Origin of the sequence: Gordonia sp. 852002-50816_SCH5313054-c (genome assembly GCF_001665925.1) — a bacterium.
Lineage (GTDB): Bacteria > Actinomycetota > Actinomycetes > Mycobacteriales > Mycobacteriaceae > Gordonia > Gordonia jacobaea.
Genome location: NZ_LZTE01000064.1, coordinates 1 through 56,921, shown reverse-complemented (window position 1 = coordinate 56,921; position 56,921 = coordinate 1). Strand labels below are relative to the sequence as shown.

Below are 56,921 nucleotides of genomic sequence, written 5' to 3'. Positions count from 1 at the left end.
CGTACTGATTTCGACTGGGGCGGGCGCCTCGTCGGAGAGTTCGACGGCAAGGTGAAGTACGGGAAGCTGCCCAAACCGGGAGAGGACGCGACCGAGGTTGTGCTGCGCGAGAAGCGTCGGGAAGACGAGCTGCGCGCGATGGGCGTCATGGTCGTGCGCTGGACCTGGGACGATCTCCGGGGTGGGAGGGTCGCGGCACTGATCCGACGCTGGCTCGTGAAGTTGGCGCTGATCGTCGAACCTGCCAGCGCATGAATGTGTGTCTTATCGAAGGATGTGGGCGCTGCAGCACCCGCATCCTTCGATACGACACACATTTACGACGCCCCGCAGCGGTTCGATGCCCCAGGCGCGATCAGGGCAGGGAGTCGTACACCGCCTGCTCGAACTGCTGCGACGCGGCGACGGCGGCAGGGTCGAAGAACGGTAGGAGCTGGGTGGCCCAGAGTCCGCCGATGCCCCTTCGGGCATCGACCCAGAAGTAGAGGTTGGCCCGCCCGGCCCAGCCCATCGAGCCCGCGCTGCGTCCGGTCGGGGCCTGCGAATTGTTCGTCATCGCGACGAGATTCCACCCTTTGCCGACGCCGGGAAAGAAGTCGACATCGTTGGTTTTGCGAGGGTTGACGCCCGGGAGTGGTGTGATCTCGAGTGCTCCGAGCTGGTTGCGCATTGCGTCGCCGACGGTCTCCGGGCGCAGTAGTTGTTGCCCTGAGTCGGATCGGCCGCCGCGCAACCAGAATCGGATGAATTTGAGGAAGTCTCCGGCGGTGGAGTACAGGCCCTGGCCGCCCATGTCGAGTTCGGGTTCGTCGGGCGAGGTCGGCGAGCGCAAGGCCTTGAGGTGGCCGTCCGCGGTGCGCACGTGCAGGTTCGCGCTTCGCTCGAGCATCTGCGGTCCGCGACGAAAAGTGGTGTCGCGCATGCCTAATGGTGTGAGTAGGCGTTCGGTCATGACGTCGCCGAGTCGGCGTCCGGTGGCGCCTTCGATGACCCTGCCCACCCAATCGAGGTTCGTCCCGTATTCCCACCGGGTTCCGGGATCGAACATCAGCGGTGCCTGCAGCGATGCCTGCGTCGCCGTCGCGACGTCGGGCAGGCCGAGGCCCGCGACTGCCCGCGCGCAGTCGGCGTCGAAGAAGTCGTAGGCGAATCCCGCTGTGTGAGTGAGCAATTGGCGGGTGGTCACAGGAGTACGTGGCGCGCGCACCACCGGTGTGTCTCCGTCGAACCCGGTGAGGGCGCCGATTTCGGAGAGGTCGGGTGCGTACTCCGACGCGGGGGCGTCGAGGTCGAGGAGGGCGTCGTCGACGAGTTGCAGTGCCAGCGTTGCGGTCAGTGGTTTGGTCATGGAGAACAGGGCGAGAACGGCGTCCGTGGCCAGTGCCTCGTCGCGGCCCGCGGCCCGTGGACCTGCTGCTTTGAGGTAGATCGTGTCTTCGGCGGTGGTGACACCTGAGACGATGCCGGGTAGCGCGCCGTCCGCGGGCGCGGCGTCGATGATGTGGTCGAGTGCGGCGGTGTCGAGGTCTGCGGCGTCGACCTTCATCGCGCCAGACTTTCGACGAATGAGGCGAGGCGTCGGAGACCTTCTGTGAGATCGGCTGTCGACGCCGCGTACGACAGTCGGACGTGATCATCGGCCGTTTCGACGCCGAAATCCTTTCCGGGAGTGAGTGCTACGTGTGCTTCGGTGAGCGCGCGCTCGCAGAACTCCCACGAGCCAAGCCCGGTGTCGGAGACGTCGATGTACACGTAGAACGCGCCGTCGGGGAAGACCGGCACGCGCAAGCCCATCGCAGTGAGTGCGTCAAGCACGAGTTGTCGTCGAGCGACGAATTCGCGGCGTCGATCTTCGCATACCGCAAGGGATTCCGGAGTGAAGCAGCTCAGCGCCGCGAGTTGGGCGGGAGTGGGTGGACACACGTAGAAGTTCTGCGCGAGGCGCTCGACGACGTCGACCATGTCGGGTGGCAGGATGCACCAGCCGAGCCGCCACCCCGTCATGCCGAAGTACTTCGAAAAGCTGTTCACCACAACAACATCGGGGCCGACGGATGGGTCGGCGAGGACGCTGCGGGGCGGCCGGCCGTCGGGGCCGGGATCGGAGAGTCCGAGGTAGATCTCGTCGACGATGCTCCACCCGCCGCGCTCGGCGACGCGATGGCACAGTTCGACGAGGTCGTCGTAGGGGAGCGACGTGCCGGTCGGGTTCGACGGCGACGCCACGATCACCCCGCGCGTGCTCTCCGACCAGGCGGCGTCGACGAGGTCGGGAGTGAGCTGGAATCGATCGGAGATGCCGGTCGGCACCAGGCTGACCTGCGCACCGAATGCCTGCGCGAACTGTCGGTTACACGGATACGACGGATCGCCGATCAACACACCGTCGCCGGGATCGATCAGCGCCGCGCATGCGAGAAGCAACGCAGCCGACGCACCCGAGGTGACCGCGACCTGCTCCGCTGTCACGCCGTCGGCGCGGAAGTGGTGGCGATAGAAGTCGGCGATCGCCTCGCGTAGTTCGGGGAGGCCTAGTGCTCCCGTGTACGTCAGCGGACGGCCGTCGGAGACCTCGCGAGCCGCGGCGAGAAATGCTGGCGGAGCGCCGAAATCGGGTTCGCCGATATTCAACCGGATCACCGGGCTGCCCTGCGCCTCGACGGCGGCCGCTCTGCCCGCGAAGTCCATCGCGTAGAACGGTGCGACCTCTTGGGCGCGCTGCGAGATCTTCATTCGTCTCATTGTGCGCGACGGCGCGCGCGGGATGTTTCGGGGTGGGGGAGTGATCTCGACTCGGGTGCTCGCTGCGCTCGCGCCCGCTCGATCAGCGGAAGGGGGCTCGGTTGGCGGGTGGGTGATCTCGACAAGCTCGATCAGCGGGTAGCGGCTCGATCAGCGAGTACGGGCTCGATCAGCGGTGGGCGCCGCTCCCGCTCGGCTGGTCGGCCGAGGGGGAGCGAAACCGGCGTGCGCCGCAGGTCAGGGCACGTAGTTGAAGGTGTCCGGATCGGGGCCGCGGCGCTTGTTCTTGTTGAGGCCGTCGATGGCTGCGACGTCGTCGCCGGACAGCTCGAAATCGAAGAGGTCGAAGTTCTCCTCGACGCGCGAGCGGGTGACCGACTTGGGGAAGATGATGTCGCCGCGCTGGATGTGCCACCGCAGGGTGACCTGGGCGGTCGACTTGCCCTTCTCCTCGGCGATCTTCTTCAGGACCGGATCGTCGAGGACGTCGCCCTGTGCGATCGGCGACCATGCCTCGGTCGCGATGCCGTGGTCGGCGTTGAACGCACGCAGATCGTCCTGCGTCAGATAGGGGTGCACCTCGATCTGATTGACCGCGGGGACGATCTCGGTCTCGGCGAACAGCCGCTCGAGGTGGTGCTTCTGAAAATTCGACACTCCGATAGCCCGCGCCTTGCCGTCGGCGTAGATCTTCTCGAGCGCCTTCCACGTTTCGACGAAATCTCCGACCTCCGGCAGCGGCCAGTGGATCAGAAACAGGTCGACGGCGTCGACGCCGAGGTCGGCGAGCGTCTGGTCGGTGGCCTTGAGCGCGTCGTCGTACGCGTGGAATCCGTTGTTGAGCTTGCTGGTGATGAACACCTGGTCGCGTGGGACGTCGGACCCGTTGACGCCCTCACCGACCTCCTTCTCGTTGCCGTACATCTCGGCCGTGTCGATGTGGCGGTATCCGACGTCCAGGGCAGTGCGCACTGCGTCGACCGTCTTCTCCGGCTCGATCTGGAACACGCCGAAACCGAGCTGCGGGATCTCGACGCCGTTGTTGAGAGTGATGAGTGGGACTGTCATGGAACACCTTTCGCGTCTACGGAACTAATGGGAAACACGATCGCCGGGGGATTCCGCGCACGCTCGGTCTGCATGCGCGGCGTCGTGGCCGAGGCCTACCCCTGGCGAGATAGATGGATCTGAAGGGGTCAGGGCAGCAACACGAACTTGCCGCGCGGATGCGACGACAAGATGTCGTCGAGCGCCTTGGCGGCTTGGTCCAACGGATACGTCCCGGCGACATCTGTCACCAGAGCGCCCGATGCCGCGTCGGCGATCAGGCCGTCGATTGCGTTACTGCGGTTCTCTTTGCTCTGCGGCGTGGAACCGTCGATCAGCACGATGCCGTCGTCGCCGCGCCCGAACGCCGCGATGCTGACGATGCGGTCGCGGTCGTCGACCAGAGCGAGCGACACGTCGACAGCCTCGTCGGTGCCGACCGTGTCGATGGCCACGGTGACCGGATTTTCTGCAGCCGCTTGCACACGCTCGAGAAGGCCGTCGCCGTACGCGACAGGGATGGCCCCGAGTTCGCGCAGATGGTCGTGATTGGCGGGCGCGGCGGTGGCGATGACGGTTGCCCCGATCTTGCCTGCCAACTGCACCGCGATCACGCCGACGGCTCCGGCGCCGCCGTGGATGAGCACGGTGTCGTCGGCCTGCACGCCTGCGGTGGCAATCGCGTCGGCTGCGGTGACACCTGCCAGCAGGAGACTTGCCGCATGTTCGTCGTCGAGTCCTGCCGGTTTGATGTGGACCGACTTCTCGTTGACGACGACGTGGTCGGCGTAGGCGCCGGAGATCGGGTACGCGACGACCTCGTCGCCGACCGCGAAGCTGGGTGTCTGACCGTCGAGTGGATCGCCGACCGCACGGACGACACCTGCGAGTTCGTTGCCGATGGGGATGGGAAGTTTCGATTCGTCGGTGCCCATCACTCCGCGCACCGTCTTGGCGTCGGCGGGATTGACGCCGATCGCCGTGACATCGATGACGACTTGTCCCGGGTCGGGGAGTGGCAATTCGGCCTTCACGATCTCGACGACCGTCGACGGTTCGCCGTACTCGTTGGCCACGGCCTGCCGCGCGGTGACGGCGGCCGACTCGATGTCGAGGGTGTTCTCGTTGGTCGGTGTCTTCGCTGAGTCAGTAGTCGATGAGTCTGAGTTCGTTGAATCGGCCATAACTGCTTCAAGGCGCAGCAACCGTGGCGCTATTCCGATCCGAAGGTCACCGTCCGGTGTCGATCACGAGCAGTCGGACAACGCCGCATCACAAACGCATCGCGTCGGGGCCGATGCGCGTGATCGACCTCACGCGTGAGTCGGCGGCCGACTCGGCGATCTCGCGATGTCGGCGGAGTTGACTCAGCGCCGAAACCACGTCTCCGCGGTGTCTGCTAGCGCCTTCTCGATGCGCAGCTTCGATGTCTCGGACAGGTTCGCGGGCAACGAATCTGGCGCGAACCACGCGACGTCGGTGTTCTCGTCGTCGGCTGCGCGTGGCGTGCCTGCGAGGTGGCGGACCAGGAAACACACGTCGAGGTATTGCGTCTGATCGCCATTGGGGTAGGTGACCATCGGAGTGACGTCGATACTGGTCAATCGAACTACCTCCGCGTCGACGGCGGTTTCCTCGGCGATCTCCCGGATGATCGCGCGCGCGGGCTCTTCTCCCGGTTCGAGCACGCCGGACACGACCGCCCATTCGCCGGTATCGGCGCGCTGAGTGAGCAGAATCCGCCCGTGATCGTCACGGACCACTCCACTCACACCGGAGAGCCACAGCGGCATATGCCCGACGTGGGAGCGCAGTTCGGTGATGAATCCGGGAATCGGCATGAGGCCATTTTGCCGTGGCCGGCCGAGTCGTGCCGTCGCACATCCGGTCTCGTGGTGCCGTGGCAGGATCGGCTATGACCGATCGGGGTCGAGTGTGCAGGCAGAAACATGCAGGCGAAAGGTGCGATCGATGCGTGGTAAGGGTGTCTTCGCGGTGCTGGTGGGCATCGGACTGGTCGGCGTTGTGTGGGCGATCGTCGACGTCGTCGATCGTGGCTGGTCGAGCGGCCCGGGTAGCACCTGGGTGTGCGCCGCGCTCGGGTTGGTGCTGGTCGTGTTCGCGTTGTATCGGGAATTCGGCGGGTCGCCGCTGGTCACCGTCGACAACGAGAACATCGCCGAGGAGTACGAGGCGCAGAAGCGCGCCGACGGCGTGGAGGCCAACTGGGTCGTGAAGCCCGGCTATGCGGACGCGCAGACCGACGCGGCCCTCGGTCGCGACGAGCCGGAGAAGAAGTAGCCGCGACACGACGCTGCCGAACGCGTGTTCGGCGAATCTGTCAGTGGTGGGTGCTTCACTGTCATGTGCGCGTGTAAGAACGCATCCGATCGCCGAAACGAGGCATGGCAGCATGAACACCCCTACTTCGCACAATGTGTCGCGCGGGCCGTCCGCTGAGCATGCCTGGGCCGAGGCGAGAACGTGGCTGATCGAAGAGCTGCGCGCGATGCCGAACGCGGCCGTACTCGATCTCGGACCCGCGGGTCTCGACACCACCCTCACGCCTGAATCCGACGTGGAATGCGCTCAAGTGCACGTCTTACATGGCGGCGTCTACCTGGTGAGACTCTCGACGGACCTGATGGAGCATCCACGACTTGCCGGCTACTCGGTGCCGCGGTCGTTGCGAAACCGGTGGCGCCTCGATGACCGCTTCGACGACTGCACCCACGGCTATCTCGTCAGCGCCTCTGCAGAATTGATCGCCGACATCTGTATCGGCTGGTTCCGAGACCGGTGCGCGTGGCGGCATCCGGGGTCGTTGGGGTGGAGTTACACCGCACCGCAGCCGGCTCGGGGATGCCCCTGATCTTTCCCCCAGATCGGCTCCGAACAGGTGATTTCCCCGCAGATCTCACGCATCGTGGAGTCATGACCACTTCATATGACAGCACCAGCACATCGTCGAACGGCACTAACAACAACGGCTCGGGAATGGGCTTCTGGAAGATTCTCGGGATCGTCGTCGTGGCGCTGATTGCGCTCGCGATCATCGGCCCGGTACTCAAGGGACTCTTCTGGATCGGACTCTTCGCGCTGGCCATCTACGGCGGCTACATGCTCTTCCGGGCATCGCGATCGTCGAAGTCGGATGGCGGCTCATCGGGCTTCTGAGTACGGCAAACGACCCACCCGTGAATTCGCCAGCGCGACAGTAGGATTCATTTCAGCGGATTCAATACCAGTGTGGGGCGTCCAACTCTCGCGTGAGATGGTCACCGGGATTGTTACGTGCGTACCATTGTCCGGTGTCCGTTGACAGCGATGCCGTACCGGTGACCCGGCTCCTCGTGCAGACCGACCCGGATACGCCCGACCCCGCCGGGTCGAGCGAGCAGGCCGCGCTCACCGAACCGATCCACACACCGGAGGCCGTGCAGGCCGCGGATCCGTATGAGGTTGGGGCCCCTGCCGAGCGCGCAGACGACTCGACGGGGGTTGCCGACCCGGTCGACTTCGGCGCCTGCACGGGTGAATTCGACACGCGAACGGGCGAGTTCTTCACCCGGATGACTCGCCGCGATCGGCCCGGCGCGACGTCGACTCGACTGGGTGGGCACGCCGCGAACGCGCCGCGCAGCACTGCTGCGACACGGCGGCGTCGGTCAGCGGAGTCCGCACGGTCGGCAGCTGATGCGCCGGTCCCGATCCTCGATCGACTCACCCGCATGGCGGTCTCCGCGCGGCGGGTCACCGATCCGATGTCGGTGCCCGGCGAGATCACCATCGACCTCGACGACGCCTGGGAAGCCGCTCAGTCGCCGGGATGTCTGCGGCTCTTCGTCGCGGGGAACGGCTGCGAAGGCACCATCGCGATCGTGCTCACCCGGTTCATCGTCGACCATCACACCGACCTCGGTGCGTTGCTCGACCACGCGCCCGTCGAAGCCCGCGCCCTGCCTGATTGGGACGAAGACGACGTCGTCACCACTCCTCGAGGCTTTCGGACGGAGGGGGCATCGCTGCAGACCGGGACGTACCTCGATCTCGGGGAGCGTAGGTTCTGCGCGCTGAGGTACGAGGTCTTTGCCCGCGGGAACGTTGCCTACCTGGTCCACACGACCGGCATCGTCCCGTTGCGCGAGGGCCGTGAGTTCTGCCGTGAGGTCGTGGCCGCGGTGAGCAGCGTGGGGCTCGACGACTGACGATCTGATAGTCGGAAATCGAGACGGCGCGGGGGCGCCGAGCGGATCAACCGAGCGTGAATCAACAAAGGGGGAGAGCAATGGTGAGTCGCGCCGACCGCGTCGTCGACTTGGAATCGGTACTCGCCGCAGAGGCAGACTTCATCGACGACCCGACCGACCAGGGCTGGCTGACCGCGACCGCAGCGGGTGAACGGATCTACGTGCGGATGGGCGACTTTCCCGACGAGGACCTCTGGGCGCTCTGGCTCGGCGACGGTCGGTGGATGGAGTTCACCGTGCCCCCTGCTCGCTGGAACCTGCGGGTCCGCGCGGCACGTTGGTCGGCCGACGCCCGTGCACGCCTCCCGAGGAACGAGTTCCACGACTGAGGGTGGTCTCGACAAGCTCGACCAGCGGGTGTGAGCTCGACCAGCGGATCGGGCTCGACCCGGCGGGTGTGGCTCGACCGGCGGGCGGGTGGTCTCGACAAGCTCGACCAGCGGGGAAGCTCGACCGGCGGGCGGGTGGTCTCGACAAGCTCGACCAGCGGGGCAAACTCGGCCGGCGGGGCAAGCTCGACCAGCGGGCGTGAGCTCGGCCGGCGGGCGGGTGGTCTCGACAGGCTCGACCCGGCGGGTGTGGCTCGACCGGCGGGTGGGTGGTCTCGACAAGCTCGACCAGCGGGGGAAGCTCGACCGGCGGGGCAAGCTCGACCAGCGGAGTGGGGCCGCTCCGGCCCAAATATGTGTCGAACGTAAAGATGTGGGTGCTGCAGCACCCACATCTTCACAAACGACACACATCTACCGAGCCAGGCGCCCCGGGGGGTCTCGACAAGCTCGACCAGCGGGGCAAACTCGACCAGCGGATCGGGCTCGACCCGCGGGCGGGGCGCGCCGTCAGGAACGACGCGACGAGTCGGGAGTCACCAGCTCGCCGGGCATCTCGCTCGCGTCGGCCGCGACCGCGGCGAGCTCCTCGCCAAGTGATTCGGCAGGCTTACGCGACTCCGCGGCAGTGCCGTCGACCGACTCGACCTTCATCTTCTTGCTGCCGGTGAACAGCGACGCGATCGCGCCGATCACGCAGCAGATCATGGCGAACGTGAACGCCGCGGTGAGGCCGTCGGAGAACGGATCGCTGATCAGGTGCGGGAAGAAGTCGAGCCCGGTGAGGTGGTCGACGCTGGCCTGCGGCAATCCCTGCAGTGCCTGTCCGCCCACCTCCTTGATCGGGTTGTAGCCGAGGAATGCCGCGAACAGAATGCCGACGGTCGGTAGGTGTGCGATCCCGTTGGCAGCGTCGGACGGCATGCCGTTGGACGTGAGGCCGCTGTACATGGCCGACGGCAGGTGCTGGCTGAGGCCCGCGATCATCAGCGAGAAGAACAGGCCGATCGACAACACCATCGCGGCGTTCTGGAACGTCGTCATCATGCCCGCGCCGGAACCACGAGACGTGATCGGAAGGCTGTTCATGACCTCCGCGCGGTTGGGCGAGGCGAACAAGCCCATGCCGACGCCGTTGATCAGCAGGATCAACGCGAATACCCAGTAGTCGAAGTCGACCGGGATGGCGATCAGTGCGGCGAAAGTGCCTGCCGTGATGAGCATGCCGAGCGTGGTGAACCACTTGGTGCCCAGCTTGTCGCTGAGGGCGCCCGACACCGGTGCGCTGAGGAGGAAGCCGATGGTCATCGGAACCATGTAGATACCAGCCCACAAGGGGGTTCGGCTGTAGTCGTAGCCGTGCTGCGGCAACCAGATTCCCTGCAGCCAGATGATGAGCAGGAACTGCAGACCGCCACGACCGATCGACGCCATCAGGTTGGCGAGGTTACCGAAGGCGAAGGAACGATTCCTGAACAGCGAAAGCTCGAAGAGCGGGCTCGCGACCTTGGTCTCGATCAGTACGAAGATCGCCAGGACGAGCGCGCCACCGATGAGCCCCGTGAGGACCCAGGGGTTGCCCCATCCCATGTTGGAGCCGCCATAAGGCTGGATGCCGTAGGTGATGGCGATGAGGATCGCGACCAGACCGACGGCGAAGGTCACGTTGCCCCACCAGTCCATCTTCGAGTGCTTGCGAACGCCGGTGTCGCGCAGCTTGAGGTACGCCCAGATGGTTCCGACGACGCCGAAGGGCACCGAGACCAGGAAGATGTAGTGCCACTGGATCGGCGCGAGCAGACCACCGACCAGAAGGCCGAGGAACGAGCCCGCGATGGCGGCGACACCGTTGATGCCCATCGCCAGACCTCGCTGGTTCGGCGGGAAGGCGTCGGTGAGGATGGCCGACGAGTTGGCCATCAGGAACGCGCCTCCGACACCCTGGATGATGCGCCAGAAGATCAGCCAGATGGCCGCCTCGCTTCCGTCGAACCAGGTGATCGCCAACAGGATCGACGAGACGGTGAAGATGGCGAAGCCCATGTTGTACATCCGCGCACGGCCGAACATGTCACCGAGGCGGCCGAAGCTCACCACCAGCACGGCCGTGACGACGAGGAATCCCATCATCATCCACAGCAGATAGCTGGTGTTCTCGGGGAGAAGCGGATTGAGATTTATGCCCTTGAAGATGTCGGGGAGCGCGATGAGCACGATCGACGAGTTGATCGTCGCGATCAGCATGCCGAGCGTCGTATTCGACAGCGCGATCCACTTGTAGTGGGGATCGTGAGTGGGAGACTGCGCCGGTTGCGCGGACCCGGCGTCGTTAACCGCAGTGGTCATGTGAATCCTTCTGCAAAGTCATGGCTGGTAGTCGAGATTTCTCGGTAGTGGAGAAGTCGAAGGGACGTGAGGGCCCGTCAGGTCGAGATCTCTTCGGCCAGGGCGTCGGCGAGATCTTCGATGGCCGCGTGGACGCGCTCCTGCTGCTGCGAATCGAGTCGCTCCATCGCGGCTCCGAGTAACTGCGCCTTTTTGGTACGGGCGTGCGTGATCACATCCGCGCCTTCTGGAGTTGCCACCAGGAGGCGCGCGCGACCGTCTTCGGGATCGGGTGTCCTGGTCACGTACCCGAGTTGTTCGAGGTTCGCGACGAGGCGCGAGACCGTCGGCAGTGCGACCGCCTCACGCTCGGCGAGCGCCGACATGCGCAGCGGGCCGTGGGCGTTGATCGTCCAGAGGGCCGATGCCGTGCCGACGCTGAGGTTGCCGGTTCCGCTGGTGCGGAGTGCGCGGGTGACGCGAACAAGGTGGTGATGAAGCACTGCGACATCTTTTGTGCCCGCTCCGTCGAGCGACGTGGAGACGAGCGAAGTGGAGTCGGACAGCGTGATCACCTTCTCGATTGGTTTCGTTTGTCGATAACGGTTGGTCAATAGATGACTGGGCTCGATTTCTGGGGCCTACGAAAGTCCAGATGACGGGAAGTCGGTCAAGGGACCCAGACACGATCAATATAGTTGCTTGATGCTAAGTAATCGAATCGTAAACTCGGCGAACGGTGTTCGCCTGAGGGCGTCGGCGCTCCGGCCGGGATGACCCGTCGGCGTCGGTACGTTGGATATGGCGACACATTCACCGACGAATCGAGGACTCTCATGACCCAGGTGATCATCATCGGCGGACACGGCAAGATCGCACTGCGACTGGCCAAGATCCTGAGCGACGGGGGAGACAAGGTCACCTCCGTCATTCGTAACGACGCCCAGTCCGACGACGTCTCAGCAACCGGCGCGGAACCGCTGCTCGCAGACGTCGAGAAGCTCGACACGGCGGGCCTCGCTTCGGTCCTGGCCGGCCAGGACGTCGTGGTGTGGTCGGCGGGTGCTGGTGGCGGAAGTCCGGAGCGCACCTACGCCGTCGATCGCGACGCGGCCATTCGGTCGATGGACGCGGCAAAATCGGCAGGCGTCGACCGATACATCATGGTCTCCTACTTCGGGGCCGGCCCTGATCACGGTGTGCCGGAGGATGATTCGTTCTACGCATACGCGGAATCGAAGGCTGAGGCCGACGAGTATCTGAAGAAGACCGACCTGGAGTGGACCATTCTCGGGCCGAGTGGACTCACGAACGACCCCGGCACCGGCCGCATCGACGTCACGCACAAGGGTGACTGGAAGAAGGGTCACACCAGCCGCGACAACGTCGCGCAGGTTGCGGCCGCCGTGATCGCCGAGCCGTCGACTATCGGCACGTTCATCGAATTCAACGACGGCTCCACGCCGATCGCGGAGGCCATCAAGCCCGCATAATCGGGAGGTGGCTCCTGATCCCGTCGATTCCGCAAGCGGCAGACCCGACGTCTCGCGCAGTCTCAGCGAGAGACTTGGCGAGATAGTCGGGTCGTCGCACGTCCTCACCGACGCCGACGCGATGGCGGGTTACCTCACCGACTGGACCGGTCGCTGGACCGGCTCCGCCGTCGCGGTTGTTCGTCCCCTCACCGCTGACGAGGTCGCCGCGGTCGTCGGGCTGTGCGCCGACGAAGGTATCGCGATCTGCCCGCAGGGCGGCAATACCGGACTCGTCGGCGGGTCGATTCCGCCCGCCGATGCGTCGACTCCTGCGATCGTGCTCTCCACCGCACGTATGACCGACATCGACGAGATCGACACCGTGGGCCGCAGTGTCGGCGTGCAGGCAGGGGTGACACTCGCGGCGCTCGACGCGCGGGCGTCGAGCGCCGGTCTCCGGTTCGGCGTCGACCTCGCGTCGCGTGAATCGGCAACGCTCGGTGGAATGGTGGCGACCAACGCGGGCGGCACTCGAATGATCCGGCATGGCAACACCCGCAGTCAGCTACTCGGGATCGAGGCCGTGCGCGCCGACGGACAGATCCTGCGCCGGTGGCGCAGTCTCGTGAAAGACAATGTGGGATACGATGTTCCGGGTCTGCTCGCGGGGAGTGAGGGCACGTTGGCTGTCATCACGCGCGTGCTCGTCCGCCTGGTTCCGACGACCGGTGCGACTGTCGTGTTCGTCGCTGCCATCGACGACGTATCGGTGGCGCTCGCCTTGATCGACGCCGTCTCCGACGCCGGGCTGACCACAGAGGCTGCGGAGATCATGACTCAGGCAGGTGTCGATCTCGTGCACGACCACGGAGTCCGACGGCCCGTGTCGAGCCCCGCCCAGTTCTATGTCCTCCTGGAGGTCTCGGGTCCGCATGACGCGGAAGACGTTGTGCTGCAAGTGCTCGACGGTCAGCCGGGCGTCGTCGATGCGGTGGTGGAACCGGGGCCTGCGCGCGATCTGTGGCTCGTGCGTGAAAGCCATACCGAATCCATAGCACGGTCGACGACGACGCCGGTCGTCAAGCTCGACGTCTCGGTTCCCCTGCGGGCATTGCCTGCAGCCTTCGCTGAGCTCGCCGCGATTGCCGATGACGACGATTGTCGGCCAATCCTTTTCGGGCACGTGGGCGACGGCAATATTCATGTGAACCTGCTCGACGTCGCTGAGGAATCGGTGGAATCGTTGACTGACAGGGTGTTTCGAGTTGTCTCCGCGCATGGCGGCAGCATCAGCGCCGAACATGGGATCGGCCGCGCGAAGGTTGCGTGGACCGGACTCGGCCGATCGGCCGTAGACCTCGACACGATGAAGGCGATCAAGACTGCGCTCGACCCGGCGGGGCTGCTCAACCCTGGAGTTCTCTTCGAGTAGTGATCGGCACGCCAAATCGCTTGGTATTTCCGGATTGCCCGGTATTTCGGCTCGCTGGTATCGGCGGCCACAATCTGGGTACGCAATGCGAGCGTCGACACACTGGGCATTCAACTACTGACCCACCACATGACTGGTCCGGCGACCTCCGATTGCCCTTATGCTCAATCCCGAATTTCCGATTGAGAAGAGTCAATTCCGGGGGGAATCAATGTTACGCAACAGATTTCGTATTTATCCGATTCGTTCACGTCGTATCGGGTCGACTGTCGTCGCGGCAGCGTTTGCGGTGCTCGTGGCCGCAGCGATACTCGCACCGACAGCGGATGCGGCGACGAGCGTCGGTGCAGACCCCGTTGGTACGGGTCCCGTGCAGTCCGACTTCCGTGCGGCGGCGCGATTCTCGAATCCCGAAGCGAATCCACCGGGCGCGAACAACTGGGCATGCCGGCCATCTGCTGCCCATCCGCGTCCCGTCGTTCTGGTACATGGAACCTGGGAATCGGCGTATCAGACGTGGGCGGGCTTTGCGCCGATGCTTGCTGGGCACGGATTCTGTGTCTTTGCACCAGAACTCGGAATTCTGTCTGCGCGCGATGGTGGCGGAATACCTGCACGGCAGCATGGCGGCGAGTACGGCGCAGGGCACGTCGACGAGTCGTCGGCGCAGCTCGCTGGTTTCGTCGATCGGGTGCTGCGGGCGACCGGTGCGCGCCAGGTCGATCTCGTCGGCCACTCGCAGGGCGGTGTCATCGCGCGCGGGTACCTGAAATTCCACGGTGGTGCTGATGCGTCGAATCCGCAGCGCAACAAGGTGTCTCACGTGGTGACGATGGTCGCGACGAATCATGGCACGACGATGGACGGATTGGTCGGTCTCGAGAACGATCTGCAGGCGGCGGGCATCGACATAAGCTCCGAGGTCGGCGCGGCATCGGGCCCCGGTGGTGCCGATCAGCAGGTGGGGTCGGCGTTCATCACTCGACTCAACCGCGGCGGTGACACTCTGCCGGGAATCGACTACACGGTCCTCACCACGATCTACGACGAGGTCTCCACGCCGTACACGGCGTCGTTTCTGACACCTGGTCCCGGTGCACGCGTCGACAACATCGTCATCCAGAATGGCTGCGCCGGCGACCATACCGAGCACACCGACTTCACCTACTCGCCGCGAGCACAGTCGCTGGCGCTGAGCGGCCTCGGCGCCGACGTACCCGTGGTGTGCGTCGCGCGGTGACGGCTCGTCGGGATCGTGCCCAGTTGGGATCATCGTGATTTTTGGTCTGGGCACATCGGCGCAGTGGTGCGTAGCGTCGAACAACCGTGACTGCGACTCCCACGACCTCATCTGATCGGCTCGTCGGATCGACGAACGCCGCGAGCACGGAGCCGTCTATAGACGAGACAGACGACGAACGGCGACGGCGGCTGCGGACGGTCGCGCTGGCGAGCCTGCTCGGGACGACCGTCGAGTGGTACGACTTCTTTCTGTACGCGACCGCGGCGAGTCTGGTCTTCAACACGGTGTTCTTCCCGCACCAGAGTGGATTCGTCGGCACTTTGCTGACGTTCGCGACCTTTGCTGTCGGATTCGTGGTGCGCCCGATCGGCGGCGTCGTATTCGGTCACATCGGCGACCGGATCGGCCGGAAGAAGACGCTGGCGCTGACGATGGTGATGATGGGGCTCGCCACCGCATTGATGGGCGTGCTGCCGACGGCCGCGCAGGTCGGCATCGTCGCGCCGATCCTGCTCCTGGTGCTCCGCGTCGTACAGGGGTTCGCGCTCGGAGGGGAGTGGGCGGGTGCGGTGCTGCTCGCCGTCGAACACAGTCCGCGGGGGCGTCGAGGTTTCTTCGGTTCGATTCCGCAGATCGGTCTGGCGCTCGGACTCGCACTGGGCACGGCGGTGTTCGCCCTGCTGCAGGTGGTCTTCGACGACGATGCGTTCCTCGCCTACGGCTGGCGCATCGCCTTCCTCGGCAGCATCGTGTTGGTGATCATCGGATTCGTGGTGCGCCTCAAGGTCGACGAGACGCCCGCCTTCCAGGAGGTCGACGAACTCTCCCAGAAGTCGTCCGCGCCGCTCAAAGAGGTGGTGCATCGACCGTATACGCGCAACACGGTGCTCGGGCTGCTCGCTCGCTGGGGTGAGGGGTCGGCGTTCAACACCTGGGGTGTCTTCGCGATCGCTTATGCGACAACACAACTCGACCTGCCCAAGGTTTCGGTTCTGATCTCGGTGACGATCGCCGCGCTGGTGATGGCCGTGCTGTTGCCGGTGTCGGGAGTACTCACCGATCGGTTCGGGCCCAAGCGTGTGTATCTGGCGGGCATGATCGCCTACTCGGTGGCGGTGTACCCGGTGTTCGCGCTCTTCGGCACCGCCGACCTCGTCTGGTTCACGGTGGGACTCGTGGCGGTGTTCGGCGTCGTGCACGCCCTGTTCTACGGCGCGCAGGGCACGTTGTTCGCGAGCCTGTACCCGACGCCGGTCCGCTACACCGGGCTGTCGGTGGTCTATCAGTTCTCCGGGATCTACGCGTCGGGTCTTACGCCGCTCATCCTGACCGCGCTGCTCGGCGCAGCGGGTGGCACGCCGTGGCTGGCCGCTGGCTACCTGGTGCTGACAGGACTGATCAGCGTCGTCGCGACCTCGCTGATCCGCCGCAGCGACCAGTTCTTCTGATCGCCGCGGCGGTGCTGCCTACGCGTGCGACCTGGTCACAGCGCCGCGAGAACCTCCGACGACTCGACGGGCAGCGAGAACATCGGATAGTCGAACGAGATCGCGTTCTCGTGTTCTGCCTGCGACGTCGCGGCGGTGCAGTCGGTGAGCGTGATGACGCGGTAGCCGTTCTCGTAACCCGACCGCATCGTCGACTCGACGCAGCAGTTGGTGAGGAATCCGCCGAGGATGATCGTCTCGATTCCCTTGCTGCGCAGGATGAAATCGATGTTGGTGCTCGCGAAGGTATCGAGTCCGCGTTTGCCCTCGATGAGGATGTCGCCCTCTGTCGGGGCGAGGTCGTCGACGATCGCGGCACCCCACGTGCCCTTCACGAAGGCGTTGCCGTCGACGACGCCCTTGAGGATTCCGTACGGGTGCCGGGTCAGTTCGCCGTAGCCCGGGGCGAAGGTGATGGGTGCGTGCATGATCGTCACCCCGGCGGCACGGGCCTTGTCGACGAGAGTGACAGTGTTGGCCAGCATGTCCGTCGAGTCCATGACCTCGGCGACGGCGTCGTGCAAAACGCCTCCGTCGCTGGTGAACTCGTTCTGGTATTCGATGAGCACCAATGCTGTGGTTGCGGGGTCGAGGGTGAGCGTGTCGTCGGCCATGAGTACTCCCAGTGTGCAGTGATCGGGGTCACAAGAATTGAACTGCGTGCTGCGTCGTCGCGCAAGGTTGTCGGTGAGCGCGCGTGCTCGCCGAATCGGTGAGACGATGCAGACGTGACGACCGATCAGGTGAGTGACCGGCTGGCCGAGCTCGCACAGCGCTGCGGAGTGAGCATCGGCTACACCGGTTGGGATCAGGAGTATCACGAGGTTTCGCGGGACACGCTGGTTGCGGTGCTCGCCTCGCTCGACGTCGCGGCAGCCACCGATACGGAGATCGAGCAGTCTCTCGCAGAACTCGATGTGGCTCCGTGGCGGTCGTTCCTGCCTCCGGTCACCGTTGTCACCGAGGGAGATGACGCGACGTTCGCTGTGCACGTTCCGCACGGCGATCCGGTCGCGGTCTGTATCCGAACGGAATCGGGGGACACGCTCGCGCCGACACAGCTCGACGTGTGGACCCAGCCGCGGGACGTCGACGGTGTGCTCACCGGGCGGGCGACGTTCGCGTTGCCGTCGGATCTGCCGCAGGGCTATCACGAGATCGTCGGGGCCAATCCGGCGCGCGACGTCAACGCGACCGCACCCTTGATCGTCACGCCACGTCGGCTATCGACCGCAGACGATCTCCTCGGTGCCCAGCGGTGGGGGCTGGCGCTACAGCTGTACTCGGTACGTTCGGCAGCGTCGTGGGGGGTCGGCGACTTTGCCGACCTCGCCCAGGTGTGCGAGGTCGCGGGCAGCGTCTACGGCGCCGACTTCGTCCAGGTCAACCCGATGCACGCCGCGGCACCACGCCCACCCGTCGAGGCATCTCCATACCTGCCCGCAACACGTCGCTTCGTCAATCCGCTCTACATCAGGGTCGAGGACATCCCCGAGGCCGACGCCCTGCCGAAACCGCAACGTAAATGGATCAAGGGACTGCAGAAGGAATTCTTCGGCGACGACCTCGATCCGTCGAGAATCAAGCGCAACAAGTCATATCGGGCGAAACTCGACGTGCTCGAACTGATCCACGACGTTCCGCGGAGTAAGCGTCGCGAGCACGCGTTTCTGCGGTTCTGCAAGCGAGAAGGCAAAGGGCTCAAGGGTTTCGCCACCTGGTGTGTACTCGTCGAACGCTTCGGGAATGACGAGACGAATTGGCCCGCCAAGACGTCCGATCCGCGATATCTCAAGCGGGTACGTCGACGCTACAGCGATCGCGTCGACTTCTACATGTGGTTGCAGTGGATCTGCGACGAGCAGTTGGCCGCGGCTCAGCATGCGGCCACGTCGTCGGGTATGAGTATCGGGATCATCACCGACCTGGCCGTCGGGGTCGACCGCCATGGAGCCGATGCCTGGATGCTCGGTGGCGTACTGGCCTCCGGTGCGACCGTCGGCGCGCCACCCGACGGCTTCAATCAGCAGGGGCAGGGCTGGAATCAGCCGCCGTGGCATCCCGGCCGACTCGCAGCCGCCGGGTATGCGCCCTATCGCGACATGCTGAGGACGGTTCTGCGGCATGCAGGCGGCCTCCGTGTCGACCACATCCTCGGGCTCTTCAGGCTGTGGTGGATTCCCGACGGAATGGGTCCCGCAGGCGGCACTTATGTCCGCTACGACCACGACGCGCTGCTCGGCATCCTGGCTCTCGAGGCGCAGCGGGCAGGTGCGGTGGTGATCGGCGAGGATCTCGGAGTCTTCGAGCCGACGGTGCAGACCGCGCTGGCGCAGCGCGGAATCCTCGGGACGTCGATTCTGTGGTTCGAGCACGGGCCGTATGCGCCGATCCCGCCGGAGGAGTACCGAGAACTCTGTCTCACCTCGGTGACCACGCATGACCTGCCACCGACGCTGGGCTACCTGGCGGGCGAGCACATAGACCTGCGCGCCGAACTCGGCCTGCTCGAGACGTCCGAGTCCGAGGAACGCGCCCGTGACGCACGCGACCGCGACGCCATCCTCGACCTGGCGCGCGCACGCGGGCTGCTCGATCCGGACACCGATCTGACGAGCGCGGAAACGGTGGAAGCGCTGTACCGGCTCATCGCGGCAAGCCCGTCGGTGCTGCTCGGAGTGGCACTCGTCGACGCCGTCGGGGAGCGTCGGATTCAGAACCAACCGGGCACCGACAGCGATCAGTACCCCAACTGGTGCATTCCGCTCGCAGACGATGACGGGACCGTCGTGCTCGTCGAGGATCTCGCAAGCAGCCGTCGGTTCGCCGACCTCGTCGCAGCCCTGGTGGGGGAGGGCGTCGGCGCGGATCGACGCTCACTGCTCCAGGACTGACCGACCGCAGACTGCCTTACCCGGCGGCGGTTGACCTGAAGGGAATCAGGCGAAGGCGCGGGCGTTCTCGCGCCGCACAGCGACGGCGGTCGACACCAGCGCGATGAGCGCGAGCACGCCGACGGCCACGTTGAACACGACCCCCGACGTTTTGAGGCCCCAGTGAGATGCCGCGATACCTTCGCCGACGATCGGGATGGAGATGGCGACGTAGGCGACGACGAAGAACGTCGACATCACCTCGGCCCGACGGTCTGCAGGACTGGCGGCGACGACCGCGGCGAGTCCCTTGCTGAACGAAAGGCCTTGTCCCGCACCGGCGATCAACGCGCCGATGACGAGCAATGTGAACGAGGCCGCGAGTAGTCCGCCAACCAGAACGGCCATGCCGACGACCAGGAGCGCACAACCCGCGATCAGTGCGCGTTCGGTGGGGATCGCGCGACCGGCGATCTGCGCGACGGCAGACGCACCGAACAGCAGGAACACCAGGCCCCCGGCGAGCGCGGGCGAGTGGATGCCGAGCACGTGCGACACGAACGACGGGGTCACGCCGGTGAACGTGCCCATCACCGCGAATCCCGCGAACGCCGCGATTGCGGCACGCACGAAGACCGCGCGTGTCTCCGGTGGCACCGACAGCTTCTGAACCGACAGACGAACTCCCGGTTTGCGGGTCACCGGCTCGGTCATGAACCAGATGCCGACGAACACGATCGCAAGCAGGACGAGGTCGACGATGAACGCGGTGCGCAGCGGCGCCGGGGCGAACTGCGCGAGCAGTCCGGCGATGAGTGGGCCGAGGCCGAGGCCGCCGATGTTGGCCGCGGTCGCGAGTGCGGGCGCACGGTGACGCCAGCTCGCAGGCGCGAGTTCGATGACCGCTGCGGTCGCCGCACCTGCGTAGATACCTGCCGACAGACCGGAGAGCACACGTCCGATCATGAGCTGCCAGACCGGGCCCGCGGTCAGGAAGACGACGGCGCTGATCGCCGAGAGGATCGCGCCGGCGATCAGCAGCGGACGCCTGCCGAGGATGTCCGACCAGCGTCCGAAGCAGATCAGGGCAACGATCACGCCGGCCGCATACACGGCGAAGATGATCGTCGTCGTGGTGACGCCGAAGCCGAGGTCCTTCGCGTAGATCGAGTACAGCGGAGTCGGCAGCGTGGTGCCGAGCATCACGACCGCGAAAGCCGCGATGGCCGCTATGAATGAACGTGCCCCACCGGAGTGCGTTTCGAGGGAGTGTGTTTCGACGGAATCAGAAGGTGTTTCGACGGAATCAGGCCGTGTGGAAGCGGATTTCTGAGAGTGCATCGGGCCGGGCGTCTGCGTCATACGAGGCCTAGCGTCGAAGCACCCCACGGTATTCCGTAGCGGGATCGGGTGCGTTTCTGGTGAATGTGTGTCTTACGTAAGGATGTGGGTGCTGCAGCACCCACATCTTTCGATTCGACACACATCTACCGATCGATCGGGGAGGGCCGCTAGGCACCGTCGGATTCATGCCGGGAATGTCCTCTATCGCCGCACAAGCCGCATCGGACCGTTACGGTATATCCGTGCCAGCCATCGATCCCACGATTCTTGCCACCACGTCGCGCATGCCGTTTGCCGTCGATGAAATTCACAAGCTCGGCGTGACCGGGCGGCGAGTAATTGCCGCCGATACGTTCAGTTCCGCACCGGGGAGCCATTCACGCGGAGCCTCCAAGCATTTCACGGTGCCCGCGCCGACCCAGGAGACCGAGGCGTTCATCGCCGCGATCGTCGACATCATCGACGCCGAGAACGTCACCTGGTTGTTGCCGATGTTCGAGGAGGTGTTCTACCTCGCCTACCATCGCGACCGGTTGCTGGCGGGGCACCCCGACCTCGAGCTGTTCTTTCCGGACTTCTCGACGCTGCATCGCGTGCATGACAAGGTGACCTTCGCCGAGCTGTGTCGGTCGTTGAATCTTCCTGTGGCCGAATCGATCACGGCGACGAACGATGACGAACTGCGGGCGGCCACCGCTCACTGGGAGCACTGGTTCGCGCGCGCCGCCTACGGCCGCGGCGGGCTCGACGTCGTCACGAATACCGGTCCACTCGCCGCGGAGACGAGTCTCGACGCCGTACATCCCACCGCGGACGACCCGTGGTTGGTGCAGGAATACCTGAAGGGTGTCGACCGGTGCAGTTGGAGCGTGGTGCACCACGGCGAGGTGGTGCTGCATTCCTGCTATGAGCACCCGTTGGCCATCGACAATCGGGGCGGAATCGTATTCGAGTCGGTCGATTCTCCCGAGTCGTTGCACGCGGCACAAACCATCGCGCGTGAATTGAACTGGCACGGCCAGATCAGCTTCGACTTCTTGGTGACCGACGACGGCGTGCACCACATGGTGGAGTGCAATCCGCGTCCCACCGCCGGGTGCACCATCGCCACACCCGAGGAATTCGACGCCGCGCTGTTCGATCCGGGCGAGCTGGTCGTGGTCCCGCCGGGACGCAAGAAGATGATCAAGGCTGCCGTAATCCGCGATGTACTGATGCATCCGTCGCATTGGAAAACGAATCGCGCGGCGGCGAAGGGTGCGGCGGGTGTCTACGACCAGCGCAAGGATCACCTGCCGCTGCTGTACTCGGCGCTGTCGCTGCAGCACGTCGCCAAGTACCGCAGGCAACTCGGCGTCGATCGCAAGAAGGGAGAGCAGCTCGTCGCCACGCAGTTCTTCGACGTCCTCTACGACGGCTCATCGATCGGCTGAGCTCCCGTCGACCGTAAGCCGCCACTCTTTGCCTCCGAAGTGACCTGGGTTACTGTGTTTGTAGGTCACAGATACTTCGGGGAGTGAGGTCGGATCGTGGTGCAGCCAGATCATGAGGTCGTCATCGTCGGCGCGGGTTTCGGCGGAATGGGCGGCGCCATCGAACTCAAGCGGCAGGGCGTCGAATCGATTGCGATTCTCGAACGCGAAGACGACCTCGGTGGCACGTGGCACGTCAATCACTATCCGGGCCTCGCAGTCGATATCGCGTCGGTGACGTACTCGTATTCGTTCGAGCCGAATCCGTTCTGGTCGCGGCTGTTCGCTCCGGGCGCGGAGCTCAAACGCTATGCCGAGCACATTGCCGACAAGTACGACCTCAAGCGGCACATGGAGTTCGGCACGAGCGTCGAGAAGGCTGAGTGGGATGAGCAGTCGCGGCTGTGGACCGTGTACACCGCAGATGGTTCGAGTCGCACCTGTCGCTACTACGTGACCGCCACGGGATTCCTGTCGCAACCGCACGTCCCCGATTTTCCCGGGCTCGACTCGTTCGAAGGGAAGGTGCTGCACACCGCCGACTGGGAGGACGGATTCGACTTCACCGGGCGTCGGGTCGCAATCATCGGCACCGGCGCGACGGCCGTGGAATTGATTCCCGAAGCCGCACGCGACGCGGCGCATCTGACGGTCTTTCAACGCACACCGATCTGGGTGGTGCCCAAGGTCGATTTCCCCATTCCCGCTGCGCTGCAGAATCTGTTCGCCACGGTGCCGCTCACACAACGCACTGCTCGTCTGGTGAACACCTCGCTGCTCGAGATGCTGATGGTCTTCGGCGTTTTGCACTTCAAGCAATTCAAACCGGGCAACAAGGCAGCGGCACTGCTGGCCCGGGCGCATCTGCGCGCCCAGGTTCCCGACCGCGCGACCAGGCGAGCGCTGACACCCGACTATGACTTCGGGTGTAAGCGACCGACATTCTCCAACAAGTACTTTCGGGCTTACGCGCGGCCGAACGTCACGCTGGAGACCGGAGGCATCGGACACTTCGAACCCGACGCGATCGTGAGTGCCGACGGAACGCGACACGAGATCGACACGCTCGTACTCGCCACCGGATTCGACCTGTGGGACACCAACTTTCCCGCGATGACCGTGATCGGTCGAGAGGGTCGCAACCTCGGAAAGTGGTGGCGCGACAACCGTTTCCAGGCGTTCGAGGGCATCACCGTTCCGCGTTTCCCGAACTTCCTGTCGCTCAACAGTCCGTACTCTTACAGCGGGCTCTCGTACTTCACGACGATCGAGGCGCAGATGAAGCACATCGCGCGCCTGTTCGGCGAGATGCGTCGACGCAAGTCCGAGGTCTTCGAGGTGACCGACGCCGCCAACGACGCGTTCCTCGACGAGGTCACCGAGCATCTGCAGTCGTCGGTGTTCTATCGCGGAAACTGTGCGACGTCGCGCAGCTACTACTTCGACCCACACGGCGAGGCGACGCTCCTGCGTCCTAATTCGACGCTGACCACACTGCGCGAGATGGACTGCTACCCGTTGGAGTCCTACTCCTATCGTTGAGTTGCAGTCTGGGAGAGAGGGTTTGGTTCCTCGTTACGATCCGACGTTCGCTGTGAGGTTGATCAGCAGCGCGACGATCACGGTGCCGAAGAAGTAGCTCAGCAGGGCGTGGAAGACCAGTGTCCGACGAAGCCGCGATGAGCCGACGTCGGTGTCGGAGATCGCATAGCTCATCCCGACTGTGATCGCGACGTACACGAAGTCGCTGTAGCGCGGTGACTCCGACTGATGGAAGTCGATCAGCGGCCCGTCACCCTTCTGGGTATTTTCACTGACCCCGTCGCCGCCGAAGTACATGCGTGCGTAGTGGGTTGCGTACATCGTGTGGATGGCGGCCCACGATGCCACCACCGATAGCAGTGCGATGAAGAGGAGTACCGCGTCTTTCCTTGTCAGTACCTCGACGATCCCGATGAGGCTCACGAAAGCTGCCAGTAGCACGATGACGAACGCGCCGAAGCGCGTGGGCTCCTCGCGGCTGGCGTGCGCCTCGGTTGCCTCGTTGTCCATCGGCCACAGCGCCAACCATGTCCACAGCACGAACAGACCTGCGCCGATAGCCCAGCCCGCCAGCGGTGCGGCGGTGGGGCGTTCCGACCAGATCCCAGCCGCGACCGCCCCGCCCACCACAATGCTCACGAGGAGACGAACCAGCACCGGGGCGTCGCCACGATGCAGGCGCCACTTCTCGGGGAGAGAGTTCATGGAGCAAGTACACACCGCGCGGCCGGAATAGGGTGGAGACATGCGTGCGTGGTCAGTCACCCGACCAGGACCGGTCGACGAACATCCGCTCGAGCTGGTGGACAAACCAGTCCCGACGCCGGGTGCGGGCGAACTCTTGGTCAGGGTTCGTGCGTGCGGTGTCTGCCGTACCGATCTCCACGTGAGCGAAGGCGACCTTCCGGTGCACCGGCCAGGCGTCACGCCAGGACATGAGGTGGTCGGTGAAGTCGTCGAGGCCGGCGAGGGGGCGCTGGGCTTCGAGCGGGGCGCTCGGGTCGGGGTTGCATGGCTCCACCACACCGACGGCACGTGTACCTACTGTAAGCGGGGGAGCGAAAACCTCTGTCCCGCTTCGCTATACACCGGGTGGGACGTCGACGGCGGCTATGCCGAATACACAACTGTCCCCGCCGACTTTGCCTATCACCTGCCGGACAACGTCGACGACGTCACCCTCGCGCCCCTGCTGTGTGCGGGGATCATCGGGTATCGCGCACTCAAGCGTGCCTCGCTGCCGGAGGGTGGTCGTCTCGGCTTGTACGGCTTCGGCGGCAGCGCACACCTGTGCGCACAGCTCGCGATCGCGCAGGGCGCCGAGGTTCATGTCATGACCCGTGGTGCACAAGCACAAGCGCTGGCCAGGTCGTTGGGAGCGGCCTCGGTCAACGGTGCCTACGACGCCCCGCCGGTCCCTCTCGACGCTGCGATCACCTTCGCACCCGTCGGCGACCTGGTCCCGGTCGCGATGCGCGCACTCGACCGGGGAGGGGTGCTGTCGATCGCCGGCATACACCTGTCCGACATTCCCGCACTGAACTACGAGCGAGAGCTGTTCTACGAGAAGGAGATCCGCTCGGTCACCGCCAACACCCGCGACGACGGACGCGAATTCCTCGAGCTCGCCGCCCGCTACGGTGTCGCAGCGACGACACACACCTACCCGCTGTCGAAGGCCGACCAGGCGCTGTCCGACCTCAAGGCTGGCCGATTCGACGGCGCCGCCGTACTCGTTCCCGACTGATGAGTGCCACCAGCGTCAGACCGGTGCCAGCAGCTCCGGTCCGTTGTTGGCCACGCGGTTGACCAGTGGCGAGACCTCGCGGATCGCGATCGCGTCGGCGATTGCCTCGCTCGGCGGGGCGAAGAGCTCCGACGGCGCGGGGTGGTCGGGATCGAGCCAGGCATCCCAACTGTCGTAGGGCATGATGCGCGGCATGCGGTCGTGTACCTCGCGCAGGTCGCCGACGGCGTCGGTGGTCAGGATGGTGCAGCTCAACAGGGGTGGCGCGTCGGGATTCGAACGGTCGTGCCAGGCCGACCACAACCCCGCCATGAACAGGCGTGTCCCGTCTTCTGGCGACATGAAGAACGGGATCTTCGTCGGCTTGCCCTTGCTGTTCTCGGGGCCGGGCTTCCACTCGTACCACCCGTCCATCGGCACGAGGCAGCGCTTGGACTTCACCGAGCTGCGAAACGAACTCTTCTCCGCGGCGGTCTCGGCACGTGCATTGAACAGCAACGGCCCCTTGCCGACCTCTTTGGCCCATGTCGGTACGAGTCCCCACCGCATCGCCCGCACGCGCAGCCGCGGATCGTCGTGCGGGTCGTCGTGGGAATGACGTTCGACGACGGTCAGGATCGTCGACGTCGGGGCAACGTTGTAGTTGGTGCCAAGCGTGCGCGGCTCCCGATCGTCGCTCGGCTGATCGTCTGCGGGGGGCGGCGACGCGGGCACCTCGTTGACCGCGTCGATCTCGGCCGCGAGCTTGGCTGGGTCGGTCGTCACCGCGAAACGTCCACACATGCAGTCCATGCTGTCACGAGGGGCTGACACGGGGGCTGACACGAGGAGCCGACAGAGACGCCTGCAGACACAGAGGGGGAACGCTCAGGCCGCGATGTCGGCGGTGACGGCCGACGTCGCGGCGATCAGATCGGTGGGCGACAGTTCCACCTCGAGGCCGCGTTTGCCCGCGCTGCACAGGACGCGGTCCCATTCGAGTGCAGAAGCGTCGATGACCGTCGGCAGTGCAGTTCGCTGGCCGAGCGGCGACACACCGCCGAGAACGTAACCGGTGGATCGGGTGACGGCTTTTGCCTCGGCCATCACCGCCTTCGACGCTCCGAGTGCCGCCGCGACGGCCTTCAGCGACAGCTTGCGAGGCACCGGGATGACGGCGACGGCCAGGCCGCCGGGACCTCCGGTCAATGCCACGACGAGGGTCTTGAAGATCTGCTCGGGTGCAACCCCGAGTGTTGTCGAGAGCGCATCCACCGCCTCCGCTCCGTACGCCTGCGACTTCCGATCGTGGGTGTAGCTGTGTACCTCGTGCGGCACATCGGCCCTGCTGAGCGCCGCGAGCGCGGGTGTCGCCGCCATCGGAACCTCCAGATGTGTCAGCGGTGCCGCGGACGCGGACGCCGGAACAAATCGGACATGTGCGGAACAATTGTCGGCGCAGCCCTGTTGACCAACAATGTCAGGGCGCTCGCAACCCCTGTTCAGCGGGCGATCACCACATATCGACACCGCGACAAAAACACCGCGACATCAACAGATTGAGCGTATTCAACAGATCGAGGAGGTGGATTGCCGATGGGAGCGACGTTGCTCGAACGACCGGGGCAACCACGACCTGGTGAGCTGCGAGAAGGACCCGGGTCGGTAAGCTTGATCGACATCACCGGTGCGCCCGCGCGACCCCTCACCGGGTCCGGCGGCATCGGAGTCATCAGCGAAGGGAATTACGTGGCTTCTCCCGAGTCCCCCGACTCTGCCGGCGGTGCTGACAGGACAAGCGACACCGCCTCACAAGCGTCGAAAACTAAAGCGCCGGAAACCGAAGCGTCGACAACTGATGATTCGACCTCGGCAGCGGGTTCGGCGGCACCTCGTCGCGCCGATCCTTCGGAGACCGATGCCGATCTGACAGAACGGTTCGAGCGTGACGCGCTCCCGTTGCTCGATCAGATGTACGGCGCGGCGCTGCGCATGACGCGCAATCCCGCCGACGCAGAGGATCTGGTCCAGGAGACGTACGTCAAGGCATTCTCGGCATTCGCCTCGTTCCGCGAGGGAACCAACCTCAAGGCCTGGCTGTATCGCATCCTGACCAACACCTACATCAACGGGTACCGCAAGAAGCAGCGTCAGCCCGCCCAGTACCCGACCGACGAGATCACCGACTGGCAGCTCGCGGCCAATGCCGAGCACACGTCGACCGGTCTGCGCTCTGCCGAGATCGAGGCGCTCGACGCACTGCCCGACGACGAGATCAAGGCTGCGCTGCAGGCGCTTCCGGAGGACTTCCGGATGGCCGTCTACTACGCCGACGTCGAGGGTCTCCCATACAAGGAAATCGCCGAGATCATGGACACGCCCATCGGAACGGTCATGTCACGTCTACATCGTGGCCGACGTCAACTTCGTGAACTGCTGACAGACGTCGCACGTGACCGAGGCTTCATCCGTGAGCCCGCATCCGAGAGTGGGGTGGCACGATGAGCGACTCGACTCCCGACGTCGCGCCGGTACCGCCCGCCGACGATCCCGAATTCACCTCACTCGATTGCTCCGCGGTGATTGCCGACGTCTGGCTGGTGCTGGACAACGAGTGCGATTCCGCAGCTCGCGCCCGGCTGCAGCAACACCTCGACGAGTGCCCGTCGTGCCTGGCGCACTACGGCATCGAGAGTCAGCTCAAGGCGCTGATCAACCGCAAGTGCGGGGGAGATCGTGCACCCGATAGCCTGCGTGACCGGCTGCGCATCGAGATCCGCAAGACCGTCGTCGTGCGTGAAACGCGGTATTCCTCGGGAGAGTGATCCCGCTTTCGTCGAAGCGACCCAGGTCTGACCGGTACCGATTCCAGGATTCGGGGTGCGACGTGGGACAATCACTGAGCACATCGGAGACGAAGGAGGCCCGTCATGGGTAAGCGCGGACGCAAGAAGCGCGCACGCAAGAAGAGCGCAGCCAACCACGGCAAGCGCCCCAACGCCTGAGCTGCGTGCCAAAGAAAACGCCCGGAGCGTGATCGACGGTCATACCGACCGCGTCCGCCCGGGCTTTTTCGTGCCGCGATCTCCTGCCGGCAGTCTGTCACCGCGGTGTGCGCCCTCCCTGTCACAGCGGTGGACTAGGTTGTTCACATGGCAGAAGACGTTGTCGCCGAGATCGTGGCGAGTGTTCTGGAAGTCCGCGCAACCCCTGGTCAGCCCATCGAGATCGGCGATACGTTGGTCCTGCTCGAGTCGATGAAGATGGAGATACCGGTACTCGCCGAGGAATCAGGAACGCTCGCAGACGTCAGGGTCAAGGTGGGCGACGTGATCCAGGCAGGCGACATCATCGCCACCTACGAGTAGCCGCACACCGTCACCGATGTCGACGCTGGCCGATCTCCTCGCCGAATACACAACACTCTCCGACCGCGCAGCGGCATACCTGCAGCGCGTCGTCGCCGAGTGGCAATTGCTCGCCGACCTTTCCTTCGCCGATTTCCTGCTCGCCGTGCGCGCCGAGAACGGCGAGGTGGTGACGGTCGCGCAGTGTCGCCCGAACACCGCGTCGACGGTGTTCCCGAGCGATCAGGTCGGCATGGTCGTCGGTGCGGACGCCAACCCGCAGGCGCTGCGGGCATTCGACGAAGGGCACATCCTCCGCGAGGAGGACCCCACCTGGATCGGTCCGGTCGCCATTCGTCGCGAGGCCGTCCCCGTCGGATTCTCGGGCGAGGTCATCGGTGTCCTCACCAGGGCTGTCGACCTCACCCATCCGCGATTGCCGTCGCCGCTCGAACTGGCATATCAGGACTCGGCCAACGACCTGTGCCAAATGGTTGCCGACGGAACGTTCGCGCGCCTCGAGGTCAACCCGCGAGGCCTTTCGACCCCACGCGCGGGCGACGGTTTCGTGCGGATCGACGAGCGCGGCGTCGTGCTCTATGCGAGTCCCAACGCGCTGTCGGCGTTCCATCGCATGGGGTGGACATCGGAGCTCTCGGGGAGACGGCTGTCAGAAGTCACGACGTCATTGCTGACCGACCCGTTCGAGTCCCACGACGCCGCGACCATGATCGACGTCGCCGCGGGCGTCGTCGCGCCGCCGGAGGGGCCGTACCCCGACATCGGGATGCGCATGGAAGCCGACGCGCGGCGGGCGACCGTGCTGCTCCGGGCGGTGCCGTTGCGTCCGCGCGGGGTGAGTTCGGGTGCCGTGGTGCTGATCCGCGACGTGACCGAGGTCAAGCGTCGAGATCTCGCGCTCATCAGCAAGGACGCCACCATCCGGGAGATTCATCACCGGGTCAAGAACAACCTGCAGTCGGTGTCTGCGCTGTTGCGTCTACAGGCACGTCGCACGTCCAACGAGGAAGCGCGATCGGCACTCGTCGAGGCGGTTCGACGAGTGGCAGCCATCGCCACCGTGCACGAGTTGCTCTCGGGCAGCGTCGACGAAGAGGTCGACATGGACGAGGCCGTCTCGCGGCTGCTTCCCACGATGGTCGACGTCGCCGCCGGGGAGACGCCGGTCTCGGTGAGCCACCGTGACCGACTCGGAGTACTCCCCGCCGAGCTGGCCATGCCGCTCGTGATGGTGCTGACCGAGCTGATCCAGAACGCCGTCGAGCATGGTTTCGCGCGCCCGCGTGGAGATGACCGCGGCGATGACACAGCTCAGGTGCATGACGACGCCAGGATCGAGATCTCCGCCGACCGCGACGTGCGGCGCATGGTCGTGACGGTGCGCGACAACGGCTCCGGGCTGCCGGCCGATTTCTCCATCAACGATTCGGAGCGCTTGGGGCTTCAGATCGTGCAGACCCTCGTCGCGATTGAGCTCGGCGGCGAGCTGGAACTCGGGCCGAACCCGGAAGGTCGGGGAGCGCAGGCGCGTATCGCTGTTCCTCTGCACGCCCGCACGCCGACGTGAGGCAATAAAAAAGACCCGGCGCGTTGGCCGGGTCTTTTTGTTGGTCCCGATATCTCGGGGCCGTGGGTCGATCAGACTGCTTGTGAGTCGATCAGACGCTGCTGCGGGTCCGCGTGCGTGCCGTACGACGCTTCAGTGCTCGGCGCTCGTCCTCGCTCATGCCGCCCCACACACCGGCGTCCTGACCGGACTCGAGAGCCCAGGACAGGCATTCGGCGGTGACGGGACACCGCGCGCAGACGAGCTTCGCATCGGCGATCTGTGCGATAGCCGGACCACTGGTTCCCACCGGGAAGAACAGCTCGGGGTCCTCGTCGCGACAGATTGCCTTGTGACGCCAGTCCATTCCTTCTCCTTCAGGTGCGTGTGTTGCGCGCACCACTCGTCATTGAAATCTTGCTTCTTGTGGCTGTAACCATCAGTTCACGTAGACACACCAAATGTTTCCGTGCTGTTGCTTGTGAATACTTTCACGAATCCAGCCGAAGTCAATGGTGTTCCGCTGACACGTGTGCAATATCACTCTCCGTGGCCCTTTGCGGGAGGGGGGTGGTGCACTCGCGTCCGTGCCAATGTTCTATGCTACGCCGGTTGTTCGATTATTGCCGATATGTTTCCGCAGCTAGTGGCATAGATCGCATTCTGGCACCCCGATACGTGATCGTGGTCACTCGACTATTGGCGTCTGCCTGCGCGTAACCCGAAATTCATCTGACCGATGAGTCAGATGAGGCTGGATACGGCGTCGAGTTTGCGCTGCTCGGGGGCGATGTGCTTGCCATCGGGCGGCGCAACGAGCCCGCGGCCCTCCATTACGGAGCGACGACGCCGAGTACGGACTCGCGGTGGGCGAAGTGGATTGACGTGAACGCGCCGACGTAGTCGCCGTCCATCTGGACGTCGATCGGCTCGTCGGCGTCGAACTGCACCCACTCGACGTCGTCGTCGCGAATGAGGTGCGGCGCTTTGGGGTTGCGCTGGGTGAGTAGCCGCGTGGCGAGTCCGACGTTGCGCAGTACGCCCGTCGACGTCGCCGCGAACAGCCCCAGACGTGCGGAGAGGTCGGTGCCGGGATTGGTGCGGATCTCGTGATTGCCCAGGAACGTCCAGGGCGTGGTGTTGCTGACGAAGGCGAACCGCACACCGTCGATCGGCTCGTGGCCGTCGTATTGCACGCGAAAAGGCGGCTGGCTCGACGACCCGCGAATGAAGCAACTGACCGTCGTCCACAGGTATCGGCCGGGTGTTGCCGCTTTGCCCGCGTGGCGTTTGTCCTCCATCGCGTGCACCACCACGGCATCCATGCCCATTCCCGCGTTGAACAGGAACCAGCGAGTATCCGTGTGCCCCAATCCGATTCGATGAATCGACGAGGCGTCGACGAGGTCGATCAGTTGGCGCGTCGCGCGCAGCGGGTCGGAATCGATCCCGAGGGTGCGCGCGAAGACGTTGGCGCTGCCGCCGGGGATGATCGCGAGCGCCGGGCGGGGAAGATTCGGATCGAAATCGGTGGGCGATCCGAGGATGCCGTTGGCCACCTCGTTGACCGAGCCGTCGCCGCCGTGCACGGCGACGATGTCGTATCCCTGCTCTCGGGCGAGCGCGCCGAGTTCGCCCGCATGACCACGGTGCGTGGTGTGCTCGACGTCGACGGGGACGCGAGCGCTGATGGTGTTGACGAGCGCGTCACGACCCGCGGCAGTGGTCGCGGTCGCGAAGGGATTGACGATGAGCATGACGCGCACGACTCCCGAGGATATGGGGTCGCAGCGAACGCCGACCCTGCGCCCCCGTACTCCGTGCACCCAATACTCTGGTCGTGTGAGTAAAAAGCAGGACCCGGCCGGTCGTAGTGCGCGTAAGTCGGCACCGCGAGACGGACGGGAGAAGGCCGAGACGGCGTCGAACACGGGCGAGGTATGCCCGGTTCAGTTACGCGTGGCAGGGGCCATCACGGCGCTCGAGGGCGCGATTGCGGTCATCTTCGCTGTCGTCCTGGTGATCCGTGCGGCTGCGGGGCACCACGAGGCGGCGATCAGCGGATACGGCACAGCGGCTTGGTTCGGAATCATCTTCGGCGGGGTTCTCGTCGGCGGGATCGCGCTGCTGCTCGGTCGTCGGTGGGGTCGGGCCATCTCGTTGGTCGCCCAGATTCTGCTTCTCCCGGTTGCCTACTACCTGTTCACCAGTCATCAGGTGGGTTTCGCGATCCCGTTGGCTATCGCGGCGGTGGTGACGCTGGTGCTGTTGTTCCACCCTGCGTCGGTGCGCTGGATCTCGGGAGACCTCGACGCTTCTGAGTGAGTGAAAGTCCTCGGGACGGATGTCGGATCGAACCGGGGCTTTCGAACCGGGACGTTGATTTCGATCACACGATGGAAATTGTGTGTGACAAGCCGGTGCGCTCGAGACGTTGTGATCTGACGGGTCGTAGAGTGTTCGCATGACGCGGATGTTGGCGGTAGCGAATCAGAAGGGTGGCGTCGCCAAGACGACCACTGTCGAGTCCCTGGGCGCCGCGCTCGCCGACCTCGACGCGTCGGTGCTCGTCGTCGACCTCGATCCGCAAGGGTGCCTTACCTTTTCGTTGGGTCACGATCCCGATCAACTCCAGGCATCGGTCCACGATGTGCTGCTGGGCGACGAGGAGATCGCCGACGTTCTCCTCGACACAGCCGACAACGTCACGCTGCTTCCCGCGACGATCGACCTCGCGGGCGCCGAAGCGTTGCTGTTGATGCGGCCCGGGCGCGAGTACGCGCTCAAGCGGGCGCTCGCGGAGGTGGCCGAGGATTTCGACGTCATCCTGATCGACTGCCCGCCCTCGCTCGGGGTGCTCACGCTCAACGGGCTCACCGCGGCCGACGAGGTGATCGTGCCCCTGCAGTGCGAGACGCTCGCACATCGCGGCGTCGGACAGCTCTTGCGTACCGTCAACGAGGTCCAGCAGATCACCAACCCCAACCTGACGATGCTGGGTGCCGTCGCCACACTGTTCGACGCTCGGACCACTCACAGTCGTGACGTCCTCTCCGATGTCTCGGATCGGTACGATTTGCCCGTGATCGAGCCGCCGATCCCGCGGACGGTGCGGTTCGCGGAGGCGTCGGCGTCGGGCGCGTCGGTCATGCGGGGTCGAAAGAACAAGGGCGCCACGGCATATCGCGAGCTCGCCGAGAACCTCTGGAAGCACTGGGAGGCCGGCGAGGACGTGCGGACCTTCGATCCGAGCTGAGCTTTCGATTCGAGTCGAGCGTCAGCTCGCGTCGGTGGCAACCAGCGCGCGAACCGTCGTGCCTGTTTGTTCGACGACGTTGCTGCCGAGGACCCGCAGGCTCGTGGTGGCGGTCGCTCCATCGCGAGGGAACGCGATGGAGCCTGTTTCACGGCCGTTGGCAGGGTCGCGAACGCTGATGCCGCTCCGTGTCGGGAGCAGGAGCGCACCGGCCATCGTCTCGCCGGGCCCCAGCGTCTGCGGGACCTGATAGGTGGGTCGCATGGTCTGGCCGTCGAGTACGACGGTTGCTGCGCCGGTGAAGTAGGTGACGAGTCCATCGCTGGTCAGCGCGACGCTGTCCGCGGGCGGTGATACCGGCCCCTGCACGGTGCTCACCGGTCCTTCGACGCCATCGGAGTCGAAGACGCGAATCGTGGCCTCGCCGGGACGCACCGCGACCTGACCGGGGGTCTGAGTTCGGTTGGCTCCGCCGTCGTACACGGCGATCCCCGAACTACTCATGGCAACCAACACCGGTGGTGGACCGGAGGCGGTGTCGGTGATCACCGACGATCCGTACTGCTTGACCTTCTCGTCGCTGTCGAGCACCGCACCGAGCACAGTGAGCCGGTAACCGGGGTCGTTCTTGCAGCGTTCGATGACTGCGACACGGTCGCCGCTGATGGTGCCGGAGTAAAACCTGCAGTCGACCCGGCCGGGTTGCGTCCCCGGCTTGACCGGTGCGGTGACACGGCCGTATTCGATGCCGCGCACCAGATTCGATCCCCACGTCTCCAGCCGGTGGCTGCCGAGCGCGAGTACGTATCCCGAGTCGGTGACGAGTTTCAGATCGTCGTCGGCGTCGGAGGTGCGTGCGCCCTTGCGCTGACCCGTCGATGAGGCCAGGGCTGTCACCTCCGAGCACCCACGCGAGTTGCGGTACACGCCCAGCACTTCGTCGGTGCTCGCCGGCCACGCCGCGGCGGTGGAACACAGCGGGAGGTCTCGGGCGTATCGCCACAGTTCACGGCCCGTCGTCGGGTCATGTCCGACGACGGTGCCGGTTCCGTCACCCCCGTTGTCGGCGGTGATCACGACAGAGCGAGAGACTGCGGGAACACGCGTAGCGTCCGACGACGCTGTCCACGCGACACGCAATCCCTGCGGGACCGCCGTCGCGCGCGCGACGTCGGGTGCGGGCGCCGATGCCTGCGCGCTATCGGTATGGCGGACGGGACTGACCGACCACACGATGATGCCGACCACGACGACGATCACGACGATGACAGCAGAAACCGCCAGGTCGACGCGGGTGCGTCGTTCGGGGGCGATGCGTGTCACGGGCGCCCCGGGCGCGGTTGGATCACCTCGGCGCTGTCCTAGTCGGCCGTGGCGGTCGCCGGTGCCGAGTCTGCTGCGTGAGCGGCGGTCGCGTCGGACCCGCGGCCTGCGCCTCCGCGTCGACGACGACGCCGACGCGGCTTGCTCTCGCCGGTCCCGGCCGACGCCGCGTCGTCAGTGTTGGACGCCGTCGCCTTGTCTGCATCGGATGCGTTGTCTGCCTCGGACGAGGAGTTCTTGTCGCCGTTCGACGCTGGGGCCGCGTTGGAGCCGGACTTGCCGCCTCGGGTGCGACGTCGCGTACGCGAACTCGTGGTGCGCTCGGCGCGGGGAGTTCGCTCGACGCGTTCGCCTTCGGGGCGCTCGCGCTTGGGTGCGGCGACGCGGCCGGTGGCCGACTCGGGGATACCGAGCTCTTCGCGCAGGTGATCCGACGTCGAGTAGGTCTCGGCGGGCTCGGGCACGCCGAGCTTGAGTGCCGAATCGATGAGCTCCCAGCGATGCAGCTCGTCCCAGTCGACGAGGGTGATGGCGATACCCGTACGACCGGCGCGACCCGTGCGACCGATGCGGTGCACGTAGGTCTTGTCGTCGTCGGGGCACTGGTAGTTGATGACGTGCGTGACGTCGTCGATGTCGATACCGCGGGCTGCAACATCGGTGGCGACGAGCACGTCGATCTCTCCGGTGCGGAACTTCTTGAGTGCCTTCTCACGTGCCACCTGGCCGAGGTCGCCGTGGACGGCGCCCACGGAGAAGCCGCGCTCGGCGAGGTCGTCTGCGACCTTCTGGGCGGTGCGCTTGGTGCGCGTGAAGATCATGGTCGCGCCGCGGCCGTCGGCCTGGAGGATGCGCGCGACGAGTTCGGCCTTGTCCATCGCGTGGGCGCGGTATACGTACTGCGTGGTGCGCTCGTGCACCGCGGAGTCGTTGGCGTGCTCTGCGCGGATGTGCGTCGGACGCTGCAAGAACGTCCGGGCGAGGGTGACGATCGGGCCGGGCATGGTCGCGGAGAAGAGCATCGTCTGCTTCTGCTCGGGCAGTGCCGACATGATGCGCTCGATGTCGGGGAGGAAGCCGAGGTCGAGCATCTCGTCGGCCTCGTCGAGAACCAGGACGGCGACCTTGCCGAGGATCAGGTGGCCCTGCTGCGCGAGGTCGAGGAGACGGCCGGGGGTGCCGACGACGACGTCGACGCCCTTGTTGAGCTCGGCGATCTGCGACTCGTACGGACGGCCGCCGTAGATGGAGGCGATGGTGAAGGGGCGCTGCTCGCCCGTGGGGAGCGTGACGGTGAGGTTCTTTGCCGCGACCTCCAGATCTCCGGTGACCTGCACACAGAGTTCGCGGGTCGGCACGATCACGAGCGCACGGGGAGTGTTGTCGAGCGGGCGCAGGCCGCTCTCCTCGGCGTGCATCAGGCGGTGCAGCAGCGGAATGCCGAATCCGAAGGTCTTGCCCATACCCGTGCGGGCCTGGCCGATCAGGTCGCTGCCTGCCAGTGCGAGGGGGAGGGTGAGCTCCTGGATCGCGAAGGTGTGGGTCTTGCCGTCCGCGATCAGCGCGTCGACGATGTGCTCGTCGACGCCGAGCTCGGCGAAGGTGGGAGAGGTATGGGTGTCGTCGACGATGGTCGTCTGCACGCCGGGTTCTGTCATGTTTTCTTGTGTGCCTTTCGCATCTGTTCCAGCACGCACGAAAAGGCTCCACTGAGAAGATCACCGCGATTTGTCGGCGGTGACATGCAGGTCTTCGCTTCTGGAGTAGTCCGAACTGCGAAGGCGTGGGCTCGATGAGTGCGCGCGCAATGTCTGGTGCCCCGCGGTCGGTGTGGATCGTTGCCTACAGGTCACGCGGTGTCGCGGCGACGATCTCGATCCCACCCGGATGATCCCATTCTGTCGTCCATGGGAGTCCTCGGCGTACCAAGATGTCACGGTCGCGTCAGTGCACCGTTGTCAAGTGTACTTGGTGAAGCGATCGCAGCCGACCTACCATCGCCTCATGTCGTCTGCCGCGCCTTCATCCGAGTCTTCTGCTGAGTCACCCTCCGGGCGGTCCTCGTCCTCTGAGTCGGCCTCCGTCACCTCGGTCGATCAGGAGGATCCGGCGATCGGCAAGCTCTACTCGGTGCTGCTCGCGGGCGAGTTCGCCGCCTTCCACCGACTGATCGACGAGACGGCCATGGCGCCCGATGTGCAGGGGCGCATCAACATCGCACGCATGGTCGCTTCGGAGATCGCGCACTTCGAGAGGCTGTCCGAGCAGGTGAGCCGACGCGGCATCGACCCTGCGGAAGCCGTGGTGCGCTACAGCGGGGTGTTCGACGAGTACCACCGCGTCACCAATCCCAAGACCTGGTACGAGGCGCTGGTGAAGGCATACATCGCCGACGGCCTGGCGGCCGACTTCTACGCGGAGGTCTCTGGTGCTCTGCCCGCAGGACCTCGCGCGGTGGTCGCCGAGGTGATGTCGGCGACGGGCAGTTCGGCATTCGCGCGCGAGGAGGTGCGCAAAGCCATCGACGCGAACCCCTCGCTGCGGTCGCCGCTGACGCTGTGGGGACGTCGCCTGCTCGGCGAGGCCATCACTCACGCGCAATGGGTGCTCGCGGCGGAGGAGGAGGTCACCGACCTGCTCTTCGCAGGCGCGGCGTCGTTGCAGGGCATGGCGGGATTCTTCGACGTCGTCGCCGACCGGCACAGCGCACGCATGGCCGACCTCGGGCTCGGCTGAGACGTTCCGATCAGCCGAGTGTCAGGTTCGTTCGCTGTCAGCGGAGCGGGTGTCCGTGTGGCGCGACCCTGCACTAGCCTTATGCCGAAGGCATTGAATTAGCACTGTGCCGAAGGCTTGCGGCGCTCGAGTGATCGGGCGCCGGAGTCGTGCAAGACGAGAAGTCGCGCGCGACGACTCGCCTCACACATCAGTCGCGCGACTTCCGCGCGACGTCGCCAACGGAAGGGTGGCCATGTCCGTCGAAGTGAAGATCGGCATCACCGACAGCCCGCGAGAACTGTCCATCCAGTCGACGCTCAGCGGCGACAAGGCCTTGGCCGCCGTGGAGTCCGCCCTCGCCGGCAAGGAGGCGTTGCTGACGCTGACCGACGACAAGGGTTCGCGATTCCTGATCCCGGTCACCAAGATCGCCTACGTCGAGGTTGGCAGCTCGGAGACGCGACGCGTCGGATTCGGGAGCTGATCGCACCCAGGAGCTAGTCCAGGCCCCCGACGGTCATTGCGACCGGAGGGGGCCGATCTCGTGGGTTACTCGGCTGCGGAGGGTGCGGCGTCGGTCTCGAACGCGTGCCCAGCCTGTTCGGGGGTGCCGGATTCGCCATGCTTCGGCACGCGCGACAACCCGCCCCAGAGCAGCGCGACCGTGGTGTCGACCGCTTCGCTCTTGGCGATGGGGCGCTTGGCCTCGAGCCAGTATCTGGCGTTGACCTGACTCGCGCCGACCAGCCCGGCCGCCAGCATCCGTGAACGGTAGGGGTCGAGCCCGGAGTCGTGCATGACGAGCCCGTAGACGGCGTCGACGCATGCCTCGGTCGCGCCCTCGACGCGACGGATCACCGCGGGATCCAGGGCGTCGGAGGAGAAGATCAGCCGGTAGCCGGAATTGTCTTCATCGATGAAATTGAAGAACGCCTCCACTGCGGCCCGGACACGCTGGCGGTTGTCGGTGGTGGTGAGCAGTGCGTTGTTCACGTCGGTCACGAGCTTCTCGGCGTGCGAGTCGACGACCGCGATGTAGAGATCGAGCTTCGACGGGAAGTGTTGGTACAGAACGGGTTTGCTCACTCCTGCGTGGACGGCGATCTCGTCCATGCCTGCCGAGTGGTAGCCGCGTTCGACGAAGATCTCGCTGGCGGCGTCGAGGAGTTGTCGCCGCCGTGCGCTGCGGGGCATCCGGGTCCCGTTTCTGGTACCCGATGACGATGCGTTGGCGGTAGGTGGCATGGATATAGGGTACTCGGGCCGCTCGGCAACGTGACCGGGGTCGCACCCTTTGTCGACTGTCGGGTGTCGTGCCGGTGGCCCACGGGTGGCCGGGTGCCGTTGGCCTCCCGGGATTGCGTGGGCACCTGTGAGAAAGTTGTCCGTGTGAGCCACACAGACAGTGGGCCCGAACAGTCGGGGGACGACGTCGACCTATCCCGTCGGGACAATGGATCGACCCGCCGGGGCGGCGCATCGACACGTCGGGTCAGGGCAGGGGACGCGGCGCGTGAGGCACGTTCGCAGCAGCGGGCGTCGCGGTCGTCGGTTGAGGACACCACCCGGATCGAAAAGGTCCGGACAGGCACGACGCCCCCTTCGGGAGTGACGTCCAACCCGGGCCACCGCCCGCGGTCGCGTCCGCTGCCGGATCAGCCGCTACGGGCGCGCTGGGACCCGACCGACGACAACGGGCGGGCCAGGGTCGACCGCGACGCCCAACCTGAGCGGAAGAAGCAGAGCGCGCTCGGTCGCTTCGTCTCCACCTACGGGTGGCGCGCGTACGCGATTCCGGTCCTGATCATCCTCACCATCGTGCTGATCGTGGTCACCGTGAGCGACGACGGGTCGAGTTCGGACGCGCAGAGTTCCGACGTCACGCCTGCAGCCCAGCGCAACACCGACGTCACCAAGGAGACCAAGCCGGTCGGTGCTCCCACGTCGTCGATCAAGAACGTGTCGCTACCCGCGGGAACGCTGCCCGACGGCGGGCCCTACACGCAGCAGGGTAAGAAGACCTTCCACGTCGTCCCGGGTGCGGGAAAGCAGATCGGTACCGGACCGCAGGTCTACACCTACACAGTCGAGGTCGAGGATGGCGTCGCGCCGTCGGACTACGGCAGTGATCGCACGTTCGGCAAGATGGTCGACGCCACGCTCGCCAACAATCGGAGCTGGATCGGCGACGGCAAGGTGGCGTTTCGGCGCATCGCCGACGGCGAGCCGGATCTGCGGGTCTCGCTCAGTTCACCTGGCACCGCGCGAGAACTGTGCGGCTACCAGATCAAACTCGAGACGTCGTGCTTCTACCCACCCGACAAGCGGGTGACCATCAATGAAGCCCGGTGGGTGCGGGGTGCGCTGTCGTACGAGGGCGACGACGTCGCCTATCGGCAGTACCTCATCAATCACGAGGTCGGCCACGGCATCGGCTACGAGCACCACGAGCCGTGCAAGCACAACGGGGCGCTGGCACCGGTGATGATGCAGCAGTCCTTCGGCGTCGCGAATTCTCAGATCATGGCGCTCGACCCCGACATGCAGGCCGACAAGGCATTCGTGTGCAAACCGAATCCGTGGCCGTTCCCCGACAGGTGAGCGCCACGCGTCGAGGCTGTCGGGAATGCCCGTGTGGGACGAGTCGTTGCGTAGGTGAGTCGGTTTTCCTTTCCAGACGGTATTTCTAGACGGAGGCGTCCACGTGTCCCTGCCACCGCTTGTCGCACCAGCGGCAGAACTCTCCAATGACGAAGTCGCCCGCTACAGCAGGCACCTGATCATTCCCGATGTGGGGATGGACGGTCAGAAACGATTGAAGAACGCCAGGGTGCTCGTCATCGGCGCCGGTGGACTCGGTTCCCCGACGCTGCTCTACCTAGCGGCAGCGGGTGTGGGAACCATCGGCATCGTCGAATTCGACGTCGTCGACGAGTCGAATCTGCAGCGACAGGTCATCCACGGACAGTCAGACATCGGTCGGCCGAAGGCCGAGAGCGCTCGTGACTCGATCCAGGAGATCAATCCGTACGTCACCGTCAACATTCACGACGAACGGCTCGAGCCGGAAGGCGCGATCGAACTGTTCTCGAAGTACGACCTCATCATCGACGGCACCGACAATTTCGCGACCCGTTACCTGGTCAACGACGCCGCGGTGCTCGCGCACAAGCCGTACGTGTGGGGATCGATCTATCGGTTCGAGGGCCAGGCGTCGGTGTTCTGGGAGGACGCACCCAACGGGCGCGGCATCAACTATCGCGATCTGTATCCGCAGGCGCCGCCGCCCGGGATGGTTCCCTCCTGCGCGGAGGGTGGCGTTCTCGGCATTCTCTGCGCGTCGATCGGCTCGATCATGGGTACCGAGGCCATCAAACTGATCTGCGGTATCGGCGAGCCGTTGCTCGGTCGTCTGATGGTCTACGACGCGCTGGACATGACCTATCGAACCATCAAGATCCGCAAAGATCCTGAGGGCGAACGCATCTCGGGACTCATCGACTACGAGGAGTTCTGCGGTGTGGTCTCCGACGAGGCCGCGCAGGCAGCCGACGGTTCGACGCTCACTCCGCGCGAATTGAAGGAGCGTCTCGATGCCGGCGAAAAGCTGGCGCTGATCGACGTTCGCGAGCCCGTCGAGTGGGACATCGTGCACATCGACGGTGCCACGCTGGTCCCGAAGGGCGACATCCTCTCCGGTACTGCGCTCGCGCAGATCCCGCAGGACCGTCCGACGGTGCTGTACTGCAAGACCGGTATCCGGTCCGCCGAGGCGCTTGCCGCGTTGAAGCGTGCGGGTTTTGCCGACGCCACTCACCTTCAGGGTGGGGTCACCGCGTGGGCCAACCAGGTCGACAAGGAACTGCCGGTCTACTAGGCGTCGTTCGTCGCAAGTCCCGGCGCGCCCCGCGTCGCTGCAGCACATACGGCGTTGTGCTCGGTAATCTCTGCAGACGTGCAGAATCCGCAACCGCCCGATCACGTGCTCAACACGTTCGGGCTCACCTCTCACCCGCCCATCGCCATGGGCGACACCTGGGTGGGTGGCTGGCGGGTCGGCGAGGTGGTGTTGTCCCTCGTACCCGACCACGCGCGGGCAGCGTGGTCGGCGTCTGTGCGCGAGAACCTCTACGTCGAGGGACTGCGCGTCGCACGACCGTTCCGTGCGACCGACGGGCGGTACGTCGTGTCGGGGTGGCGCGCGGACACCTACATCGCGGGGTCTCCCGAACCTCGACACGACGAGGTACTCGCCGTCGGTGATCGCCTCCACGAGGTGCTCGCCGATCTCGAACGTCCACGCTTCCTGTTGCAGCAGCCGGCACCGCCGCACACCGACGTCGACGTGTTCGCCGCGGCCGACCGCGCCGCGTGGGAAGACGTGCCGTTGCGTTCGGCGCGCGCCGCCGGAATGAGCGAACCCACGTCCGACGACGGCAAGCGCAGCGTCGACATGCTGAAGACTCTCGGAACGCTGCGCAAGCCTGTCGACGTGCCGTCGCAGGTGGTGCACGGCGATCTGTTCGGCACTGTCCTCTTCGCGGGTGCGGCCGCCCCCGGCATCACCGACATCGTGCCCTACTGGCGTCCGGCTCCGTGGGCGTCGGCGGTCGTCGTCGTCGACTCGCTTGCGTGGGGCGGGGCCGACGATGAACTGGTGCAGCGGTGGTCCGACCAACCCGAATGGGCGCAGATGATGTTGCGCGCCACCATGTTCCGGCTCGCGGTACACGCCCTGCATCCGCGCTCGACTGCCGGCGCGCTGCCGGGACTCGCGCGGGTCGTCGACATCGTGCGGATGATGCTCTAGCGGCGTTCTCGGCCGGATCGGTACATCACGGCGTCGGGATCTCCCAGCGGCAGTCGCGCAGCGCGACGCGGTCGTCGGTGATGGGTACGCCCTCGGCGCGCAGTCGTTCCAATTGACGCGCTGCCAGGTGTGCCGCGGGGCGACCCGACGCCGGAACAACCCGATGCCACGGCAGGTCCGCGGTGTCGGTGCGCATGATCCAGCCGACGATCCGCGGTGACGAGAGCCCCGCTGCGGCCGCGAGGTCGCCGTAGGTGCTCACCTGGCCTACCGGGATGGCCGCGACGAGATCGCGCACCACTTCGACGTCGGCCTCGCTGATCCGGGCCAACGGCTCCTCACTTGCCTTCGCGGATGAGTTTGGCGCACAGGTCGGGTTCGAGGAACGGCACCATGTGTGCGCAGTCGGCGTGGTGGACGGTGACGTCCGGTCGCTCCGCCGCGCAGGCGTCGAGGAACGCGCGACCGACGAACGGCGGGTCGACGCGGTCGGCGACGACTACGTCGGTACCGACGCCACGCGGTGGCAGGACGAACGGTCGGGCCATCTCGCTCCACGCTGTCGCCGCGGCGGGCTCGCTGATCCGCCACCCGACCCGGCCGTGTGGACGGTCGACGAGATGCTCGTCGAGTTCGCGATCGAGGTCGTCGGTCGGAACGTCGGCCCACCCCTCGGACAGCTTCGCGGCGCGCGCGGCGTCGGCGTTGGCATAGTCCCAGTTGTCGAGGCTGTCGGTGGACACTTCGAGCGCGAACACCGGGTCGAGGCCCTGAGCGGGATCGAGGAGGACGAGCCGACGAACCCGGTCGGGCATGCGCGCGGCGAGGCGCACGGCGATGGCACCACCGAAGGAGTGGCCGACCAGCACGAACGGTTCGGTGGCCCCGAGCTGTGTCTCGACAGCGGTGGCGACGGCGTCGACGTGGTCGTCGAGACCCCACGGCGGCCGCCACGGCGACCTACCGTGCCCGAGGAGATCGGGAGCGATCACGCGGAGCTCGGGAATGCTGCTCGACGCAAAGTGTTCCCATCGTCGGCCGTGGCCGGTGAGACCGTGCAGTGCGACGACCGCCGGGCCGTCCGGAGGGCCGAAGACGTAGGTGTGCAACGGAGCCATGAACTCATCATGCCCCGCGGCGTATGCGTTCGGTGTGCGCCACCCCGACTGCTCGTCCGGGTGGGGAAGTCGTCGGAACGGGTGTCGGAGGCGCGTGATTCGATGGACTCGTGGCTCGACGACAAGGGGGACCGGGACCGTCCCGGACGCAGGCACCCCGCGCACGCCCTCGCGAGGGGCAGGGTGGCGGCACGGCTATGCGCACCCATCTTGTCGCATCGACCACCGGGCCCGACGGTGCGCAGGGGGCCGCGCAGCCGAGGGTCTGGCCGTCGCAGGTGCAGGCCGTCATCGACGGTGAGGCGCCAGCCCCCGGCGACGGCTCGGGCTGGCAACCCTGGCGGGTGCACGGCGGCCCCGGAACCGGCAAGACGTCGCTGGTCGTCGACGCCGCCGTCGCGCGGTTGCTGTCTGCCGACACGGATCCGGAGTCGATCCTCGTGCTCGCGTCGAGCAGACGCGCGGCGGTCGCGCTGCGCGAACGGATCACCCGCAGGGTGTTGGCGGCGTCGGGTGGCTTCGGAACAGGTGCAGGCGGTGCGTTGCGCGAACCCCTCGTCCGCACGATCCACTCGTACGCGTTCGCCATCCTGCGGTTGCAGGCGAGCGCGCACGGCAATCCGCCGCCCCGTCTGATCACCGGTTCCGAGCAAGACGTCGTGCTGCGGGAACTGCTCGCGGGCGATATCGAAGACGGTGCGGGCTACTGGCCGAAGTTGCTGCGTCCGGCGCTGGGCACCGACGGCTTCGCGCAGGCACTGCGCGACCTCATGATGCGGGCGGCTGAGCGCGGCGTCGGCCCCGAAGAACTCGCGTCGCTCGGCCGCGCACATCGCCGACCCGAATGGGTCGCCGCGGCGCGCGCGTATGCACAGTACGAGCAGAACATGCTGTTGCGCGGGGCCGTGGGGCTCGCGACTCCCGGTGCGTCGGCGCCCGCGGTCGATGCCGCAGAGCTCGTCGGGTCGGCACTGTCGGCGTTCGCGACAGATCCCGAGCTTCTCGCGGGGCAGCGCAGTCGCATCCGGCACCTGATCGTCGACGACGCGCAGCACCTCGACCCGCAGGCCGCAGAACTGGTCCGACTCGTCGGCACCGGAACCGAATCGACGATCATCGCCGCCGACACCGACCAGTCGATCTTCGGTTTCCGTGGTGCGAGTCCGCGTTTCGCCGACGGACTGGCCGATCCGGGGTCCGAACGCGACATCGTGTTGAGTGAGAACTTCCGCTCGCATTCTGACATCGGCGAGGTCGGCCGTGCGCTCGCATCGCGGCTCCCCGGTGCCCGGCCGCATCCCTATCCACGGGCGTCGGCAACTGCGGACGACGAGGCCGGCGCGGCGGTCAGGGTGTTCTCGTCGGCAGCCAAGGAGGCCACAGCCATCGCAGACCTGCTGCGTCGTGCCCATCTGTTCGAGGGTGTCCCGTGGTCCGACATGGCGGTCATCGTGCGATCGGTTCATCTCGCATTGCCCGCGCTGCGTCGAGCGTTCCGATCCGCGGGTGTCCCGCTCACGACGCCGACCTCAGATCTGCCGATCCACCGGCAACGTTCCGTCGCGGCGCTGATGACGGTGCTGTGCGCGGTCGCGGCGCGCTCGGATGCAGCTGAGGAAGCTCCTTTTCCCGACGAGACGTTCTCCATCGACGACACTGTCGCGTTGCTGACCGGCCCGATCGGGGCCGCCGATCCGGGCGCGATGCGCCGGCTGCGTCGCGGTGTGCGCAGGTGCGACGAGAAGGCGGAGCGGGCGGCGTCGTCGGCGGGAGACGCCGCGGGTGTGACTGCAGCGCAACGTGATTCGCTGACATCGTTGCGGGAGGCTCTACTCGACGACGAGGTTGCGCAGCGCTACCTGCGCGCGCTGTCCGACGCCGAAGCCGCGCCGTTGCGACGTGCACTCGACGTGATCACTGCGGCGTTGCGCGCTCATCGTGCCCGACGCGGCGTCGAGGAGACGCTGTGGGCCGCATGGCAGGCGAGTGGGCTCGAGCGTCGGTGGGTCGGCAGTGCGATCCGGGGCGGGCCTGCGGGTGAACAGGCCGACCGCGATCTCGACGCGATGATGGCGATGTTCGAGGCGGCAGGCGACTTCGCCGACACCCTCCCGTCGGCGGGGCCCGCGGCATTCGTGCACTACCTTAGCCAGCTGCAGATCCCGCGTGATTCCCGAACCGCCTCTGCGGCAGCCGATTCCGTGACTGTGCTGTCCGCGCACGCCGCAGCGGGCCGCGAGTGGGAGGTCGTCGCTGTCGCGGGTGTCCTCGACGGGCTCTGGCCCTCGTTGCGAAGTCGGGGCAGCGTGCTCGCCACCGCCGAACTCGTCGACCTGCTCGACGGCGTCGCCCCCGACGGGATCGACGTCGTCACACGTGGTGCCGGGGCGCTGGCCGACGAGCGGCGTCTGCTACTCGTCGCGTGCACGCGGGCGCGGCGTCGACTCCTCATCACAGCGGTCGAGGACGGTAGCGGCGACGCATCGCCGTCGAGGTTCGTCGCCGAAATCGCCGCGGCGCTCGGCAGCGCGTCCGACACGGACGCGGAGGCGCCGCAGGTCATGGAGGGCGTCGCGCTCGATCCCGGCGTCGACCGTGTGCTGTCGCTCCCGTCACTGGTGGCCACCCTGCGGTCCGTGGTGATCGCCGGTGCGCAGGAGCCAGAACTCGACGATCGCACCAGGGCGGCCGCCGAACTCCTTGCCACACTTGCCGATTCCGACATCCCGGGTGCGCACCCGCGTGACTGGTTCGGTCTGGCAGAGGTGAGCACCGACGCACCGCTGTGGCGCGCCGACGACGGGCCGATCACGCTGTCGCCGTCGAACATCGAGAGTCTGAGCAGGTGCTCGCTGCGCTGGCTGCTCGAACGCAACGGTGGGCGCGACGGCGATGCGACGCCCGCGATCGCGGGCAGTCTGGTGCACACGCTGGTGCAGGCGGTTGCGGGCAACATCGATCCAGCCGAGGTGACCGGCGCGTTGCGCGACATCTGGGAGCGCGTCGACACCGGAGCCGCGTGGTATTCGGCGCACGAGTTGGAACGAGCCGAGGAGATGCTCACCAATTTCCGTGACTGGCTGCGTATTTCGCGCGATGACCTGCGCGAGCGTGGTGTCGAATCGGCCATCGACGCCACGGTGCCCGGCGTCGACGATGATCCACCGGTTCGGTTGCGCGGTCGCGTCGACCGGCTCGAGGCTGACTCGGCGGGCAGGCCCGTCGTCGTCGATGTGAAGACCGCGAAGACCGCGGTGTCGCGCGCCGATGCCGAGGAGCACGCACAGCTCGCCGCCTACCAGGTGGCGCTTGCGCACGGCGGTGCGGCGCAGTTTCCTCCCGACGCCGACGGCACGCTCGAACCCGGGGGTGGGCGCTTGGTGTTCGTGTCGGCGAACAATGCGTCGACGGGCGCGGCCGAGCGTATCCAACCTCCGCTGACGCCCGAACTGCTCGACGAGTGGATCACCGTGGTGCGGTCGGCGGCCAAGGCGAGCGTCGGGCCGGTGTTCGACGCGACGCCCAACCCCGGCTGCGGACACTGCGCATTGCACACGAGTTGTCCCGCCCAGTTGCGTGGCAAGGCGGTGATCGATGACTGACGTCGATGTGAGGCGCGCGCGTGTCTCCGCGACCTCGTTGGCCGCCGCGCTCGGATTGCCCCTACCGACAACCGAACAGGTCGCGGTGATCGAGGCGCCACTGGAACCGCTGCTCGTGGTCGCCGGTGCCGGTGCGGGCAAGACCGAGACCATGGCGTCGCGGGTCGTGTGGCTCGTCGCCAACGGACTGGTCTCACCCGACGAGATCCTCGGACTCACGTTCACCCGCAAGGCGGCCAGCGAACTCGGGGCCCGCATCCGGCGTCGACTCTCGATGCTCGCGGGGTCGCCCGCCCTGGTGAACTGGGACCCCGACGGCATGCTGGCCGCACGGCTGCGTTCCGCCGACCCCGAGGTGAGTACCTATCACGCGTACGCGGGCAGGCTCATCGCCGATTACGGGCTACTGCTGCCCGTCGAACCGAGTTCGACGCTGCTGAGCGAGACCGAGCTCTGGCAACTCGCGTTCTCGATCGTGTCGAACTGGACGGGGCCGCTGCACACCACCAAGGTGCCCTCCGGCGTGACCGAGGCCGTGCTGCGGTTACACGGCGAGATGGCAGAACACCTCGTCGACCTCGACACGTTGACCGCGTGGGGCGACGATCTGCGGTCGATGGTCGATACGTTGCCGCCCGGTCCGCGGCAGCGTGCGGCGCCGAGCAAAGACCTCATCAAGATCCAGGAGGTCATCGACGAGCGTCGCGAACTGCTGCCGATGGTGGCAGCGCTGCGGGACGCGATGCGTGAACAGTCCGCGCTCGACTTCGGCAGTCAGATGTCGCTGGCCGCCCAACTGGTGCAACGTAATCCGGACGTCGCGGCGGGCGAGCGACGCTCGTTCCGGGCCGTGCTTCTCGACGAGTATCAGGACACGGGCCATTCACAGCGCATCCTGTTGTCCACACTGTTCGGCGGTGCGGCTACGAAAGCCTCTGGAGGCGAACGCATTCCGACTGTTGCGGTCACGGCGGTCGGCGATCCGATCCAGTCCATCTACGGCTGGCGCGGCGCGTCGGCGGCGAATCTTCCTCGCTTCACCGCCGATTTCCCGCGCTCCGACGGCAGGCCCTCGGAGCGACTCGAACTGCTGACGAGCTGGCGTAACCCCTCACACACGCTCGAGCTCGCGAACCGGACGTCGGAAGAGTTGCGGCGCAGAGGAATTCCGGTCAGCGTGCTGCGTCCCCGACCCGACGCGCCGTCGGGGACCGTCTCGATGGCGCTCACCCCGACGGTCGTCGACGAGCGGGCATGGGTGGGTGAGGCCATCGAACGTCATTACCGCGACGCCGAGCGTGACGGCGTCGACCCGCCGACCGTCGCGATCCTGGTGCGTCGCAACGAGGATTCGGCGCCGTTGGCGGCAGAACTCGAGAGTCGGGGAATCCCGGCCGAGGTGATCGGTATCGGCGGGTTGCTCCATGTACCGGAGATCGAGGACGTCGTCGCGACGCTGCGGTTGATGGCAGATCCGATGGCCGGGACCGCGGCGATGCGGCTCCTGACCGGCGCGCGTTGGCAGTTGGGTGCCGCCGACATCGCAGCGTTGTGGCGCCGTGCCACCAACCTCGCCGCCGACGCCATCGCTGCGTCCGGTGGTGCGGTCACCAGCCGCGAAGAACTCGATGCCGCGCTCGACGCCGTGCTGCCGACCGAGGTCGTCGACCGTGCCGGAATCGCCGACGCCGTCGTCGATCCGGGCGATCCGGATGCGTACACACCGCAGGGATACGCACGTATCCGGGCGTTCGGCGCGCAGCTGGAGGCGCTGCGCAGGCGCATCGGCCAGCCGCTGCCCGAGCTCGTCGCCGACGTCGAGAACACGATCGGTGTCGGCATCGAGGCTCAGATCAGGGCCCGTCGCATGCGTGGCGCGATCACCGGCCGCGAACATCTCGACGCCTTCGCCGAGTACGTCACCGCGTACGCCGACCGTCCCGGCGCGAATCTGCCCGGCCTGCTGGCCTTTCTCGACACCGCCGAGACCATCGAGAAGGGACTCGAGCCCGGCCGGATCGAGGTGGCCGAGCAACGTGTCCAGATCCTCACGGTGCATGCGGCCAAGGGCCTGGAGTGGGATGTCGTCGCGCTGCCGCACGTCGCCGCACGGATCTTTCCGGGAGGCCGCGCCGACACGACGTGGATGCGCAGCGCCAAGGAGTTGCCAGGGCCGCTGCGTGGCGACCTCGCGGAGCCGGGGACGGGGGAGGGCTTCCCGACCTTCGACCTCGCAGCCGCCGGCATCAGCAACCGCAAAGAACTCGCCGAGGCGCTGACTCTGCACAAGGAGGCGATCGACGAGCGCAGGCTGGAGGAGGATCGTCGACTCCTCTACGTCGCGTTGACGCGCGCGCGCCAAGACCTGCTCGTCTCGGCGCACCACTGGAGCGAGACCGGCGACAAACCGCGCGGTGGCTCGGAGTTCTTCGACGAGCTCGTCGCCATCGTCTCCGACGCCATCGCCGACCCGACCGTCGACTCCGACGGCCTCAGCATCGACGAGCTCGCCCCGCCACCGGACGACGGCGCGGCAAACCCGTTGGCCGAGCGGATCATTCGCGAGTCCTGGCCCGCGGATCGGTTGGGTGCGCGCCGCGAGGGAGTCGACGCCGCGGCACGGCTCGTCCTCGACGCCGTCGCCGCACGCAGCGCGCCGGCGCTCTTCGACGCACCCGCGGGTAAAGCCGCCGGGTCGGACGCGACGGCGGAAGAGCCTGAGATTGCGGAAGACCCTGAGATCGCGCAGTGGCGAGCAGAGGTCGACGCGTTGCTCGCCGAGCACCACCGAGGTAACCAGGCCGTCGTCGACGTCGCGCTCCCGACGCACCTGTCGGTCAGTCAACTCGTCGAACTCGACTCGGACGAAAGGGAATTCGCACGACGACTTCGCCGCCCGACACCGTTTCGACCCAATCCGACGGCACGCCGCGGCACCGCATTCCACGCATGGGTGGAGCGGTGGTTCGGTGCGACGCGGCTACTCGATATCGACGAACTACCGGGTGCCGCTGACTCGTCGGCCTCGCCGGATGCCGATCTCGACGCACTGCGCGACGCGTTCCTGGCGTCGAAGTGGGCGTCGCGCAATCCCAGCGAGGTCGAGGTCCCGTTCGAGACGGTCATCGGCGACACGGTGATCCGCGGCCGGATCGACGCGGTGTTCGCCGAACCCGACGGCTCGTGGGTCGTCGTCGACTGGAAGACGGGTGCGGTGCCCGGTGGTCGGCGCGACGGGGCGTCGAACGACTCGACCGTCGGTGGTGCGCAACGGGAATCTGTCGACATTCAGCTCGCCGCCTATCGGATCGCGTGGGCGCAGCTCGCGGGTGTGCCGGTCGAGCGGGTCAGTGCGGCGTTTCACTACGTCCGGCACAACTACACCCTCGAGCCCGAGGTGTTGCCCGACCATGACGATCTCGTCGCGCTGCTCGCGCGAGAGTCGGATCAGTGATACACCTCGCGGATGCATTAGATTCACACCCTGTGAAGCAAAGGTGGTTCGGCTGATGCGCGGACGCGGATTCCGACGTCGATGGCGGGGCGAGGAGCTGTCCGACGGCCCCGACTACGCACTCGTCGGCGTCGTCCGTATTCCGGAGCTCAAGCAGAGTCCCGCACGGGCCATCGGGCGTCGCGTCATCTTCGCTGTCGTCGCGCTCTTCTTCACGGCCATTCTCGTCTACGTCGACCGCAGTGGATATCGCGACGTTCAGGACAACCCGCTCTCATTTCTCGACGCGATGTACTACTCGGCTGTGACGTTGTCGACCACCGGCTACGGCGACATCACTCCGTTCAGTCCGTCGGCTCGCCTGCTCAACCTGCTGATCATCACTCCGCTACGCGTGCTGTTCCTGATCGTGTTGATCGGTACGACGCTCGAGGTGCTCACCGAGCGGTCTCGCCAAGCTCTCAAGATCCAGCGCTGGAGGAACAACGTGCGCAACCACACCGTCGTCATCGGGTACGGCACCAAGGGTCGTACCGCGGTCGACGCGATGATCGGCGACGGCATCAAGCCGTCCGAGATCGTCGTCGTCGACAACAACCCGGGTGTCCTCGAGCATGCGGAGGCCGACGGTCTCGTGACCGTCCGCGGCGACGCCACCAAGTCCGACGTGCTGCGATTGGCGGGTGTCGCGCACGCTGCCAGCATCGTCGTGGCCGCCAACCGCGACGACACAGCCGTCCTCGCCACGCTGACGGCACGCGAACTCAACCCGCGCGCGAAGATCGTCGCGTCGATCAGGGAGTCGGAGAACACGCACCTGATGCGGCAGTCGGGTGCCAACTCGGTGGTCGTCTCGTCGGAGACGGCGGGCAGGCTTCTCGGTATCGCGACCATGACGCCATCGGTCGTCGAGGTGATCGAGGACCTACTGACCCCCGACGCCGGCTACGCGATCGCCGAACGTGAAGTCGATCCGACCGAAACGGGCGGCTCGCCCGCCCACACCCGCGACATCGTCCTGGGCGTGCTGCGTAACGGTGTGCTGCACCGCGTCGACGACAGCGAGGTCGAGCAGATCGAGGCGGGCGACCGGCTGCTGTACGTCCGCAAGGGCGCGGGCGACTGACGTTCGCCACCGGCGAGCGAGTAGAACAGAGACCATGGGCGCCTTTGTCTTCGACCAACCGCCGCTGCTGTCCCGGGGCACGTTCGATCGTGCCGATGAGGTCCGTGACGAGCCCGACCGCATGCTTGCGGGCTGGCCGACGGCGCGCGTACTTCGCATCGATACGGGCGGTCGCTACCCCGTGGAGCCCGACGGGGCGCTGAGGTGGATCGACAGTTCTGAGTTCGGAGACGAGCCGCCGGTCGACGCGGTGTTCCTCGCGCACACCGATACCGACCTGTGGACGATCAGGGTCGAAGGACTCGACGGCAAGACCGCCGATCCCCGACGCGGGGCATCCCGACTCGACGCCGACGAGGCGGGGTTGCTCGCCACCGCTCTCGGCATCTTGAACTGGCATGCGACAGCGCGCTTTTCACCCGTCAACGGCTCACCAACCGTCCCGGCGCGTGGCGGTTGGGTGCGTCGAAATCCGGAGACCGGCATCGACGAGTTCCCGCGCACCGACCCCGCGATCATCACCGTCGTCCACGACGGCGCCGACCGAATCCTGCTCGGACGTCAGGCCGTCTGGCCCGACCGGTGGTACTCGACGCTCGCCGGCTTCGTCGAACCGGGAGAGTCGTTGGAGCAGTGCGTGATCCGTGAGGTTCACGAAGAGGTCGGGATCACCGTGCGCGAGCCGCGGTACCTGGGATCTCAGCCGTGGCCTTTCCCCAGATCACTGATGCTCGGTTTCTCCGCGATCGGTGACCCCGACGAACCGCTGCAGTTTCTCGACGGCGAGATCGGCGACGCGCAATGGTTCACGCGCGCCGAGGTGCTCGAGGCACTCGACCGCGGCGACGAATGGCTGCGGGGCATGCCCGAACCCGACATCGCCGACGGCGAGGACGCCCCTCGACTACTGCTTCCCGGCTCGATCTCGATCGCCCGGGCGCTGGTCGAGGCCTGGGCGCGCACGCCCGCCTGACCGGGCCTGTCTCAGACGCCGAGCTTCTTCTTGACGTCGGTGATCGACGGATTCGTGGCGGTCGTGCCGTCGGCGTACTGGACCGTCGGGACAACATGGTTGCCACCGTTGACGCTGCCGACGAACTCGGCGGCGTCGGGGTTGCGCTCGATGTCGATCTCGGTCCACTCGAGGCCCGAGTTGCGCAGGGCGGTCTTGAGTCGTGCGCAGTAGCCGCACCACGATGTGGTGTACATGGTCAGCGCGGCGGGGGTCTGGTTCTCAGATGTCTCGCTCATGGCATCCACAACACGAACTCGTCGGCGCGTGTTCCCGACGCGCTTGTGGACAGCGGCGAACGGGCTCGCGTCGGCGTCGTATCGGGGTGCCATAGTGGAACCCGTGTCCGACAGCCCCTCGCCGCCCCGCGCCGCACGTGACCGCAGCATCCTCGACGGACTCGACCCCGAGCAGCGGGCCGCAGTCCTCGCGCCGCGCGGTCCGGTGTGTGTTCTGGCTGGTGCGGGGACCGGCAAGACGCGCACCATCACGCGGCGAATCGCTTATTTGATCGATCAGGGGCAGGTCAATCCCGGTCAGGTGCTCGCCGTGACGTTTACGGCTCGGGCTGCGGGGGAGATGCGCGGCCGACTGAGGTCGCTCGGCGTCGGCGCCGACGGGCCCAGCGTGTTGGCGCAGACATTCCACGCTGCAGCGATGCGTCAGCTCCGCTACTTCTGGCCACGGGCGTTCGGCAGCGCGTCGTGGGAACTCCTCGACAACAAGTTCCCACTTGTCGGGCGTGCGGCACGCAAAGCCGGACTCGACAGTTCCACCGATACCGTGCGCGATCTGATGTCGGAGATCGAGTGGGCCAAGGCGTCGCTCATCGGGCCCGAGGACTACGTCGCCGCCGTCACCCGCGTCACCAGAGAGACGCCTGCGCCCGCCGCGCAGGTGGCCAAAGCGTTCGCCGCCTACGAAGACGCCAAGGTCTCACCCGACGGCGACCGCCTCCTCGACTTCGACGACCTCCTCATCTACATGACGACGATCATCGAGTCCGACGCCGGCCTCGCCGACGAATTCCGTTCGCGCTACCGCTGTTTCGTCGTCGACGAGTACCAGGACGTGACACCGGTGCAGCAGGGTCTGCTCGACGCCTGGCTCGGCCCCCGCGACGACCTGACCGTCGTCGGCGACGCCAACCAGACGATCTACACGTTCACCGGTGCCACGCCGAAGTACCTCCTGGATTTCGGTCGCCGGTTTCCCGACGCCGCGCTCGTGCGCCTCGAACGTGACTATCGGTCGACGCCGCAGGTGGTCAGCCTCGCGAACCGGGTGATCGGGGCCGCACGCGGACGGATCGCCGGGACGAGACTGCAACTGATCGGACAGCGCGACGCCGGACCAGAACCCGAGTTCGCCGAATACGACGACGAGCCGAGCGAGGCGTCGGCCGTCGCGTCGGCCATCAAGCGTCTGATGAACTCGGGCGTACCCGCCTCCGAGATCGCGATTCTCTACCGGATCAACGCGCAGTCGGAGAATCACGAGCAGGCGCTCACCCAGGCGGGCATCCCGTACCAGGTGCGTGGTGGCGAGGCGTTCTTCACCAGAGCAGAGGTCCGTCAGGCCATGCGGCAGCTCTCGCTCGTGGCGCAGCGGGGCATCCGCGACGATGTCGAACTCGTCACGGTGGTGCGCTCGGTCCTGGGCGAACTCGGCATGTCCGACGACGAGCCGACCGGTGCGCAGGCGAAGGCCCGCTGGCAGTCGTTGCGTGCTCTGTCCGGGCTTGCCGACGACATGCTTGCCGACAATCCCGCCCTGACACTGCCCGAACTCGTCGCAGAACTCGACGCGCGGTCGCAGGCTCGGCACCCACCAACTGTCCAGGGCGTCACGCTCTCGTCGCTGCACGCGGCGAAGGGTCTGGAATGGGATGCGGTGTTCCTCGTCGGACTGACCGAGGGATCGCTGCCGATCAGCCAGGCCATCAAGGGATCGTTCGACGACGTCGAGGAGGAGCGTCGACTCTTTTACGTCGGCGTCACCCGTGCCCGCGAACATCTGCACATCTCGTGGGCGACAGCACGGAACGAGGGTGGTCGTGCGCGGCGTCGTTCGCGGTTCCTCGCCGACCTCGTGCCCGACGACTCGCCCGCATCGCGTATCGCGCCGGCGTCGAAGCGAGCACCGCGCAAGGGACCGACGTGCCGGGTGTGCGGTTCGCGGCTGCTCGATTCGACGGCAACTCTGCTCGGCCGGTGCGCCGATTGCCCGTCGGACCTCGACGAAGGTCTGCTCGTGGCACTCAAGGAGTGGCGTCGTACCCGAGCGGACTCGAAGAAGGTTCCAGCCTTTGTCGTCTTCTCCGACAAGACATTGCTCGCGATCGCAGAGCAACGGCCGACGGATTCCGCTGCGCTGGTGTCGATCTCGGGTATCGGTGCCGCCAAGCTCAACGAGTACGGCGAAGAGGTCATCGAACTCGTCAAAACCGCAGGTCAAAAATAGGTTGTGTGCTCTACAGCGAACCGCATAGTCTGGTTCGCGTCAGCACGGGAAGGTCACCGGCACACTCATGTGTGCCACGACCCCTCGCGAAACCATCGAGACCGAAAGGAGTGGATCAGTGAACGGAATCGCCAACGCAATCGTGATTGCGAACACGATCGTCGACGACGCGGCATCTGCTGTGTTCTTCGAACCGATCGCAGCGATGCCCGATGCCCATCGCATCACGCACCATGCGCCGCGCGCATACGCCGTCAGTGACCACGCCTGGCGTGCTGCAGACCTGCAGCCCGCACCGTGTCTCGGTGCCACCGGTTTCCTACCGGCAGCACCGGTAGCGAGCACTGCCGCAGCGAAGCGAGCGATGCAGCGGTTCCCCGTACTGACTCGGGACCTCTCCACGTAGGAGGGTTTCGACAGCCACAACGGCCACGGGTGAATCGCACAAGGCGACCCGTGGCCTTTCTCGTGACGGATCACCGAACCACCACACCAGTGGATCGGCGACTCCCATCACGTCGAGGCCGAGGGCCATCGCCACAGACGATGACCAACCTCGAACAGATGTGGAGTACCAGATGACCGTCGAATGTGTTCTGGAGTCCTGTATCTCGGCGGACTGCGAGGTCGCTGCCGGGAACGCGCTGAGTGCCTCACCGGCACTGAGCGCATCGACCCTTCCGTGTCAGGAAGCCGACGCCGACCTGTGGTTCGCCGAAGACCCTCGTGACCTCGAGCGCGCCAAGGCGATGTGCGCCGACTGCCCGCTGCGGGCGCAGTGCCTGCAGGCTGCGCTTGATCGTGCCGAGCCCTGGGGTGTCTGGGGCGGCGAGATCTTCGAGCGTGGTGCGGTGATCGCGCGCAAGCGCCCCCGCGGCCGCCCGCGCAAGTCCGCGGCCTGACATGGACGGGCACGACCCACGCGGCCCCCGCCTCATGCGACAGACGACGTCGCAGATGGCGGGGGCCGCGTTGCGTTGTAGGCGACCTGTGACCTCGTGCGTCGGTCACCGTCGGGGATGACCGTCACCGTCAGGGACGCGCGCGAAAGCGGACCGCCCACTCGTTCGTCTCGACCTCGACGTCGGTGAAGCCCGCTGCGTTGAGTCGTTCGGCCAACGTCGCCGGATCGACCGGCACACAGATGTCGCCGGCGTGCAGCGCGCGAAAGTCCGGGCTATCCCTGCTGTCGGAACCCGCGAAGATGCCGTCCGCGGTCAAGAGTCGACGCGCCTCCGCGAAGATCGCGTCCTGAAGTTCTGTCGATGGCACGTGATGCAGCGGTGTGCCAGGTCGGGGTGCTGCTCGAGCGTCCGGTGATCTGTATGACGTCGACCCCCGGAATGCGGCCAAACTGTCATACGGATCGGGCTCATGCGACAAGACGAGGTCACCCCGGCCAGGTGGTCATCGTGGGTAGGTGGTGATGGTTTCGCCGGTGCGGGTGCTGGTCCATGTGATGGAGAGGTCGGTGTGCATGGTGGGTGTCCAGAAGCCGAGGTGTTTGCGTTGGTGGTCGGGTCCGCAGAGGGGGACGAGGTTGAACAGCACGGTCCAGCCACCGGCGTGGGGGTCGGCGTGGTTGAACTTGACCAGGTGGTCGAGTTCGGTGTGTTCGGCGGGTTTGCCGCATTCGGGGTATCGGCATACTCCGTGCAGGGCGATGACCTGTTCGCGTAGCCAGTCGGGTGGTCGGTATCGCAGCGCCCATGGTGGTGGTGCTGGGTAGCCGCCGTGTCCGGTGGGGTCGGCGGGAGGTGCGGGATTGTCGGGCAGCCCCCATGAGGCGAGGTTGGATGCCATCGCGGCGAGGTTGAGCCCTGGCGAGGTGAGGTTCG

55 protein-coding genes (1 of these 55 running past the window's edge) are annotated in these 56,921 nt (G+C 66.1%); 33 read left to right on the top strand and 22 right to left on the bottom strand.

The window, feature by feature from the left end; translation table 11 throughout:
- On the top strand, positions 1–255 hold the 3' end of the coding sequence (locus A5788_RS16945; RefSeq protein ID WP_049698941.1) for a hypothetical protein. Its footprint begins 816 nt before the window's first position; 255 of the gene's 1,071 nt are visible here — the last part of the coding sequence; its start codon lies beyond the left edge, outside the window; its stop codon occupies positions 253–255.
- Positions 256–355: 100 nt separating this feature from the next.
- Here the strand turns inward: A5788_RS16945 and A5788_RS16940 are convergent, their stop codons facing one another.
- The 5 genes from A5788_RS16940 to A5788_RS16920 all read right to left on the bottom strand — a co-directional run bounded on the left by A5788_RS16940 (position 356) and on the right by A5788_RS16920 (position 5,630).
- On the bottom strand, positions 356–1,546 hold the full coding sequence (locus tag A5788_RS16940) for a serine hydrolase domain-containing protein (protein ID WP_049698942.1): 1,191 nt from the start codon (positions 1,544–1,546) through the stop codon (positions 356–358).
- Positions 1,543–2,733 carry an aminotransferase class I/II-fold pyridoxal phosphate-dependent enzyme gene (locus A5788_RS16935; RefSeq protein WP_049698943.1) on the bottom strand — a complete coding sequence of 397 codons (1,191 nt, stop codon included), beginning with the start codon at positions 2,731–2,733 and terminating at the stop codon, positions 1,543–1,545. The genes A5788_RS16940 and A5788_RS16935 overlap by 4 nt, the downstream gene beginning before the upstream one ends.
- A gap of 246 nt (positions 2,734–2,979) precedes the next feature.
- Entirely contained in the window at positions 2,980–3,810 is an 831-nt protein-coding gene (locus tag A5788_RS16930; protein WP_049698944.1) for an aldo/keto reductase, read from the bottom strand.
- A 128-nt stretch (positions 3,811–3,938) separates the two neighbouring features.
- Positions 3,939–4,973, bottom strand: a complete 1,035-nt coding sequence (locus tag A5788_RS16925; RefSeq protein WP_049698945.1) for an NADP-dependent oxidoreductase — start codon at positions 4,971–4,973, stop codon at positions 3,939–3,941.
- Between the two features lie 183 nt (positions 4,974–5,156).
- The gene (locus tag A5788_RS16920; protein ID WP_049698946.1) at positions 5,157–5,630 is read right to left on the bottom strand and encodes an NUDIX hydrolase; all 474 of its coding nucleotides are present in this window, start codon (positions 5,628–5,630) and stop codon (positions 5,157–5,159) included.
- Positions 5,631–5,760: 130 nt separating this feature from the next.
- Between A5788_RS16920 and A5788_RS16915 the strand changes: the two genes are divergently transcribed.
- From A5788_RS16915 to A5788_RS16895, 5 genes are all read left to right on the top strand, one after another.
- Positions 5,761–6,090, top strand: coding sequence for a hypothetical protein (locus A5788_RS16915; RefSeq protein WP_049699064.1), 330 nt, complete (start codon positions 5,761–5,763; stop codon positions 6,088–6,090).
- 112 nt (positions 6,091–6,202) lie between these two features.
- On the top strand, positions 6,203–6,661 hold the full coding sequence (locus A5788_RS16910) for a hypothetical protein (RefSeq protein WP_049698947.1): 459 nt from the start codon (positions 6,203–6,205) through the stop codon (positions 6,659–6,661).
- Between the two features lie 62 nt (positions 6,662–6,723).
- Positions 6,724–6,966 (top strand): hypothetical protein, encoded by a 243-nt coding sequence (locus A5788_RS16905; RefSeq protein ID WP_049698948.1) that lies wholly within the window; start codon positions 6,724–6,726, stop codon positions 6,964–6,966.
- 134 nt (positions 6,967–7,100) lie between these two features.
- Positions 7,101–7,997, top strand: a complete 897-nt coding sequence (locus tag A5788_RS16900; protein WP_049698949.1) for a hypothetical protein — start codon at positions 7,101–7,103, stop codon at positions 7,995–7,997.
- An 80-nt stretch (positions 7,998–8,077) separates the two neighbouring features.
- Positions 8,078–8,368 carry a hypothetical protein gene (locus tag A5788_RS16895; protein WP_049698950.1) on the top strand — a complete coding sequence of 97 codons (291 nt, stop codon included), beginning with the start codon at positions 8,078–8,080 and terminating at the stop codon, positions 8,366–8,368.
- 510 nt (positions 8,369–8,878) lie between these two features.
- Here the strand turns inward: A5788_RS16895 and A5788_RS16885 are convergent.
- Positions 8,879–10,714, bottom strand: coding sequence for an MFS transporter (locus A5788_RS16885; protein WP_049698952.1), 1,836 nt, complete (start codon positions 10,712–10,714; stop codon positions 8,879–8,881).
- Positions 10,715–10,791: 77 nt separating this feature from the next.
- Positions 10,792–11,268, bottom strand: coding sequence for a MarR family winged helix-turn-helix transcriptional regulator (locus tag A5788_RS16880; protein ID WP_152930056.1), 477 nt, complete (start codon positions 11,266–11,268; stop codon positions 10,792–10,794).
- 261 nt (positions 11,269–11,529) lie between these two features.
- Between A5788_RS16880 and A5788_RS16875 the strand changes: the two genes are divergently transcribed.
- The 4 genes from A5788_RS16875 (at position 11,530) to A5788_RS16860 (ending at position 16,291) form a co-directional block, all read left to right on the top strand.
- Positions 11,530–12,186 carry an SDR family oxidoreductase gene (locus A5788_RS16875; RefSeq protein ID WP_049699066.1) on the top strand — a complete coding sequence of 219 codons (657 nt, stop codon included), beginning with the start codon at positions 11,530–11,532 and terminating at the stop codon, positions 12,184–12,186.
- A gap of 7 nt (positions 12,187–12,193) precedes the next feature.
- Positions 12,194–13,600 (top strand): FAD-binding oxidoreductase, encoded by a 1,407-nt coding sequence (locus A5788_RS16870; protein ID WP_049698953.1) that lies wholly within the window; start codon positions 12,194–12,196, stop codon positions 13,598–13,600.
- 211 nt (positions 13,601–13,811) lie between these two features.
- Positions 13,812–14,840, top strand: coding sequence for an esterase/lipase family protein (locus A5788_RS16865; protein WP_049699067.1), 1,029 nt, complete (start codon positions 13,812–13,814; stop codon positions 14,838–14,840).
- A gap of 86 nt (positions 14,841–14,926) precedes the next feature.
- Positions 14,927–16,291, top strand: a complete 1,365-nt coding sequence (locus tag A5788_RS16860) for an MFS transporter (protein WP_049698954.1) — start codon at positions 14,927–14,929, stop codon at positions 16,289–16,291.
- A 35-nt stretch (positions 16,292–16,326) separates the two neighbouring features.
- Here the strand turns inward: A5788_RS16860 and A5788_RS16855 are convergent, their stop codons facing one another.
- Positions 16,327–16,944 (bottom strand): cysteine hydrolase family protein, encoded by a 618-nt coding sequence (locus A5788_RS16855; RefSeq protein WP_049698955.1) that lies wholly within the window; start codon positions 16,942–16,944, stop codon positions 16,327–16,329.
- Between the two features lie 114 nt (positions 16,945–17,058).
- Here A5788_RS16855 and malQ point away from each other — a divergent pair, with 114 nt between their 5' ends.
- Positions 17,059–19,224 (top strand): 4-alpha-glucanotransferase, encoded by a 2,166-nt coding sequence (gene malQ, locus A5788_RS16850; protein WP_049698956.1) that lies wholly within the window; start codon positions 17,059–17,061, stop codon positions 19,222–19,224.
- Between the two features lie 45 nt (positions 19,225–19,269).
- Here the strand turns inward: malQ and A5788_RS16845 are convergent, their stop codons facing one another.
- Positions 19,270–20,565 carry an MFS transporter gene (locus A5788_RS16845; protein WP_082938136.1) on the bottom strand — a complete coding sequence of 432 codons (1,296 nt, stop codon included), beginning with the start codon at positions 20,563–20,565 and terminating at the stop codon, positions 19,270–19,272.
- A 176-nt stretch (positions 20,566–20,741) separates the two neighbouring features.
- On the opposite strand from A5788_RS16845, the gene A5788_RS16840 reads away from it, so the two are divergent.
- Positions 20,742–21,980: a hypothetical protein gene (locus A5788_RS16840; protein ID WP_049699069.1), complete on the top strand. Its 1,239-nt coding sequence runs from the start codon at positions 20,742–20,744 to the stop codon at positions 21,978–21,980.
- 99 nt (positions 21,981–22,079) lie between these two features.
- A complete protein-coding gene (locus tag A5788_RS16835; protein ID WP_049699070.1) occupies positions 22,080–23,561 on the top strand; it encodes a flavin-containing monooxygenase in 1,482 nt (493 codons plus the stop codon).
- A gap of 33 nt (positions 23,562–23,594) precedes the next feature.
- Here the strand turns inward: A5788_RS16835 and A5788_RS16830 are convergent, their stop codons facing one another.
- Entirely contained in the window at positions 23,595–24,266 is a 672-nt protein-coding gene (locus tag A5788_RS16830) for a DUF1345 domain-containing protein (RefSeq protein ID WP_049698957.1), read from the bottom strand.
- A 40-nt stretch (positions 24,267–24,306) separates the two neighbouring features.
- On the opposite strand from A5788_RS16830, the gene A5788_RS16825 reads away from it, so the two are divergent.
- Positions 24,307–25,308, top strand: a complete 1,002-nt coding sequence (locus tag A5788_RS16825; protein WP_049698958.1) for a zinc-binding alcohol dehydrogenase family protein — start codon at positions 24,307–24,309, stop codon at positions 25,306–25,308.
- A 15-nt stretch (positions 25,309–25,323) separates the two neighbouring features.
- Here A5788_RS16825 and A5788_RS16820 read toward each other — a convergent pair whose 3' ends face one another.
- Together A5788_RS16820 and ybaK are read right to left on the bottom strand one after the other, a co-directional pair.
- On the bottom strand, positions 25,324–26,091 hold the full coding sequence (locus A5788_RS16820) for an SOS response-associated peptidase (protein ID WP_049699071.1): 768 nt from the start codon (positions 26,089–26,091) through the stop codon (positions 25,324–25,326).
- A gap of 84 nt (positions 26,092–26,175) precedes the next feature.
- Positions 26,176–26,667 (bottom strand): Cys-tRNA(Pro) deacylase, encoded by a 492-nt coding sequence (gene ybaK / locus A5788_RS16815; RefSeq protein WP_049698959.1) that lies wholly within the window; start codon positions 26,665–26,667, stop codon positions 26,176–26,178.
- 369 nt (positions 26,668–27,036) lie between these two features.
- On the opposite strand from ybaK, the gene A5788_RS16810 reads away from it, so the two are divergent.
- The 5 genes from A5788_RS16810 to A5788_RS16795 all read left to right on the top strand — a co-directional run bounded on the left by A5788_RS16810 (position 27,037) and on the right by A5788_RS16795 (position 30,222).
- Positions 27,037–27,792 carry a sigma-70 family RNA polymerase sigma factor gene (locus A5788_RS16810; protein WP_231894367.1) on the top strand — a complete coding sequence of 252 codons (756 nt, stop codon included), beginning with the start codon at positions 27,037–27,039 and terminating at the stop codon, positions 27,790–27,792.
- Entirely contained in the window at positions 27,789–28,112 is a 324-nt protein-coding gene (rsrA, locus tag A5788_RS16805; protein ID WP_049698961.1) for a mycothiol system anti-sigma-R factor, read from the top strand. The genes A5788_RS16810 and rsrA overlap by 4 nt, the downstream gene beginning before the upstream one ends.
- Positions 28,113–28,217: 105 nt before the next feature.
- Entirely contained in the window at positions 28,218–28,292 is a 75-nt protein-coding gene (locus tag A5788_RS24610; RefSeq protein ID WP_109239415.1) for a 50S ribosomal protein bL37, read from the top strand.
- 147 nt (positions 28,293–28,439) lie between these two features.
- Positions 28,440–28,655: a biotin/lipoyl-binding carrier protein gene (locus tag A5788_RS16800; protein WP_049698962.1), complete on the top strand. Its 216-nt coding sequence runs from the start codon at positions 28,440–28,442 to the stop codon at positions 28,653–28,655.
- A gap of 16 nt (positions 28,656–28,671) precedes the next feature.
- Positions 28,672–30,222 (top strand): sensor histidine kinase, encoded by a 1,551-nt coding sequence (locus tag A5788_RS16795; RefSeq protein ID WP_049698963.1) that lies wholly within the window; start codon positions 28,672–28,674, stop codon positions 30,220–30,222.
- Between the two features lie 91 nt (positions 30,223–30,313).
- On the opposite strand, the gene A5788_RS16790 is transcribed toward A5788_RS16795, so the two are convergent.
- Both A5788_RS16790 and A5788_RS16785 read right to left on the bottom strand, forming a co-directional pair.
- Positions 30,314–30,568 (bottom strand): WhiB family transcriptional regulator, encoded by a 255-nt coding sequence (locus A5788_RS16790; RefSeq protein ID WP_005170735.1) that lies wholly within the window; start codon positions 30,566–30,568, stop codon positions 30,314–30,316.
- A 466-nt stretch (positions 30,569–31,034) separates the two neighbouring features.
- A complete protein-coding gene (locus A5788_RS16785) occupies positions 31,035–31,958 on the bottom strand; it encodes a diacylglycerol/lipid kinase family protein (protein ID WP_049699072.1) in 924 nt (307 codons plus the stop codon).
- An 85-nt stretch (positions 31,959–32,043) separates the two neighbouring features.
- Between A5788_RS16785 and A5788_RS16780 the strand changes: the two genes are divergently transcribed.
- Positions 32,044–32,526: a hypothetical protein gene (locus A5788_RS16780; protein ID WP_053117445.1), complete on the top strand. Its 483-nt coding sequence runs from the start codon at positions 32,044–32,046 to the stop codon at positions 32,524–32,526.
- A gap of 139 nt (positions 32,527–32,665) precedes the next feature.
- Positions 32,666–33,457, top strand: coding sequence for a ParA family protein (locus tag A5788_RS16775; RefSeq protein ID WP_049698965.1), 792 nt, complete (start codon positions 32,666–32,668; stop codon positions 33,455–33,457).
- A gap of 21 nt (positions 33,458–33,478) precedes the next feature.
- Here A5788_RS16775 and A5788_RS16770 read toward each other — a convergent pair whose 3' ends face one another.
- Together A5788_RS16770 and A5788_RS16765 are read right to left on the bottom strand one after the other, a co-directional pair.
- On the bottom strand, positions 33,479–34,780 hold the full coding sequence (locus tag A5788_RS16770) for an Rv3212 family protein (RefSeq protein WP_049698966.1): 1,302 nt from the start codon (positions 34,778–34,780) through the stop codon (positions 33,479–33,481).
- Between the two features lie 38 nt (positions 34,781–34,818).
- Entirely contained in the window at positions 34,819–36,438 is a 1,620-nt protein-coding gene (locus tag A5788_RS16765) for a DEAD/DEAH box helicase (RefSeq protein ID WP_064870688.1), read from the bottom strand.
- Positions 36,439–36,784: 346 nt separating this feature from the next.
- On the opposite strand from A5788_RS16765, the gene A5788_RS16760 reads away from it, so the two are divergent.
- Positions 36,785–37,516 carry a ferritin-like fold-containing protein gene (locus A5788_RS16760; RefSeq protein ID WP_064870743.1) on the top strand — a complete coding sequence of 244 codons (732 nt, stop codon included), beginning with the start codon at positions 36,785–36,787 and terminating at the stop codon, positions 37,514–37,516.
- 235 nt (positions 37,517–37,751) lie between these two features.
- Positions 37,752–37,982, top strand: coding sequence for a DUF3107 domain-containing protein (locus A5788_RS16755; protein ID WP_049698968.1), 231 nt, complete (start codon positions 37,752–37,754; stop codon positions 37,980–37,982).
- A 65-nt stretch (positions 37,983–38,047) separates the two neighbouring features.
- Here the strand turns inward: A5788_RS16755 and A5788_RS16750 are convergent, their stop codons facing one another.
- Positions 38,048–38,743 (bottom strand): TetR/AcrR family transcriptional regulator, encoded by a 696-nt coding sequence (locus A5788_RS16750; protein ID WP_049698969.1) that lies wholly within the window; start codon positions 38,741–38,743, stop codon positions 38,048–38,050.
- A gap of 324 nt (positions 38,744–39,067) precedes the next feature.
- On the opposite strand from A5788_RS16750, the gene A5788_RS16745 reads away from it, so the two are divergent.
- The 3 genes from A5788_RS16745 to A5788_RS16735 all read left to right on the top strand — a co-directional run bounded on the left by A5788_RS16745 (position 39,068) and on the right by A5788_RS16735 (position 42,308).
- Positions 39,068–40,099, top strand: a complete 1,032-nt coding sequence (locus A5788_RS16745) for a DUF3152 domain-containing protein (protein ID WP_442902908.1) — start codon at positions 39,068–39,070, stop codon at positions 40,097–40,099.
- A gap of 103 nt (positions 40,100–40,202) precedes the next feature.
- Complete coding sequence (gene moeZ / locus A5788_RS16740) at positions 40,203–41,375, top strand: adenylyltransferase/sulfurtransferase MoeZ (protein ID WP_064870686.1); 1,173 nt, start codon at positions 40,203–40,205, stop codon at positions 41,373–41,375.
- Positions 41,376–41,453: 78 nt separating this feature from the next.
- Positions 41,454–42,308: a TIGR02569 family protein gene (locus A5788_RS16735; protein WP_049698972.1), complete on the top strand. Its 855-nt coding sequence runs from the start codon at positions 41,454–41,456 to the stop codon at positions 42,306–42,308.
- Positions 42,309–42,333: 25 nt separating this feature from the next.
- Here A5788_RS16735 and A5788_RS16730 read toward each other — a convergent pair whose 3' ends face one another.
- The gene (locus A5788_RS16730; protein WP_064870685.1) at positions 42,334–42,639 is read right to left on the bottom strand and encodes an MGMT family protein; all 306 of its coding nucleotides are present in this window, start codon (positions 42,637–42,639) and stop codon (positions 42,334–42,336) included.
- Between the two features lie 7 nt (positions 42,640–42,646).
- The gene (locus A5788_RS16725; RefSeq protein WP_064870684.1) at positions 42,647–43,426 is read right to left on the bottom strand and encodes an alpha/beta fold hydrolase; all 780 of its coding nucleotides are present in this window, start codon (positions 43,424–43,426) and stop codon (positions 42,647–42,649) included.
- Between the two features lie 197 nt (positions 43,427–43,623).
- Here A5788_RS16725 and A5788_RS16720 point away from each other — a divergent pair, with 197 nt between their 5' ends.
- The 4 genes from A5788_RS16720 to nudC are packed head-to-tail and all read left to right on the top strand — an operon-like array spanning position 43,624 to position 52,581.
- The gene (locus A5788_RS16720; RefSeq protein WP_197494627.1) at positions 43,624–47,028 is read left to right on the top strand and encodes an ATP-dependent helicase; all 3,405 of its coding nucleotides are present in this window, start codon (positions 43,624–43,626) and stop codon (positions 47,026–47,028) included.
- On the top strand, positions 47,021–50,482 hold the full coding sequence (locus A5788_RS16715; protein WP_064870682.1) for an ATP-dependent DNA helicase: 3,462 nt from the start codon (positions 47,021–47,023) through the stop codon (positions 50,480–50,482). The genes A5788_RS16720 and A5788_RS16715 overlap by 8 nt, the downstream gene beginning before the upstream one ends.
- A gap of 55 nt (positions 50,483–50,537) precedes the next feature.
- A complete protein-coding gene (locus tag A5788_RS16710) occupies positions 50,538–51,608 on the top strand; it encodes a potassium channel family protein (protein ID WP_049698977.1) in 1,071 nt (356 codons plus the stop codon).
- A gap of 34 nt (positions 51,609–51,642) precedes the next feature.
- The gene (nudC, locus tag A5788_RS16705) at positions 51,643–52,581 is read left to right on the top strand and encodes an NAD(+) diphosphatase (protein WP_064870681.1); all 939 of its coding nucleotides are present in this window, start codon (positions 51,643–51,645) and stop codon (positions 52,579–52,581) included.
- A gap of 11 nt (positions 52,582–52,592) precedes the next feature.
- Here nudC and A5788_RS16700 read toward each other — a convergent pair whose 3' ends face one another.
- A complete protein-coding gene (locus A5788_RS16700; RefSeq protein WP_064870742.1) occupies positions 52,593–52,859 on the bottom strand; it encodes a mycoredoxin in 267 nt (88 codons plus the stop codon).
- A gap of 103 nt (positions 52,860–52,962) precedes the next feature.
- On the opposite strand from A5788_RS16700, the gene A5788_RS16695 reads away from it, so the two are divergent.
- The 3 genes from A5788_RS16695 (at position 52,963) to A5788_RS16685 (ending at position 55,985) form a co-directional block, all read left to right on the top strand.
- Positions 52,963–55,083, top strand: a complete 2,121-nt coding sequence (locus A5788_RS16695; RefSeq protein WP_064870741.1) for an ATP-dependent DNA helicase UvrD2 — start codon at positions 52,963–52,965, stop codon at positions 55,081–55,083.
- Between the two features lie 118 nt (positions 55,084–55,201).
- Positions 55,202–55,489, top strand: coding sequence for a hypothetical protein (locus A5788_RS16690; protein ID WP_064870680.1), 288 nt, complete (start codon positions 55,202–55,204; stop codon positions 55,487–55,489).
- Between the two features lie 172 nt (positions 55,490–55,661).
- Positions 55,662–55,985: a WhiB family transcriptional regulator gene (locus tag A5788_RS16685; RefSeq protein ID WP_064870740.1), complete on the top strand. Its 324-nt coding sequence runs from the start codon at positions 55,662–55,664 to the stop codon at positions 55,983–55,985.
- 130 nt (positions 55,986–56,115) lie between these two features.
- Here A5788_RS16685 and A5788_RS16680 read toward each other — a convergent pair whose 3' ends face one another.
- Both A5788_RS16680 and A5788_RS16675 read right to left on the bottom strand, forming a co-directional pair.
- Positions 56,116–56,355, bottom strand: a complete 240-nt coding sequence (locus A5788_RS16680) for a hypothetical protein (RefSeq protein WP_197494626.1) — start codon at positions 56,353–56,355, stop codon at positions 56,116–56,118.
- 135 nt (positions 56,356–56,490) lie between these two features.
- On the bottom strand, positions 56,491–56,921 hold a 431-nt coding region (locus A5788_RS16675), incomplete at its 5' end, for an HNH endonuclease signature motif containing protein (protein WP_197502774.1).

What these genes read in the sequence shown, in the direction of transcription:
- A5788_RS16710 (WP_049698977.1), top strand. Translation starts at nt 50,538, where the DNA reads ATGCGCGGACGCGGATTCCGACGTCGATGGCGGGGCGAGGAGCTGTCC.
- A5788_RS16935 (WP_049698943.1), bottom strand. Translation starts at nt 2,733, where the DNA reads ATGAAGATCTCGCAGCGCGCCCAAGAGGTCGCACCGTTCTACGCGATG.
- A5788_RS16755 (WP_049698968.1), top strand. Translation starts at nt 37,752, where the DNA reads ATGTCCGTCGAAGTGAAGATCGGCATCACCGACAGCCCGCGAGAACTG.
- A5788_RS16845 (WP_082938136.1), bottom strand. Translation starts at nt 20,565, where the DNA reads ATGACGCAGACGCCCGGCCCGATGCACTCTCAGAAATCCGCTTCCACA.
- A5788_RS16725 (WP_064870684.1), bottom strand. Translation starts at nt 43,426, where the DNA reads ATGGCTCCGTTGCACACCTACGTCTTCGGCCCTCCGGACGGCCCGGCG.
- A5788_RS16775 (WP_049698965.1), top strand. Translation starts at nt 32,666, where the DNA reads ATGACGCGGATGTTGGCGGTAGCGAATCAGAAGGGTGGCGTCGCCAAG.
- A5788_RS16925 (WP_049698945.1), bottom strand. Translation starts at nt 4,973, where the DNA reads ATGGCCGATTCAACGAACTCAGACTCATCGACTACTGACTCAGCGAAG.
- A5788_RS16915 (WP_049699064.1), top strand. Translation starts at nt 5,761, where the DNA reads ATGCGTGGTAAGGGTGTCTTCGCGGTGCTGGTGGGCATCGGACTGGTC.
- A5788_RS16720 (WP_197494627.1), top strand. Translation starts at nt 43,624, where the DNA reads ATGCGCACCCATCTTGTCGCATCGACCACCGGGCCCGACGGTGCGCAG.
- A5788_RS16700 (WP_064870742.1), bottom strand. Translation starts at nt 52,859, where the DNA reads ATGAGCGAGACATCTGAGAACCAGACCCCCGCCGCGCTGACCATGTAC.
- A5788_RS16785 (WP_049699072.1), bottom strand. Translation starts at nt 31,958, where the DNA reads ATGCTCATCGTCAATCCCTTCGCGACCGCGACCACTGCCGCGGGTCGT.
- A5788_RS16825 (WP_049698958.1), top strand. Translation starts at nt 24,307, where the DNA reads ATGCGTGCGTGGTCAGTCACCCGACCAGGACCGGTCGACGAACATCCG.
- A5788_RS16885 (WP_049698952.1), bottom strand. Translation starts at nt 10,714, where the DNA reads ATGACCACTGCGGTTAACGACGCCGGGTCCGCGCAACCGGCGCAGTCT.
- A5788_RS16750 (WP_049698969.1), bottom strand. Translation starts at nt 38,743, where the DNA reads ATGCCACCTACCGCCAACGCATCGTCATCGGGTACCAGAAACGGGACC.
- A5788_RS16940 (WP_049698942.1), bottom strand. Translation starts at nt 1,546, where the DNA reads ATGAAGGTCGACGCCGCAGACCTCGACACCGCCGCACTCGACCACATC.
- A5788_RS16875 (WP_049699066.1), top strand. Translation starts at nt 11,530, where the DNA reads ATGACCCAGGTGATCATCATCGGCGGACACGGCAAGATCGCACTGCGA.
- A5788_RS16855 (WP_049698955.1), bottom strand. Translation starts at nt 16,944, where the DNA reads ATGGCCGACGACACGCTCACCCTCGACCCCGCAACCACAGCATTGGTG.
- A5788_RS16830 (WP_049698957.1), bottom strand. Translation starts at nt 24,266, where the DNA reads ATGAACTCTCTCCCCGAGAAGTGGCGCCTGCATCGTGGCGACGCCCCG.
- rsrA (WP_049698961.1), top strand. Translation starts at nt 27,789, where the DNA reads ATGAGCGACTCGACTCCCGACGTCGCGCCGGTACCGCCCGCCGACGAT.
- A5788_RS16820 (WP_049699071.1), bottom strand. Translation starts at nt 26,091, where the DNA reads ATGTGTGGACGTTTCGCGGTGACGACCGACCCAGCCAAGCTCGCGGCC.
- A5788_RS16905 (WP_049698948.1), top strand. Translation starts at nt 6,724, where the DNA reads ATGACCACTTCATATGACAGCACCAGCACATCGTCGAACGGCACTAAC.
- ybaK (WP_049698959.1), bottom strand. Translation starts at nt 26,667, where the DNA reads ATGGCGGCGACACCCGCGCTCGCGGCGCTCAGCAGGGCCGATGTGCCG.
- A5788_RS16715 (WP_064870682.1), top strand. Translation starts at nt 47,021, where the DNA reads ATGACTGACGTCGATGTGAGGCGCGCGCGTGTCTCCGCGACCTCGTTG.
- A5788_RS16920 (WP_049698946.1), bottom strand. Translation starts at nt 5,630, where the DNA reads ATGCCGATTCCCGGATTCATCACCGAACTGCGCTCCCACGTCGGGCAT.
- A5788_RS16800 (WP_049698962.1), top strand. Translation starts at nt 28,440, where the DNA reads ATGGCAGAAGACGTTGTCGCCGAGATCGTGGCGAGTGTTCTGGAAGTC.
- A5788_RS16840 (WP_049699069.1), top strand. Translation starts at nt 20,742, where the DNA reads ATGTCCTCTATCGCCGCACAAGCCGCATCGGACCGTTACGGTATATCC.
- A5788_RS16895 (WP_049698950.1), top strand. Translation starts at nt 8,078, where the DNA reads ATGGTGAGTCGCGCCGACCGCGTCGTCGACTTGGAATCGGTACTCGCC.
- A5788_RS16685 (WP_064870740.1), top strand. Translation starts at nt 55,662, where the DNA reads ATGACCGTCGAATGTGTTCTGGAGTCCTGTATCTCGGCGGACTGCGAG.
- A5788_RS16910 (WP_049698947.1), top strand. Translation starts at nt 6,203, where the DNA reads ATGAACACCCCTACTTCGCACAATGTGTCGCGCGGGCCGTCCGCTGAG.
- A5788_RS16865 (WP_049699067.1), top strand. Translation starts at nt 13,812, where the DNA reads ATGTTACGCAACAGATTTCGTATTTATCCGATTCGTTCACGTCGTATC.
- A5788_RS16795 (WP_049698963.1), top strand. Translation starts at nt 28,672, where the DNA reads ATGTCGACGCTGGCCGATCTCCTCGCCGAATACACAACACTCTCCGAC.
- A5788_RS16790 (WP_005170735.1), bottom strand. Translation starts at nt 30,568, where the DNA reads ATGGACTGGCGTCACAAGGCAATCTGTCGCGACGAGGACCCCGAGCTG.
- nudC (WP_064870681.1), top strand. Translation starts at nt 51,643, where the DNA reads ATGGGCGCCTTTGTCTTCGACCAACCGCCGCTGCTGTCCCGGGGCACG.
- A5788_RS16765 (WP_064870688.1), bottom strand. Translation starts at nt 36,438, where the DNA reads ATGACAGAACCCGGCGTGCAGACGACCATCGTCGACGACACCCATACC.
- A5788_RS16760 (WP_064870743.1), top strand. Translation starts at nt 36,785, where the DNA reads ATGTCGTCTGCCGCGCCTTCATCCGAGTCTTCTGCTGAGTCACCCTCC.
- A5788_RS16930 (WP_049698944.1), bottom strand. Translation starts at nt 3,810, where the DNA reads ATGACAGTCCCACTCATCACTCTCAACAACGGCGTCGAGATCCCGCAG.